We start from the raw sequence: 56182 nt of genomic DNA, 5'->3' as shown, positions 1-56182 counted from the left end.
GCCAAACAACATGGCGATACCCAGCTTCGGTGCGTCAAACAGCGTCCATAGCGACCAGGCGATCGCCAGACAGAACACCACCATCCCCAAACGAAAGCGACGACGCGCCTGCTCCGGTTTTTGAGTCAGCGGCGCGGCCGCCTTCACCTTCTGTAATTTGATCGGGATGCGGAACATCGGCAACAGGGTAAATTTGGCACCAAAATAAGAGCCGGCGGCGGTCGCCAGCGCAAAGAACCAGGCGTGCAGCGAGAACTGCGGAATGCCGGTAAAGAAGGCCGCCAGGTTGCAGCCCATCGCCAGACGTGCGCCGAAACCGGCGATGATACCGCCCAGCAGCGCCTGCACAATGCGAATGCGATTCTGCGGCTGGCGTAGCTTGATGTTGTTAGCCCACAGCGCGGCGGCGATACAGCCGGCAAACATGCCGATGATCATCCTGCCGTCGATGCGTTGCAACGGCGTCCCCTCAAGCCCGATAACCTTGAAGTAGCCCCACTGCTCAGGGTGCAACCCGAACAGCTGCAATATATGGCCGCCCCAGCGGGTGAATTCACCGGTCACCGCCCAGAAGGCCCCGGTCAAACCGAAATAGTAGGTAGAGAGGATCCCGGCGGCAATCACCGCGGGTAAAGGTGCCCAAAAGCGCACCAAATATTGAGACTTGAACTGCTGCCAACTCATGGCATCTCCCGTGCGTAGTATCCATAAGAAAAAACCTTATAAATGATACGCCATTTTCCCTCACTTAACGGCGAATTTCAGGCATAAAAAAACCAGCCCGAAGGCTGGTTTTTAATCCAATTAACCGCGAACGGTCAAATTAGATGTTATGCATCACCGAAGCGACGACGTGGTGCAGCCGGAGCGGCGTCATCACGACGTGGTGCGCGTTGGCCGTCACGGTTGAAGTTACCGCCACGACGCTCGCCACCGTTGCCGGCAGGTGCAGCAGCACCGCCTTCACGACGATCACCGAAAGAACGACGGCCTGGGTTTGCCCCTTCACGACGTTCGCCGTTGAATGGACGAGCCCCGCCACGACGCTCACCGTTACCGGCAGGCGCAGGACGCTCACGACGTTCATGCGGCTGTGCATCGCCCAGCAGCTGCATGTTCATCGGCTTGTTCAGGATGCGGGTACGGGTGAAGTGAGACAGGATCTCGCCCGGCATGCCTTTTGGCAGCTCAATAGTAGAGTGGCCGGCAAACAGCTTGATGTTACCAATGTAACGGCTGCTGATGTCGCCTTCGTTAGCGATCGCGCCAACGATATGACGAACTTCAACGCCATCATCACGGCCCACTTCAATGCGGTACAGCTGCATTTCGCCAACGTCACGACGCTCACGACGTGGACGCTCAGCGCCACCGTCACGGCTGTCTGGACGTGCGTCACGACGACGGTCGCTACCGCGGTCGTCACGGTCGTTGAACTCACGACGCTGACGTGGTTTGAAGACAGGATCCGGTGGCAGGATCAGAGGACGTTCGCCCTGTGCCATTTTCAGCAGTGCTGCGGCCAGCGTTTCCATTTCCAGCTCTTCTTCGCCCGGCTGCAGTTTAGCCAGCAGGCCACGGTACATGTCCAGATCGCTGCTTTCCAGCTGTTGCTGTACTTTAGCTGCGAACTTGGCCAGACGACGCTCACCCAGCAGTTCTACATTTGGCAGTTCAACTTCTGGAATGGTCAGCTTCATGGTGCGTTCGATGTTACGCAGCAGGCGGCGTTCGCGGTTTTCTACGAACAGCAGCGCACGGCCGGCACGACCAGCACGGCCAGTACGGCCGATACGGTGAACGTAAGACTCGGAATCCATAGGGATGTCGTAGTTCACAACCAGGCTGATACGCTCAACGTCCAGGCCACGGGCAGCAACGTCGGTCGCGATCAGGATATCCAGACGACCATCTTTCAGACGCTCCAGGGTCTGCTCACGCAGGGCCTGGTTCATGTCACCGTTCAGTGCCGCGCTGCTGTAACCACTGCGCTCCAGCGCTTCGGCCACTTCCAGGGTCGCGTTTTTGGTACGAACGAAGATAATCGCCGCATCAAAGTCTTCAGCTTCCAGGAAACGTACCAGGGCTTCGTTTTTACGCATGCCCTGCACAGTCCAGTAGCTCTGGCTGATGTCTGGACGGGTAGTCACGCTCGATTGAATGCGCACTTCCTGCGGCTCTTTCATAAAGCGGCGGGTAATGCGACGGATAGCTTCCGGCATGGTTGCAGAGAACAGTGCGGTCTGATGTTCAGCCGGGATCTCTGCCATGATGGTTTCTACGTCTTCGATAAAGCCCATACGCAGCATTTCGTCGGCTTCATCCAGCACCAGACCGCTCAGGTTAGAGAGGTTCAGGGTGCCACGCTTCAGGTGGTCCAGCAGACGGCCTGGAGTCCCTACTACGATTTGCGGGCCCTGACGCAGAGCGCGCAGCTGCACGTCATAACGCTGGCCGCCGTACAGGGCCACGACGTTAACGCCATGCATGTGTTTGGAGAAATCGGTCATCGCTTCAGCAACCTGAACCGCCAGTTCGCGGGTCGGTGCCAGCACCAGGATCTGAGGTGCTTTCAGGGAAGCGTCAAGGTTGTGCAGCAGTGGCAGCGAGAACGCCGCAGTTTTGCCGCTACCGGTCTGTGCCATGCCCAGCACATCACGGCCGTTCAACAGGTGAGGAATACACTCAGCCTGGATCGGTGAAGGTTTTTCGTAGCCCAGATCGGTCAGGGCAGAAATGATCGGAGCAGACAGCCCCAGGTCAGCAAAAGAGGTTTCAAGCTCAGTAGTCATGTACACGTGCCTCATTAATAATGGCAGCCAGTCTACATAACTCGTCGAGAAAATTTTCAGTCATTTTCATTGAAAAGTGTGAACCGGCTCAAATTAGATTATAAAACGAACAAAAAAGCCCTCGCCCGTTAAGACGATAACTTTGGCAAAAAACCAATGTATATCAGGCTGATAGTTGTTCGTCAGCTATTGCTGGTCCGATTCCGATAGGTCGTCTTGTTCTTGGCCCAACAGCGCCAATTCCAACAATGCATAGCGGTGCTCAACGAAATTATGAACGTTGTTAGCAACCGTCAGTTTGAACAGCGCCGAAGCGGTGTCCTTGTCCCCCAGACTTAGGTAATGCTTACCTAAATAGAAGTCAGTTTCACTGAGATGCTCAGCGAGCGAAGTGTTATCCGTTGCATCTGCCTTGAGCCTTTCCATCAGCGTTTTTTCACTGATGTTGCCCAGGTAGAATTCGACAATATTCCATCCCCATTGCCCTCGGTTCGCCTTGTCATAACGCTGCTGGAGCGCTACGTCAGCCTTCTTGGGATCGATTTCTCTTTCCACCAGATAAAGCCACAACGAACGGAAGGGATCGTTTGGGTCGTCTTGATAAAACGCCTGCAGATCATCCTGCGCCAACGGGAAGCGGCCGCCATAATAAAGTGCGATGCCCCGGTTTAAACGCGCGTAATTGTAAGTTGGATCAAGCTCTAGTACAGAATCAAACGCTTCATAGGCAGCATCAAAATTGCCTGCCTGCGTTAAGTAAATGCCCAGGTAGTTGAAAACTTCTGGCATATCAGGACGTATCGCCAGCGCTTGCGAGAAATCATTGCGCGCCAGTGCACGTAGCCCGAGGCTATCATACAGTACACCGCGCTCATATAAAAGCTGCGCACGCTCATCGTCCGTCAGTGCCCGGCTGGCAAGTATTTGTTCCATGCGCGCCAGGATCACTTCCTGCTGCAGAGTTGGCTGCAACGGGATCGCCAAAACTTCGTCTTTACGCCAATCATGGTTGCTGCATCCTGCCAGCATGAGTGCTGTCGCAACGTAACACCAGCGCAAGAAAGGCTTCATTTCCCACTCCCGAAGACAAACATTGGATGAACATCCTTTCATCCGTTTGCAAATACGCAGGCATCCTGCCCGCGTTATATGAACAGCTCCCAACCCCATGGCCGGGAGCTGTAAATCTATCTATACAGTTATTCTGCTTCAGGCGCAGGTGAACCTGCTTCTGGTGCGGTCGCTTCTTTGATGCTCAGACGCACACGGCCCTGACGGTCAACTTCCAGTACCTTAACCGGTACTTCCTGACCCATCTGCAGATAGTCGGTCACTTTCTCAACGCGCTTGTCAGCGATTTGAGAGATGTGCACCAGACCTTCTTTACCGCCGCCGATCGCCACGAATGCGCCGAAATCAACGATACGGGTAACTTTACCCTGGTAAATACGGCCCACTTCGATCTCGGCAGTGATCTCTTCGATGCGGCGGATAGCGAATTTCGCTTTCTCACCGTCGGTAGCAGCGATTTTAACTGTACCATCATCTTCGATTTCAATGGTAGTGCCGGTCTCTTCAGTCAGCGCACGGATGACAGAACCGCCTTTACCAATCACGTCTTTGATCTTGTCCGGGTTGATGCGGATAGTGTGAATACGTGGTGCAAACTGAGAGATATCGCCACGCGGAGTGCTGATAGCCTGTTCCATCACGCCCAGGATGTGCAGACGCGCCCCCTTGGCCTGGTTCAGAGCAACCTGCATGATTTCGCGGGTGATGCCTTCAATTTTAATGTCCATCTGCAGCGCGGTAATACCGTCACGGCTACCGGCTACTTTGAAGTCCATGTCGCCCAGGTGATCTTCGTCACCCAGAATGTCGGACAGAACAACAAAGTTGTCTTGTTCTTTCACCAGGCCCATTGCGATACCGGCAACGGCTGCCTTGATTGGCACACCTGCATCCATCAGTGCCAGAGAAGCACCACAGACGGAAGCCATTGAAGAAGAACCGTTGGATTCGGTGATTTCAGAAACCACACGCACCGTGTACGGGAAATCTTCTGGTTTAGGCATCATAGCCAATACGCCACGTTTCGCCAGGCGACCGTGACCAATTTCACGACGTTTTGGCGAACCTACCATCCCGGTCTCACCAACGGAGTACGGAGGGAAGTTGTAGTGGAACAGGAAGCTGTCGGTCTTTTCGCCCATCAGCTCATCCAGGTTCTGCGCGTCACGGGCGGTGCCCAGCGTTGCGGTAACCAGTGCCTGAGTCTCACCACGGGTGAACAGTGCAGAACCGTGGGTACGCGGCAGAACGCCGGTGCGCACGTCCAGACCACGGATCATGTCTTTTTCACGGCCGTCGATACGCGGCTCGCCACGCAGCACACGGCTACGAACGACGTTTTTCTCAACGCTACCCAGGATGTCCTGAATTTCAGACACGTCCAGGGTTTCGTCCTGTGCCAGCAGGGTTTCAACAACGCTGCTCTTGATCGCATCAACCTGAGCGTAACGCTCTTGTTTTTCGGTGATGTGATAAGCGTCGCCCAGGCGGCCTTCTGCCAGTTCTGCAACGCGCGCGTGCAGCGCTTCGTTGACTGCAGGTGCCTGCCAGTCCCACTTGGCTTTGCCGGCTTCGGCAACCAGGGAATTAATGTTTTCGATAACGATTTGCTGTTGCTCGTGGCCAAACACCACCGCGCCCAGCATCTGATCTTCGCTCAGAACGTCAGCTTCGGATTCAACCATCAGTACTGCGCCAGCGGTACCGGCAACCACCAGATCCAGGCTGCTTTCTTTCAGCTCGTCGCTGGTTGGGTTCAATACGTATTGATTGTTGATGTAACCCACGCGCGCAGAACCGATTGGGCCATTGAACGGAATACCGGACAGGCTCAGGGCGGCAGAGGCACCGATCATCGCAACGATGTCCGGGTTAACCTGCGGGTTAAGGGAAACAACGGTCGCGATCACCTGAACTTCGTTCAGGAAGCTGTCCGGGAACAGTGGACGGATCGGACGGTCAATCAGACGGGAGGTCAGAGTTTCACCTTCGCTCGGACGGCCTTCACGACGGAAGAAGCTACCCGGGATACGACCAGCAGCGTAGGTACGCTCCTGATAGTTAACCGTCAGTGGGAAGAAGCTCTGGCCTGGTTTGGCTTTTTTCTGGCCAACTACGGTAACGAATACTGCGGTGTCATCCATGCTTACCATAACGGCGGCAGTGGCCTGACGAGCCATCATACCGGTCTCAATAGTGAGGGTATGCTGGCCATACTGGAATTTGCGAATGATCGGTGTCAGCAAAATTATATCCTTAGATTAGGCGCGCAATCGTATTGTCGACTCGACACGCCAGTGACTCGGTTTGCCTTCTCACTACATCCTCGCGACTAATGACAATCCTTATCTCAAGCCTGAGACAAAGCCTCTCATTAGCCGCGCGAACCTCTGTAACGGAAGATCCTGTTTGGAAACATCAGTAATACATTAACCTGATTTGCTTATGCTTCCTAGAAGAAAGGGGCCAAAATAGGCCCCTTTCCACTGAAACTCGCTTGATTAGCGACGCAGACCCAGACGCTCGATCAGGCTGGTGTAACGTGCTACATCTTTACGCTTCAGGTAGTCCAGCAGCTTACGACGCTGAGAAACCATACGCAGCAGACCACGACGGCTGTGGTGATCTTTTTTGTGCTCTGAGAAGTGGCCTTGCAGATGGTTGATCTGCGCAGTCAACAGGGCAACCTGAACTTCGGAAGAACCGCTGTCGTTAGTACCACGACCGAAATCAGCTACGATTTTAGCTTTAGCTTCAACACTTAGAGACATTGTCTTACTCCAGATTATAGATAATAAATACAGGCGCCGATCTCTAATTCAGCAACCCAATGCATAAGCTGCGCCATTCTACCCTTAGCGCAGTGCGATCGCAAGGCAGTGCGTTTTCTACCCTTAGTCGAAATATTCAACTACCAGGCGGCGCGGCGCCACACGACCGTCATCGGCAATATCACCGACGCCGATAAATTTACGCTCTTCACCTTCGGTGATACGGACCATGCCCGAGGCCGGTGCACCGGCAACCTGAACCGGTTGCCCTTGCTTAACGTAACCCGCTACCACTGGCAGCAAATTCACTTCCGGGTAATTCTCCACCGGGCTGTCCATCGGCATCAACAACGGATCGAGCAGCTCGGCCGGGGCGATTTCCTGCCGATGGGCCTGCTCCAGCAATTCGTTCAACTGCTCCAGCGTGACCATGCGCTCGGTCGGGTAGGTCGCCACCTGCAGACGACGCAGGTAGATCACGTGCGCGCCACATCCCAGCAGCTCGCCGAGGTCATCGGTGATGGTGCGGATGTAAGTGCCTTTTGAGCAGTGAATTTCCAGCTCCAGTTCATCCCCTTCCCAGCGAATAAACTGCAGTTCATAAACGGTGATGCTGCGTGCTTCACGCGGCACTTCGATACCCTGGCGAGCATACTCATAGAGTTTCTTGCCCTGGTATTTCAGCGCCGAGTACATCGAAGGCACCTGCTTGATATCGCCACGGAAGCTGTCCAGCGCCGTATCGAGCTGCGCCTGGGTGAAACTCACCGGCCGCTCCTGCACAATTTGGCCGTCGGCATCCGAGGTATCGGTACGCTGACCCAGTCGGGCAATCACGCGATAGCGTTTGTCGGAGTCGAGCAGGAACTGTGAAAACTTGGTCGCCTCACCGAGGCAAATTGGCAGCATGCCGGTCGCCAGCGGGTCGAGCGCGCCGGTATGACCCGCGCGATTGGCGTTATAGAGGCGCTTTACTTTTTGCAGGGCGTCGTTGGATGACAGGCCCTGCGGTTTGTCCAGCAACAGGACACCGTGGATATCACGGCCGCGGCGACGAGGGCGACTCATTAAGCCTCCTCGTCATCGCCTGATGCGGAACGGCGTTCGGCGTCATTCTTCACTACGTTGGTCACCAGGTTGGACATGCGCATGCCTTCAACCAGGGAGTTGTCGTAAGCGAAGGTCAGCTCAGGTACTACGCGCAGGCGCATGGCTTTACCCAGCAGCGTGCGGATGTAGCCGGAAGCGTCTTCCAGAGCTTTGATGCCGTTAGGCACCAGATTCGGATCGGCGTTTTCGGTCAATACGTTCAGGAAGGTGACGTAAACTTTGGCATAGGCCAAATCACGAGAAACTTCTACACCAGAAACGGTAGCCATGCCGACACGCGGATCTTTGACTTCACGCTGCAGAATGATAGCAATCTCTTTTTGCATCTCTTGTGCCACGCGCTGACCGCGGCTGAATTCTTTTGCCATTATGGATTCTCCAGACAAATCGGGGGGCACAAGGCCCCCCAGAACAGACTTAAGCAGATGTGCTAGCGTTAAGCGATGGTGCGTTGGATCTCGATGATTTCGAATACTTCGATCATGTCGCCGACGCGCACGTCGTTGTAGTTCTTAACGCCGATACCACATTCCATGCCGTTACGGACTTCGTTGACGTCATCTTTGAAGCGGCGCAGGGATTCCAGTTCGCCTTCATAGATAACCACGTTGTCGCGCAGAACGCGGATTGGGTTGTGACGCTTGATGTTCCCTTCGGTAACCATACAACCTGCAATGGCGCCGAATTTAGGTGATTTGAACACGTCACGAACTGCGGCCAGGCCGATAATCTGCTGCTTGTACTCAGGCGCCAACATACCGCTCATCGCCTGCTTCACTTCGTCGATCAGGTTATAGATCACGGAGTAGTAACGCAGATCCAGGCTTTCTGCTTCAATCACGCGGCGCGCTGAAGCGTCGGCACGAACGTTGAAGCCCAGGATGATGGCGTTGGAAGCCGCTGCCAGCGTGGCGTCGGTTTCGGTGATACCACCTACGCCAGAGCCAACAATCTTCACTTTCACTTCGTCGGTAGAGAGTTTCAGCAGTGATTCGCAAATCGCTTCACAAGAACCCTGTACGTCGGATTTCAGTACGATGTTCAGTTCAGAAACTTCACCGTCGGTCATGTTCGCAAACATGTTTTCCAGTTTGGATTTCTGCTGACGCGCCAGTTTAACTTCGCGGAACTTGCCTTGACGATACAGCGCAACTTCACGCGCTTTCTTCTCGTCACGCACCACAGTCGCTTCATCACCCGCGGCTGGAACGCTGGACAGACCCAGGATCTCAACCGGAATAGAAGGACCTGCAGAGGTCACTTCGCGACCCAGTTCGTCACGCATCGCACGCACGCGGCCGTATTCGAAGCCACACAGAACGATATCGCCCTTGTTCAGCGTACCTTCCTGTACCAACACGGTAGCAACCGGACCACGACCTTTATCCAGGAAGGATTCGATAACCACACCGCTGGCCATGCCGCTGCGTACCGCTTTCAGTTCGAGAACTTCGGACTGCAACAGGATGGCGTTCAACAGTTCGTCGATACCGGTACCGGCTTTCGCAGATACGTGAACGAACTGCGCTTCGCCGCCCCACTCTTCCGGCATAACGCCGTACTGAGACAGTTCCTGCTTAACGCGGTCCGGATCGGCTTCCGGCTTGTCAATTTTGTTCACTGCAACAACCAAAGGCACCTGCGCTGCTTTCGCATGCTGGATAGCTTCGATGGTTTGCGGCATCACGCCGTCGTCGGCAGCAACCACCAGAACAACGATGTCTGTCGCCTGAGCACCACGAGCACGCATTGAAGTAAAGGCTGCGTGGCCTGGAGTATCCAGGAAGGTGATCATGCCGTTGTCGGTTTCTACGTGGTAAGCACCGATATGCTGGGTAATACCACCGGCCTCGCCTGCTGCCACCTTGGTGGAGCGGATGTAGTCCAGCAGAGAAGTTTTACCGTGGTCAACGTGGCCCATGATGGTCACAACTGGCGCACGTGGCTCAGCAGCAGCACCGGTATCACGGTCGCTCATCAGCGCTTCTTCCAGCTCGTTCTCACGACGTAGGATAACTTTGTGGCCCATCTCTTCGGCAACCAGCTGTGCGGTTTCCTGGTCGATGACCTGGTTGATGGTGGCCATTGCGCCCAGTTTCATCATCGCTTTGATGACCTGAGAGCCTTTAACCGCCATCTTGTTAGCCAGTTCGGCTACGGTGATGGTTTCGCCGATCACAACGTCACGGTTAACCACCTGAGCCGGCTTGTTGAAGCCCTGCTGCAGAGTACTTGGCTTACGCTTGCCTTTACCACCACGGGTCACGGCGCGCGCTTCTTCACGGTCTGCTTTAGACTCGGAAAGTTTGTTGCCTTTTTTCTGCTTGGTCGCTTTACCGCCACGAGTGCGGGTACGGCGTTCGCCTTCAACTTTAGCGTCGTTTTCATCTTCGGCAGCACGGGCGTGCTGGGAAGTGGTTACATGATAATCGGCAGTTTCAACCGCTGCGCTGGCTTTCTCGGCAGCAGCCCATTCTTCGCCTTTCTCTTCGGCCATGCGGCGCGCTTCTTCCGCTACGCGTTTGGCGTCTTCTTCAACCTTGCGTCGTACTTCCTCTTCCGCTTTACGTTTCAGTTCTGCGGCTTCGGCTTCACGGCGTGCTTTTTCTGCCTGAGCTGGCTTGGTCATTTCGTCGGTATGTTGATTCGTCACTTTTTCTTTTTCCGCTGAATTACGCTTAGCAATCTCCGCGGCCTCACGTTTGGCTTGCTCTTCGGCTGCGCGCTTTGCTTCTGCTTCGCGTTTCGCCAGCTCTTCTGCTGCGCGCTGTGCCTGCTCTTCCGCTTCACGCTGTGCCTGCTCTGCCGCTTCAGCCTGTTGGGCTTCTGGCGTATCGCGATTTACATAAGTGCGTTTCTTGCGGACCTCGATTTGCACCGATTTACTTTTACCGCCGGTGCTCGGAATATTCAAGGTGCTGCGCGTTTTGCGCTGCAACGTGAGCTTACCCGGCGCACTACCGTGTTCACGGTTCAGGTGCGCCAGTAAGGCTTCTTTCTCATGTTGGGTTACAGAGTCTGTCTCAGACTTGTTAATCCCTGCATCAGCAAACTGCTGTACCAGGCGATCAACTGGAGTCTGAATCTCTGCTGCCAGCGATTTTACGGTTACATCTGTCGTCATGCTGTTCCTTCCTGCTACAGTTTATTACGCGTTGTCGCCAAACCAACAGATATTACGTGCGGCCATAATCAGCTCGCCGGCTTGCTCATCGCTAAGCCCTTCAATATCAGCCAGATCGTCAACACCCTGCTCGGCAAGATCTTCCAGCGTACAAACCCCACGCGCGGCCAGTTTAAAGGCCATGCTGCGCTCAAGACCCGGCAGGTTGAGCAAATCGTCAGCAGGTTTTTGGTCGCCCAGGCTTTCTTCTTGTGCCAGGGCCAGCGTGGTCAATGCAGCTTTGGCGCGATCGCGCAACGCTTCAACCATATCTTCATCCAGACCGTCGATTTCCAGCAGCTCTTTGATTGGCACGTAAGCCAACTCTTCCAGAGTAGAGAAGCCTTCTTCAACCAGTACGGTGGCGAAATCTTCGTCAATATCAAGATGTTTGGTGAAGGTATCAATGGCGGCATGAGCTTCGGCCTGGTGCTTGGCCTGCAGATCGTCCGCCGTCATCACGTTCAGTTCCCAACGGTCATCGTCACGATGCTGTTTTAACAACTGGGATGCCAAACGCACGTTTTGGCCATTACGGCCGATCGCCTGTGCCAGATTGCTGGCTTCAACGGCGATATCCATAGTGCAATTATCTTCATCAACCACGATTGAGGCAACGTCTGCCGGCGCCATGGCGTTGATGACGAACTGCGCAGGGTTATCATCCCACAGGATGATGTCGATACGTTCACCGCCGAGCTCGCTCGAAACGGCCTGAACGCGCGCACCGCGCATACCTACGCAAGCGCCGACCGGGTCGATGCGTTTGTCGTTGGTTTTCACTGCAATTTTTGCACGGGAGCCAGGATCGCGGGCTGCCGCTTTAATTTCGATCACTTCTTCGCCGATTTCCGGTACTTCGATGCGGAACAGTTCTTTCAGCATCTCGGCGCTGGAGCGGCTGACAAACAGCTGCGCGCCACGGGCTTCTGGACGAACGGCGTACAGGATACCGCGGATACGGTCACCCGGACGGAAGTTTTCGCGTGGCAGCATGTCTTCACGGCCAATGACCGCTTCAGCGTTGCTACCCAGATCCAGCGCAATGCTGTCACGGTTAACTTTCTTCACCACGCCGGTGACGATTTCACCTTCGTGCTGGCGGAAGGCGTCAACCACCATCGCGCGCTCGGCTTCACGTACTTTCTGTACGATAACCTGTTTCGCGGTTTGAGTGGTGATACGGTCGAAGGTCACAGATTCAATCTGATCTTCGATGTAACCGCCCAGCTCGATGCCTGGCTCTTCATACTGTGCAGCTTCCAGCGTGATTTCACGCGTTGGCTGAGTCACTTCATCTACAGCGACCCAACGGCGGAAGGTGTCGAAATCGCCAGTTTTGCGGTCAATGCTGACGCGAACTTCGATTTCCTGCTCGTATTTTTTCTTGGTGGCGGTGGCTAATGCGGTTTCCAGCGCTTCGAAAATCTTCTCACGCGGAAGGGATTTTTCATTGGAAACAGCTTCAACAACAGCCAGAATCTCTTTATTCATCCTAGTTGCCTCATCCAAACTTTAAAAGTGGGGTACCAGGTTCGCTTTCTGGATATTGCTCAGCGCGAACACTTCATCTTTCCCTTCCACAGCAACCGTGATCATCTCGCCATCGACAGACTTGATAATGCCCTGCCATTTGCGACGGTTCTGTACGGCCATGCGCAAGACCAGGCTGACTTCGTCACCGAGGAAACGAGTATAGTGCTCGGCGGTGAACATCGGGCGATCAAGGCCAGGAGAGGAGACTTCCAAGTTGTAAGCGACTGTGATTGGCTCTTCAACGTCCAATACAGCGCTGACCTGGTGGCTGACATCAGCACAATCGTCAACATTGATGCCGTTTTCACTATCAATATAGATACGGAGCGTCGATTGGCGCGCACGAATAAATTCGATGCCTACAAGTTCAAAGCCCAACGCTTCTACCGGTGCCGAAAGCATCTCTGTTAATTTTTGCTCTAATGTGGACAAGCCCACCCCCAAGACATAAAAAAAGGGCCTAATAGCCCAGTGATTCTGTTGCCAAATAACAAAAAACCCCGAAAATTCGGGGCTTTATGCAACTGGACCCTGTTTGCCGCTAAGCGGCTTCGGTGCAACTTTCTAGCAAGTGTCATTTTCAAATGTTGATCGAGAAAAGCGGAATTCAATCGAAAAGTGTATTTGAAAATAAACACTTAAAGGAAAGTGGTTGCGGGGGCCGGATTTGAACCGACGACCTTCGGGTTATGAGCCCGACGAGCTACCAGGCTGCTCCACCCCGCGTCCGAAAACGTGGCAAATATTACGCCGATAATCGCAAAATAGCAAGTTATCTCTGGGATTTGGTACCGAGGATGGGACTCGAACCCACAAGCCCGTTAGGGCACTACCACCTCAAGGTAGCGTGTCTACCAATTCCACCACCTCGGTACTGATTCTTACTGCTAACGGCTGTTATTTATATCGAGGTAACAACAACCGTTTTCAAACTCTGTTACTGCTTGGCGCTTACTGCGGGATATCGCTGCTCGGCTTGGTTGGTGCTGCCGGCGCGGTAGTCTGCTCAGATTTCACTGGCTGACCCAAATTTTCCCACTCGCTGCCCTTCTTGGTCTGGTTGGTGCTCAGATTGCCAAGGATCAGACTGATGACGAAGAACAACGTCGCCAGCACAGCCGTCATGCGGGTCATGAAGTTGCCGGAACCACTCGAACCGAACAATGTGCCAGATGCACCTGCTCCGAATGAGGCTCCCATATCAGCGCCTTTACCTTGCTGCAGCATAATCAGAGCTACCAGCCCGATTGAGATCAGCAGGAAAATTACCAGAAGAGCTTCGTACATAGTTGTACCCGTATCCTTGCGGCTTCACCGCGTGCCAAATGCTTCACACCCCATAGGCTTCTTTTCTAACAAGAAGTCGCAGGCGTTATATCAAACTGCCCACTGAAGCGGGTGTGAATACTAACCAAAGGTGCCAAACCACGCAAGGGCAATTTGCAGCCACCGGCGCGTTTGCGGAAAAAAACACCAATAAAATTCGCAGGCTGTGATTTTAGGGGGCAACTGCCGCCCCCGAACTCATCAACGGCCCATTAACCAGCAGACTTCACCGCATCGGCGATGCGATGTGCCAGCGCAGTCACCTGCTGCTCATCCTCACCTTCCACCATCACACGGATCAGCGGTTCGGTACCGGACTTGCGCAGCAGAACGCGGCCGCGACCGGCCAATTCCACTTCAACCTGCTCGGTGATTTTACGCACCTCTTCGGATTCCAGCGGGTTATGCTCGCCGGCAAAGCGCACGTTGACCAGAATTTGCGGCAACAATTTCATGCCGCTGCACAGGTCGTGCAGACTCATACTGTTACGAACAATCGCAGTCAGCACCTGCAGACCGGCAACGATGCCGTCACCCGTGGTGGTCTTGTCCAACAGGATCACGTGGCCGGAGTTTTCCGCACCGATACGCCATCCCAGCTCCTGCAGCTTCTCCAGCACGTAGCGGTCGCCGACTTTCGCACGTGCAAATGGGATGCCCAACTGCTTGAGCGCCAATTCCAGACCCATGTTGCTCATCAGCGTGCCGACCGCGCCACCGCGCAACTGGCCCTGACGCAGCCCTTCACGAGCGATGATATACAGGATTTGGTCGCCATCGACCTTGTTGCCAAGGTGATCAACCATCATCACACGGTCGCCGTCACCGTCAAATGCCAGGCCGACATGGGCTTTTTCCTTCAGTACACGTTCCTGAAGTTGGCGAACATCAGTCGCGCCGCACTTTTCATTGATATTCATGCCGTCCGGCTCAACGCCGATGGCAATCACCGTGGCGCCCAGCTCACGCAGTACGCTTGGCGCAATGTGATAGGTCGCACCGTTGGCGCAGTCCACCACGATTTTCAGGCCCTTCAGGCTCAATTCGCTCGGGAAGGTGCCTTTGCAGAATTCGATATAGCGGCCGGCCGCGTCGATGATCCGGCTGGCCTTGCCCAATTCGGAGGATTCCACGCAGGTCAGCGGTTTTTCCATTTCGGCTTCAATGGCTTCTTCAACATCGTCCGGCAGCTTGGCCCCATCAATCGAGAAAAACTTGATGCCGTTGTCGTAAAACGGGTTATGTGATGCCGAAATAACAATACCGGCTTCAGCACGGAAGGTACGCGTTAAATACGCCACCGCTGGCGTCGGCATTGGGCCGGTAAACGAGGCTGACAGCCCCGCAGCGGCAAGCCCGGCTTCCAACGCCGACTCCAGCATATAGCCGGAGATGCGGGTATCTTTGCCGATAATAATTTTGCGAGATCCGTGACGTGCCAGTACCTTACCCGCCGCCCAGCCCAGCTTCAGAACGAATTCCGGGGTAATAGGAGTATCGCCGACCTTGCCACGAATGCCGTCGGTACCAAAATATTTACGCTCACTCATGTCTCTATCATCCCTTAGCTGAAAGTGTTGCCTCGACGACACGCATCGCCTCGACGGTTTCTTTAACGTCATGCACTCTGACAATTTGTGCGCCCTGCATGGCGGCGATCACCGCACAGGCCACGCTGCCGATGACCCGCTGATCGGGGGGCACGTTCAGCAGTTGTCCAATCATCGACTTACGCGACATCCCCACCAACAACGGCAGGCCGAAGTGATGAAACTCTGACAATCTGGCCAGAAGCTGATAATTGTGCGCTAAATTCTTACCGAAACCGAATCCTGGGTCGAGCAGCAATTTCTGATTTGTAATCCCGGCGGCATTACAGCGTTCAATATGTCGCTGGAAAAAGGCGTTAACATCACCAATAAGGTCATCATAGTGCGGCGCCTGCTGCATGGTGCGCGGTTCACCCTGCATATGCATCAGACACACCGGTAGCCCGCTTTCCGCGGCGGCAGCCAGCGCGCCCGGCTCCTGTAGCGAGCGAACGTCGTTGATCAGATGCGCCCCCGCCTGAGCCGACTCGCGGATCACCCCGGCTTTCGAGGTATCCACCGAGATAAAGACTTCAAAACGCCGGGCAATGGCTTCCACCACGGGCACTACGCGTGCGATCTCTTCGTCTTCACTAACCTCTGCCGCTCCCGGTCTGGTCGACTCGCCCCCCACATCAATCATGGTCGCACCGGCCGAAATCAGTGCATGAGCATGCAACAACGCCTGATTTAGCTGGTTGTGTTGGCCGCCGTCAGAAAAAGAATCCGGGGTTACGTTGAGGATCCCCATCACCCGCGGATGGGAAAGATCGAAAGTCGTGTCTCGCACGGTTAACTGCATTACTAATCCACCTTACTGTTGCCTGGTTCACTGCCCGCCGGACAATAAAAAACCCCGGCATGCCGGGGTTCGATGTTATTACACAGCCAAAGTTACTTGTCTAGCTGTTCAGACATGGTATTGCCTGGGTTTGGCGTGCGTGGCTCATCTACCGGCGTTGGGGCTTTTGGTGTGCCGCCATTGTCGGAGTTGCTGCCTTTGCTCGCATCGTCCCAACCCGCTGGCGGACGCACGTCTTTGCGGTTCATCAGATCGTCGATCTGAGGCGCATCGATGGTTTCATACTTCATCAGTGCATCCTTCATTGAATGCAGGATGTCCATGTTTTCCATCAACAACGCACGCGCACGGATGTAGTTGCGTTCGATCAGGGATTTAACTTCCTGGTCGATGATGCGCGCGGTTTCGTCCGACATGTGTTTCGCCTTGGCCACGGAACGGCCCAGGAACACTTCGCCCTCTTCTTCCGCATACAGCAATGGCCCCAGCTTCTCGGAGAAGCCCCATTGGGTCACCATGTTGCGGGCAATCGAGGTCGCCACTTTAATGTCGTTCGACGCACCGGTAGAGACTTTCTCTGGCCCGTAGATGATCTCTTCAGCCAGACGACCACCGTACAGAGTAGAGATTTGACTCTCCAGTTTCTGACGGCTGGCGCTGATAGCATCGCCTTCCGGCAGGAAGAAGGTAACCCCCAACGCGCGGCCACGAGGAATAATGGTTACCTTGTGTACCGGATCGTGCTCAGGAACCAGACGGCCGATAATGGCGTGGCCTGCTTCGTGATACGCGGTCGACTCTTTCTGCGCTTCGGTCATCACCATGGAGCGACGTTCCGCACCCATCATGATCTTGTCTTTGGCTTTTTCGAACTCAACCATCGACACAACGCGTTTGTTGCCACGGGCAGCAAACAGTGCCGCTTCGTTGACCAGGTTAGCCAAGTCAGCCCCGGAGAAGCCCGGTGTACCACGTGCCAGTACTGAAGCATCAACATCCGGCGCCAAAGGCACCCGACGGGAGTGCACTTTCAGGATCTGCTCACGACCACGTACGTCTGGCAGACCAACAACAACCTGACGGTCGAAACGGCCTGGACGCAGCAATGCCGGGTCAAGTACGTCAGGACGGTTGGTCGCAGCGATGACGATAATGCCTTCGTTGCCTTCAAAGCCGTCCATTTCAACCAGCATCTGGTTCAGCGTTTGCTCACGTTCATCGTGACCGCCACCCAGACCGGCGCCACGCTGGCGACCGACGGCGTCGATTTCATCGATAAAGATGATGCACGGTGCCGCTTTCTTGGCCTGTTCGAACATGTCACGCACACGAGATGCACCAACACCCACGAACATTTCCACGAAGTCGGAACCGGAAATGGTGAAGAACGGCACTTTTGCCTCGCCGGCGATAGCTTTCGCCAACAGCGTTTTACCGGTCCCTGGAGGGCCAACCATCAGCACGCCTTTAGGGATCTTACCGCCCAACTTCTGGAAACGGCTCGGCTCACGCAGGTATTCCACCAGTTCGCTCACTTCTTCTTTTGCTTCGTCGCAACCAGCAACGTCGGCAAAAGTGGTTTTGATCTGGTCTTCCGTCAACATGCGGGCCTTGCTCTTGCCGAAGGACATCGCGCCCTTGCCGCCGCCGCCCTGCATCTGCCGCATGAAGAAGATCCAAACCCCGATCAGCAACAGCATTGGGAACCACGAAATAAAGATAGAAGCCAGCAAACTCGGCTCTTCAGGTGGCTCACCAACAACTTTCACATTCTTGGTTAACAACGTATCCAGCAATTTCGGATCGTTGACAGGGATGTAGGTCGTGTATTTGTTACTGTCTTTCTTGGTAACGTTAATTTCACGTCCGTTGATTCGCGCTTCGCGAACCTGGTCCTGGGTCAGCTCGGACATGAAGGTAGAGTAATCCACCCTACGGCCATTCGACTCGCTGGGCCCAAAGCTCTGGAATACAGACATCAACACTACCGCGATGACTAACCAGAGAATTAGGTTTTTCGCCATGTCACTCAAGGGATTAACCTCATATTACAACTGTGTTAACAAACAGCGTTAGGGTACTACAGCTTGCGCCCTGTCGCTACAATGTACACTTCGCGCGAACGTGCGCGGGAAGCGTCTGGCTTACGAATCTTAACCTTCGTAAACAGGGAGCGAATTTCCCGTAGGTACTCGTCAAAACCATCTCCCTGGAACACCTTCACCAGGAAACTTCCGCCTGGTGCGAGGACATCACGACACATTCCCAGTGCTAATTCCACCAGGTACATCGATCTTGGAATATCGACGGCCGGAGTGCCACTCATATTCGGGGCCATGTCAGACATAACCACCTGAACCTTGCTTTCACCTACACGTTCCAACAGAGCCTTGAGCACCAGTTCATCACGAAAATCGCCCTGAAGGAAATCGACGCCAACGATTGGATCCATTGGCAAAATATCACAGGCGATGATGCGGCCGGAACCGCCGATCTGGGTCACGACATATTGCGACCAACCACCCGGTGCCGCACCTAAGTCCACTACGGTCATGCCGGGTTTAAACAGTTTGTCACTCTGCTGTATTTCATCAAGTTTAAACCAGGCGCGCGAACGCAGCCCTTTTTTCTGCGCCTGTTGAACATATTTATCGCTAAAGTGTTCTTGTAACCAGCGACTGGAGCTAGCAGAACGCTTTTTATTAGCCATCTCGTTTTCCAACTATCATAAAAAGAGTCTTAATGTCAGGTTCGCAGCTCACGTAGACTCACACCGGTGAAGACCGATTTGGTGATATACATGAGATGGCGGTAGAATGTACCGTTTTCAATCCCAACTTAAGCAAAAAAGACAATGAATCTGAATAATAAACAAAAACAGCACCTGAAAGGCCTGGCGCATCCGTTAAAACCGGTTGTCATGCTGGGTAATAACGGTCTCACCGAAGGGGTGCTGGCTGAAATTGAACAGGCTCTGGAGCATCATGAGCTGATCAAGGTAAAAATCGCTGCTGAAGATCGCGAAACCAAAACCCTGATCGCCGACGCTATCGTGCGTGAAACGGGTGCCTGCAACGTGCAAGTCATCGGCAGTACGCTTATTCTTTACCGCCCTTCTAAAGAGCGCAAGATCAGTCTACCGCGTTAATAAGCATTGGGTTAACGAAAAGGTGCCATGCACCTGATTCAGATAAAAGGCCGCGTGCGGCCTTTTTCCTTTCTTTACAAAACCCTGGCGATTTTCTGAACGAATGCAGAGCGATCAGAGATAATCAACCTTCAAGATCTCATAATCGACATCGCCACCCGGGGTTTTTATCACTACCACGTCATCCACTTCTTTACCGATCAAACCACGCGCCATCGGTGAATTGACCGAAATCAGATTTTTCTTGAAATCGGCCTCATCGTCGCCAACGATGCGGTAGGTCACTTCTTCTTCGCTATCGAGGTTCATCACCGATACGGTGGAGCCAAAAATCACGCGGCCATTGTTGGGCATCTTGGTGATATCGATCACCTGCGCGTTGGACAACTTGGCTTCAATTTCCTGGATACGCCCTTCGCAGAAACCCTGCTGCTCACGAGCGGCGTGGTACTCTGCGTTTTCTTTCAAATCGCCGTGTTCACGGGCGTCAGCGATATCCGCAATGATTTTCGGACGGCGCACGCCTTTTAAATATTCGAGTTCTTCGCGCAGTTTTTCAGCGCCAAACAAGGTCATCGGAATCTGTTTCATAAGCTAAATACCTCTAAATCCTTCCTGTTCAAATAACCGTCATCCTGACGTGTTCGAATGAAAAAACGGTGGCTACATGCCCCCCGCCTCCAGGCGACAAACAAAAGAAGCCTGACTCGGAACAGTTGCCCAAGTCAGGATCGATTTTGCATTTTGATACGCATTTTAGCTTAGAGTTCCTTGAGGGTCATCGTTTACTTTTTCCCTGAATGCACCGTAGTATGACGGCACGTTATCCAGCTGTTATCCCGAGATTATGCGTTTTTCACGAATTGTCAGTGCATTGGCTTGCGCATTTGTTCTAAATGCGAATGCAGCCCCGGTTGAAGATTACACACAATATTTGCCTGATGGGGCCAACCTTGCCCTGGTAGTTCAGAAGATCGGCGCAGACGCACCGACCATCGATTATCACTCTCAGCAAATGGCGTTGCCGGCCAGTACCCAGAAAGTGCTGACCGCGCTGGCTGCATTATTGCAGCTCGGCCCCGACTATCGCTTCACCACCACGCTGGAAAGCCAGGGTGATATCAGTGATGGCGTGCTGCGCGGCAACCTGATTGCCCGCTTCAGCGGCGATCCGACCTTTAAGCGCCAAAGCCTGCGTAACATGGTGGCGATCCTGAAAAAGCAGGGTGTCCGCCAGATCACCGGCGATGTGCTGGTCGATACTTCGGTATTCGCCAGCCATGACAAAGCCCCCGGCTGGCCGTGGAACGACCTGACCCAGTGCTTCAGCGCACCGCCGGCAGCGGCGATAGTCGATCGCAACTGTTTCTCTGTGTCGTTGTACAGCGCGCCGAATCCGGGCGATATGGCCTTTATTCGCGTGGCCTCGTATTACCCGGTCAATATGTTCAGCCAGGTACGTACGCTGGCGAAAGGCTCCGCAGATGCCCAATATTGTGAGCTGGACGTGGTGCCGGGCGAGTTGAATCGCTTTACCCTGACCGGCTGTCTGACCCAACGCAGCGATCCGCTGCCGCTGGCCTTCGCCATTCAGGATGGTGCCAGCTATGCCGGGGCTATTTTGAAAGATGAGCTGACGCAGGCCGGCATTCAGATCGACGGCCACCTGAAGCGTCAAACCCAACCTGGCCTGAAGGGAACGGTGATCGCACAGGCTCAATCGGCACCTCTGCACGAGTTGCTGAAGATCATGCTGAAGAAATCGGACAACATGATTGCCGATACCGTATTCCGCACTATCGGCCATGAACGTTTTGGCGTGCCGGGCACCTGGCGTGCCGGTGCCGATGCCGTGCGTCAGGTACTTCGTCAGAAAGCCGGTGTCGATTTGGGCAACAGCATCGTGGTGGACGGCTCAGGCCTGTCACGCCATAACCTGCTGGCCCCGGCAACCATGATGCAGGCGTTGCAGTACATCGCGCAGCATGACAGTGAGCTGAACTTTATTTCAATGCTGCCGCTGTCTGGCTATGACGGCACCTTACGTTACCGTGGCGGCCTGCATGAAGCCGGTGTCGACGGGAAGGTTTCCGCTAAAACCGGGGCATTGCAAGGCGTGTACAACCTGGCCGGGTTTATCACCACCGCCAGCGGCCAGCGTTTTGCATTCGTACAGTATCTGTCGGGCTATGCCGTGCCGCCGGAAGATCAAAAACAGCGCCGTGCTCCACTGGTGCGTTTCGAAAGCCGTCTGTACCGGGATATTTATCAGAATAACTGAGGGTTACGATGAAACTGCTGATTGTTGAGGACGATGAGCTGCTGCAGCAAGGCCTGGCCCTGGCATTAGCTGGCGAGGGCTATGCCTGCGACTGCGCGGCTACGGCGGCGGAGGCCAACGCGCTGCTCCTCACCAGTCAGTACAGCATGATTATCCTCGATCTGGGCCTGCCTGACATGGACGGTGCCAGCCTGCTTCGGCAGTGGCGCCGCCAGCAAGTCGAGCTGCCGGTGCTGATCCTGACCGCTCGCGATGCGCTTGAAGACCGTGTTGATGGGCTGGACGCCGGCGCCGACGATTATCTGGTGAAACCCTTCGCGTTGGTTGAACTGCAGGCGCGCGTGCGGGCGCTGATCCGTCGCTATCAGGGTCACAGTGACAACCTCATGCAGCTCGATGACCTCCAACTCAATCTCTCCAGTCAGCAGGTTTATGTTCAGCAACAGCCGGTGGAAGTCACCCCGAAAGAGTTCGCCATCCTGTCACGTCTGATGATGCGCGCCGGGCAAACGGTCAATCGTGAACTGCTGCAGCAGGATCTCTATACCTGGCAGGACGATTTGGGCTCCAACACGCTGGAAGTACATATCCATAATCTGCGCCGCAAATTGGGTAAAGATCGCATCCGCACCGTTCGCGGTATCGGCTATCGTCTGGAATCCTCATCATGATCAGCATGCGCCGTCGTCTGTTGTTGATGCTGGCGCTGATCCTTTTGGTCACCCAGCTTATCAGTGCCTTTTGGTTGTGGCATGAAAGCCAGGAGCAAATCAGCTTCCTGGTGGATGAAACCCTGTCGGCCAAGGTTCGCACCGAGCGTGTCGATACGGAAATCGCCGAAGCAATAGCCTCACTGCTCGCCCCTTCACTGATCATGATGGTCGTGACTTTGCTCGCCTCATTTTGGGCTATCAGCTGGATTATCCGCCCGCTCAATCAGTTGCAACAACGGCTGGAAAAGCGTTCTGCCGATAACCTGACGCCGCTGCCGCTCAACAGCGACAGCCTCGAAATAATGTCGGTCACCACTACGCTCAACCAATTGTTCTCGCGGCTGGATAACACCATCCAGCAGGAACGGCTGTTTACTGCCGACGCCGCCCATGAGCTACGCACGCCTCTGGCGGGCATCCGCCTGCATCTGGAGTTAATGGAAAAACAGGGAGTCCCGCAAAGTGGGCCACTGATTAAGCGCATTGACCAACTGATGCACACCGTCGAACAATTGCTGATGCTTGCACGCGCCGGGCAAGATTTTGCCAGTGGCCATTATCAACGCTTCGATTGGGTGAGCGATGTGATCCAACCGCTGCGGGAAGAACTCGAGGAGTTGGCCACACAACGCGGGCAAAGTTTGCAATGGCAGCTTCCGACCACCGCCCCGGTACATGGTGACCCGGTACTGTTACGTCTGCTGCTGCGTAACCTGGTGGAGAATGCCCATCGTTATAGCCCTGAGGGTAGCAGGATCCAGGTACAACTTTCTGCGCAGGAACGCGGTTACCGGCTACAGGTGATCGATGAAGGTCCGGGCGTCAAAGAGAAAATAGCGGGTGAACTCACGCAGGCCTTCCGCCGCATGGATCAACGCTATGGCGGCAGTGGGTTGGGATTGAATATCGTAACTCGTATTGTGCAGCTGCATCAGGGGCGTTTAACGTTGCAAAACCGTCAGGATACCAGCGGGCTCGATGCACGATGCTGGCTCCCGGAAAACGTCCTGAAATAAAAAAAGGGCCCAGTGTTAACTGAGCCCCTCTCTTCACAAGATTACTTCTGGTAAATGATTTCGACGCCTTCGTCGTCCTCTTCATCCCAGTCGTCATCCCAGTCGTCATCCGCTTCAGCTTCCACTTCAGCGATCTGTTCACGGTGATAATCATCCCACATGAACTCGACTTTCTCCGGCGCGCTTTCTTCGATGGCCATGGCTTTCGGTTGGGTATTGATAAACTTCATCACATCCCAGCACAGCGCATTGACGCCTTCACGATTGACGGCGGAGATCATGTAGTACTTACCTTCCCAGCCCATGCCCTCTGCAATCGCCTTGGCACGTTCGGCAGCTTCTTCTTCACCAATCACATCAATCTTGTTGAAAACCAGCCAGCGTGGCTTCTGCGACAGATTCTCGCTGTACTGATTCAACTCGTTGATGATGACTTTGGCGTTTTCTACCGGATCAGATTCATCGATCGGGGCGATATCCACCAGGTGCAACAGCACGCGGCAGCGCTCCAGATGCTTCAGGAAGCGAATACCCAGGCCAGCGCCGTCGGAAGCACCTTCGATCAACCCCGGAATATCGGCAACCACGAAGCTTTGCTCGTGATCCATACGTACCACACCCAGGCTTGGCACCAGAGTGGTAAACGGATAGTCGGCAACTTTTGGCTTTGCGGCAGAGACTGCACGGATAAAGGTCGACTTGCCGGCGTTCGGCAGGCCCAGCATACCCACATCCGCCAGCAGCAAAAGCTCCAGCAGGATGTCACGAGCTTCACCGGCTGTGCCCAGCGTTTTCTGGCGCGGAGCACGGTTAACGGATGATTTAAAACGGGTGTTGCCCAAACCGTGCCAACCGCCCTTCGCCACCATCAGACGCTGCTCGTGACGGGTCATGTCGCCGAGGATTTCGCCGGTGCCCTGATCCTGCACGCGAGTACCGACCGGAACCTTGATGGTAATATCTTTGCCACGCTTACCGGTACAGTCACGGCTCTGACCATTCTGGCCACGTTCGGCGCGGAAAGATTTCTCAAAGCGGTAGTCGATCAGCGTGTTGAGGTTTTCGTCCGCCAACAGATAGACGTCGCCGCCATCGCCGCCGTCACCACCATCAGGCCCGCCGTTCGGGATATATTTTTCGCGACGGAAGCTGACGCAACCATTACCACCGTCACCTGCAACGACCAAGATCGCTGCTTCATCTACAAACTTCATTTACCGTCTCCGTAAATCATTCACCGGGCTGCTTCAAAGGAGCAACCAGGCGGGGTTCTGCCCGTCGCGGCCACCAACGGTGACCAATTGCGGAAAACATGGCGCCCGCTACCACTACGAAAGCACCGACATAGCCGACGACATTTAAGGTCGGGGCGGCGAATACGTGTGGCCAGGCCAGCGCCAATAAATCTGAAAAAAGCAGGGTAAACAGCGGTGTCAGCGTAACTAACGCACTCACCTGTGCCGCCTGCCAGCGCGCCATTGCTTCAGCCAGCGCACCATAACCAATCAACGTGTTGGCACCACAGAACAGCAAACAGGCTAATTGCCAGCCGCTGAGCTGGAAAATCCCCTCCGGCCTGGCCAGAGGAAATAACGCCACTGCACATAAAGTGTACAACATTACCAGAATTTGCGGCGAGGCTAATCGACGCAGCAACACTTTCTGCGCAACGCCATAAGTGACCCAGACCATTGCCGCACACACACCCAGCAGCACCCCAAGGGTGTAATCTGTCAGGCGGGTGAAAATCTCAATCAGGCTGACGTTGAAAAACAACAGCAACCCGCAGATCAGCATCAGCGCGCCAATCACCTGAGTGATGCGCATCCGCTCTTTTAAAATCAGCACGCTGGCAAACATCATGCCGACCGGCGATAACTGGCCGATCACCTGTGATGCTGTCGGGCTGAGATACTGCAGCGAAGAGCTGAAGAAAATAAAATTCCCCAGCAGGCCTGCGGTGGCGATGGCCAGAATCAACAACCAGCGCGGTTGACGGAACAGGGTCACCGGCGGCAACTTGCCGCGCACGGCCAAAATAAGCCCCAACCCAAGTGCAGCCATGGTAAATCGATACCAAACGATGGTAAACGGATCCATCACTACCAGCACTTCTTTCATCGCAATCGGCAATGCACCCCAGCAAACTGCCGTAGTCACCGCCAGAGAAATGCCAATTCCGACCTGCTGTTTTGTTTCCATCTTACCTTTGCCAGCGCTGACGGGCCGATGCATAAGCAGCCCATAAATGTAAAAAGCCCCGCAACGAATTGCGGGGCTTACATCTATTTAGTAAGGCTCGAAAAATTATTCAGCTTCGATGCTGATAAATTTACGATTGCTCGGGCCTTTAACTTCGAATTTGACTTTACCGTCTTTCAAAGCAAACAGAGTGTGGTCTTTGCCGCAACCCACGTTGGTACCAGCGTGGAATTTAGTGCCGCGCTGACGAACGATGATGCTGCCTGCCAGTACTGCTTCGCCGCCAAAGCGTTTTACGCCCAGACGTTTAGCTTCTGAATCGCGACCGTTACGAGTCGAGCCGCCAGCCTTTTTGTGTGCCATTAATCTGCTCCCCTAACTTAAGCGCTGATGCCGGTGATTTTAACGTCAGTGAACCACTGACGGTGGCCCTGCTGCTTACGATGGTGCTTACGACGACGAAACTTAACGATCTTAATTTTCTCGCCACGACCGTGAGCAACGACTTCAGCTTTGATCTTACCGCCATCGACGTAAGGAACGCCGATTTTGATATCTTCGCCATTAGCGATCATCAGAATCTGGTCAAACTCAACTGCTTCACCAGTTGCGATGTCCAGCTTTTCCAAGCGAATGGTTTGACCTTCGCTTACTCGGTGTTGTTTACCACCACTTTGGAAAACCGCGTACATATAAAACTCCGCTTTCCGCGTGCCCAACTGTTCAGTACAGAGCGCGCTATAAATATTCACAATAGGGCGCGAATTCTACGCAATAATCCAGCGTATGACAAGAGCAGAATAAGACCAGAAGCAGAAAAAAGAAGAAAAAAAGCACAGTTTCTTTCATGGCGTTTATCTGGGCCGTTTTTCAAGTACAATCAGAGGGACAGTTACCGCCATGTACCGATGTGAGCAGCGATCTCAACGCGGTGAAGAGAAACACAGCTGAAAAAAATACAATGAACCTAGAGCAAATTACCGAGTTAACCGCGCAAGATATGGCGGCCGTGAACGCAACAATTCTCGAACAGCTGAATTCCGATGTCACGCTCATCAATCAGCTTGGCTATTACATTATCAGTGGTGGCGGTAAACGCATCCGCCCGATGATCGCCGTTCTGGCGGCGCGGGCTTTGCATTATCAGGGTGATAAACACATTACCGTTGCCGCGCTGATCGAATTCATTCACACCGCAACTCTACTGCATGATGACGTGGTGGATGAATCAGATATGCGCCGCGGCAAGGCCACCGCCAATGCCGCCTTCGGCAATGCCGCCAGCGTCCTGGTCGGCGACTTCATCTATACGCGTGCTTTCCAGATGATGACCAGTCTGGAATCGCTGCGCGTATTGGCACTGATGTCTGAGGCGGTCAACGTGATTGCCGAAGGTGAAGTTCTGCAGTTAATGAACGTCAACGATCCTGACATTACCGAAGAAAGCTACATGCGGGTGATCTACAGCAAAACCGCACGTCTGTTTGAAGCGGCGGCGCAATCTTCGGCGATCCTGTCAGACGCAAGCGTTGCTGAAGAAAAAGCGCTGCAGGATTACGGTCGCTATCTCGGCACCGCTTTCCAGTTGATCGACGATCTGCTCGATTACAGTGCCGACGGCAGTACACTGGGCAAAAATACCGGTGACGATCTCAATGAAGGGAAGCCGACATTGCCGCTACTGCACGCCATGCATAACAGCGAAGGCGAGCAGAAAGCCATGATCCGCGGGGCGATTGAACAGGGTAACGGCCGTCATTTGCTGGAACCGGTGTTGCAAGCCATGCAGCAATGCGGCTCACTGGAGTATACCCGCCAACGGGCTGAGGAAGAGGCTGACAAGGCCATTGCCGCCTTGCAGGTTCTACCCGAATCGCCACATCGCTCCGCGCTGGAAGGATTAGCGCATCTTGCGGTCCAACGCGATTTTTAAGAAACTATAAGAATATTATTGTTTCCACAGACCCGCACTGCGGGTCTGATCATTTATCTGCTGAAATACGTGCCAGCAAGCTACCGATCCCTTCTCGTACCAAGAACGCCAATACCTTCTCACGTTCGCACTCTGTCAGGTGATAGTAGTACTCAATCCACACGACTAGCGGATCTTTGCGTTCAACCTGATAGCTGGCAGGCTCTTCTTTCAAAACCAGCAAATTGCGCGTTCCCGCAGGCAGGCTGTCAATATGGTATTCCAGCGCTTTCCCCTGCACGCCCTTGCGCCGACGGCTGTTCCAGCCTTCCCGACGTGCCATCAAATTTATTCCCTGTGGTGAGGAAGGTAATCCTGCCACGCCTGTCAGTTCCTTGGCGGCAAACCACTCTTTTTTCATAGCCATGTTCTCTGGGCAAAGTCGGCAAATATCTTTTTTTGGGAAATTTATGGGATATTTTTTAAGAAATTTAGTGGTATCCTAGTTTCCGTATAAGCGCTTCATGTTGTTCAAACGATTAATCTTGACCTGTTAGTTATACCACTAACAGAACTTTCGCTAATCAAAAAAGGAATGCAAACATGAACTCAAGGAACAAGGACTGGCATCCGGCGGATATCATTGCGGCTCTACGTAAGAAGGGGACAACACTGGCGGCGGTTTCGCGCAAGGCGGGGCTTAGCTCATCAACACTGGCAAACGCGCTGTCGCGCCCCTGGCCAAAAGGGGAATGGTTAATTGCTGAAGCCCTTAACATCCATCCTGCAGAGATTTGGCCAAGCCGCTATTTCGACCCACATACCCATCACCTGCTGGATCGAAAAGCCCGCATCCGCACATAGCTACAGGCATAAAAAAACCGCCGGTACGCTGTCCGGCGGCCTATGCATACTCATGCACCACTGAATGATCAGTTATTGATAAACTTTTCGCCCAGTTCGATATCTTTGTGCAGAACATCCAGCATATCGTCCAGCGCTTTCTGCTCGAATGCGCTCAGAGTACCGATATCCTTGCGTTCTTCAACGCCGTTCTTACCCAGCACCAGAGGCTGTGCGAAGAAGCGGGCATATTTGCCATCGCCTTCCACGTAAGCACACTCCACCACGCCTTTTTCGCCCTGCAGCGCACGAACCAGAGACAAGCCGAAACGCGCCGCCGCCTGGCCCATTGACAGAGTTGCAGACCCGCCGCCGGCTTTAGCTTCAACCACTTCAGTACCCGCATTCTGGATACGCTTGGTCAGATCGGCAACTTCCTGGTCAGTGAAGCTTACGCCCGGGATCTGTGACAACAACGGCAAGATAGTCACGCCAGAGTGCCCACCGATAACCGGTACGTTCAACTCTTCCGGCTGCTTGCCTTTCAGCTCTGCCACGAAGGTGTTGGAACGGATAATGTCCAGCGAGGTCACGCCAAACAGTTTGTTTTTGTCATACACGCCGGCTTTCTTCAGCACTTCTGCTGCGATAGCCACGGTGGTGTTAACCGGGTTGGTAATAATGCCGATGCAGGCTTTCGGGCAGGTTGTTGCCACTTGCTGGATCAGATTACGCACAATGCCCGCGTTCACGTTAAACAGATCTGAACGATCCATGCCTGGTTTACGTGCAACGCCGGCAGAGATCAGTACCACGTCTGCACCGTGCAGAGCTGGAGTAGCGTCTTCGCCACTGAAGCCTTTGATTTTAACTGCGGTTGGGATGTGGCTTAAGTCGACGGCAACGCCTGGGGTAACGGGGGCAATGTCGTAGAGAGAGAGTTCAGAACCTGAAGGAAGCTGGGTTTTGAGTAGAAGGGCGAGGGCCTGGCCGATACCGCCAGCAGCACCGAGAACTGCAACTTTCATCCTATACTCCTTTATTATCTTAAATATATAAAGCGCCGTGAATATGTTGGGTACGGACCTTAAATTATTACACCTTTAAAAACAATCTCTTAACAGTCTGTTTGAGAACTGGCGCAATAAATCGACCGATGTCGCGCTTATCTTAGATTAAATCGCTTATGCATTAAGGGCATAGCGCACACTAATCAAAAATACTGCGAGGTTATTCACGAGCAAGTTAACCGGCGGTTACATTACACCCTTACATAACATCAGAACAACATCATTTTAATAACATTTTCTTTACCACCACGGACGGATCCTTCGGTCATGGAAAGGGCATATTCATGGGATACGGATTTTGTTAAAATGCCGCCCTTTCCCCATTGTCCGGCCATTATTATTTTTTCCGGACGCCATTTTATTGCATAAAAATTCATTTATATGCATAATAATCACTTCTACTGTCAACATTCCACGGTGCAAAATGCGTAATCCCGCAAAGCAGGAAGATCTGATCAAAGCGTTTAAAGCGTTATTGAAAGAAGAAAAATTCAGTTCTCAAGGCGAGATCGTTTTGGCGCTGCAAGAAGAAGGCTTCGAAAACATCAACCAATCCAAAGTATCGCGCATGCTGACCAAGTTCGGCGCGGTGCGTACGCGTAATGCCAAAATGGAAATGGTGTATTGCCTTCCAGCCGAACTCGGCGTGCCTACCACTACCAGCCCGCTGAAGAACCTGGTGCTGGACGTCGATCATAACGACGCCGTAGTGGTGATCCACACCAGCCCCGGCGCCGCGCAGTTAATTGCCCGCCTGCTGGACTCGCTGGGTAAATCAGAGGGTATTCTCGGCACCATCGCCGGTGACGACACTATTTTCGTAACCCCGGCCAGCAGCTTTACCGCTCGTCAGTTATACGAAGCCATCCTGTCGCTGTTCGAACAAGAGTTATGATGTAGTGCGCTAACAAAATGCGGCTAACCGTCGCGTTTTGTTAGCGCTTCTTTAACCCTATCCTTACCTTTCCCTCATTCCTTGCCACGTTTAAAACCAGATTCCTGTCGCGCTGCAGCACATTTCAATGACATTGGTACGTAACTAGTGATAGCTGCTGTGATCTTCCGCACTTTTGGTCAAAAGCACTTACCTTATTGAAATTACATAAATTTAACATTGAAAGATCGTTTTATAAGCGTTTTTTATTCCATATGGTTATTAAAAATAAGCAACACCATAATAAAGTTTCACAAGAAACTGTTAGCTAACTATTAATTTTTCGCGTTACTAGATGTATACTCATTTCCGTGACGTAAATCACAGTTCACAGGAACTGATAAAAGAATACGATAAGGTGAGAAAATGAAAATTAAAGCTACCATCGCAACCATGAGCGTTCTATCCATGCTTTCTTTCGGCGCATTTGCAGCACAATCTGTTGATGCAAATCAGGCTGCAAATATGCAGTCTGCAGGCACTATCACCGTCAGCGGTGTTGCCGGTGCACCTTCAGACATCCGTCAGGCACTGTCTGAAAAAGCCGATGCCAAAGGGGCAACCGCTTACCGTGTGATCGAAGCGCGCAACGAAGGCAACTTCCACGCGACCGCAGAAATTTACAAATAAGTACAAGGCGTTACCCGGCAACGGGCAATAAAACTCTGGAACCCAGTACCCCGATAACGGCCTTCAAGTATAAAAACGCTGAAAAAGCCCTTCCAGGCGGTTATCACAACAGGACTTAATATCATGAGCATGAAAACTACCCTCGTCGCACTTAGCCTGCTGTCAGTTGTTTCCTTCGGGGCTTCTGCCGCTACGTTAATCACAAATGACCAGGCAACCAATCTTCAGTCTGTCGGTACCATTACCGCCAGCGGCATTACCGGCGCACCTTCCGATATTCGTCAGGCGCTGTCTGACAAGGCCGACAAACAAGGTGCTAAAGCCTACCGCGTGATCGAAGCCTACGAAAACGGCAACTGGCACGCGACCGCCGAAATCTATAAATAACAATTCAGAGGACAGGCTTACCGAACTGATTACCCTCGTCACTGCCACTGCCGAGTTCTGTCGTAAGCTTTGATTCTCTGAAGAAATTCGTCGTCCTATCCGACGAACCCCGTTGCCCTCGCTCGCGAGGGCTTTTTTATGGGCGTAAAAAAGGGCCGTTATCGGCCCTTAGACGCTGGCAAAGCCCGTTATTAGGGAGAGCGTGCCGATGGGGTCGTAGCGGCTTGTCCGCCGACCAATTTTCCGGGAGCAAATTGGAACGACTTCCAGTCGGCCCGCAGGGTGGGACACATGGATGTGTCCCATAATGGCCCCTCGGTGCGCTAGGCCCGAGTATCTCGGGTTCAAAGACAACTTTGTCATCAAAATCAATAGGTGGCTTTCGGATCGGGTTTGTTGGCCAAAGCCTCCAGCAGCCGATCGTGAATACCCCCAAAGCCGCCGTTACTCATCACCAGAATATGGTCGCCCGGCTGAGCCGTTTTCACGATCATATCCACCAGCGTATCCAGATCGGCGCTCCAGTGGGCCGGCTGTACGCAGGCTTCCGCCACTTCCGCCACCTGCCAGGGGATATGGTGCGGCTGGAACAGGAAGACTTCATCGGCACGACCCAGCGACGGGGCCAGATCGTTCTTGCTGATGCCCATTTTCATGGTGTTGGAGCGCGGCTCAAGCACCGCCAGAATGCGGGCAGTGCCACCCACCTTGCTACGCAACGCAGCCAGGGTCGCCAGAATTGCCGTTGGATGATGGGCAAAGTCGTCATATACCGTGACGCCATTGGCTTCACCACGCAGCTCCAGACGACGGCGGGCATTGATAAAATCGCCGAGCGCGCGGCAGGCATCTTCAGGCAACACACCCACATGGCGCGTGGCGGCAATGGCCATCAAACCGTTATGCATGTTGTGTTCACCGACCAGCGACCACTTAACTTCGCCCACCTGCTCACCATTAAGGAAAACCGCATAATGGCTGGCGTCCGGCGTCAGTTTCTGTGCACGCCATGCGCCTTCTTCCCCAACCAGCTCCTGCTCGCTCCAGCAGCCCATCGCCATCACCTGTTTCAGGTGGCTGTCGTTATCAGGCAAAATAATTTTGCCCTTGCCTGGCACCAAACGCACCAGATGGTGGAACTGTTTCTGGATCGCTTTCAGATCGTCGAAGATATCGGCGTGATCAAACTCCAGATTGTTCAGGATCAGCGTACGCGGGCTGTAATGCACAAACTTGGAACGCTTGTCGAAGAACGCGCAGTCATATTCATCGGCTTCGATGACAAAGAACGGGCTGCCCCCCAGGCGAGCAGAAACGTCAAAGTTGCCCGGCACGCCACCGATAACAAAGCCCGGCTGGTAGCCGCAGGCTTCCAGGATCCAGGTTGCCATGCCGGCGGTGGTGGTCTTGCCGTGTGTCCCGGCAACGGCCAGTACCCAGCGATCGCGCAGCACATAATCATGCAGCCACTGCGGGCCGGAAACGTAAGGGATGCCCTGCTCCAGTACTGCTTCAACACACGGATTACCGCGCGTCATGGCGTTACCGATGATCACCAGATCCGGTGCAGGATCCAACTGAGCCGGATCGTAGCCCTGGATCAGTGCGATCCCTTCTTTCTCCAACAGCGTGCTCATCGGCGGATAGACATTAGCGTCAGAGCCGGTCACCTCATGCCCTAGCGAACGAGCCAGCACCGCCAGCCCGCCCATAAAGGTGCCACAGATCCCAAGAATGTGAATGCGCATAGTTTTCTCATAGAGTACGTCGAATGTTGGCACATTCTAACGCTCAGAATCGTCCAGAAGAAATGGATTTGCCTATGAATAGCGTTCATCTTTGGGCTACACTGCTCGCGAATACGTTGGCGGTTTGTTAACAAACCGCTACCCATCCGTAGATTCAGGGATTGTGTCATGAAAACGTTAGGCGAATTTATCGTCGAGAAACAGCACGACTTCTCTCACGCCACCGGCGAGCTGACAGCGTTACTTTCTGCAATTAAACTGGGCGCCAAAATCATCCACCGCGATATCAACAAAGCGGGTCTGGTTGATATTCTCGGCACCAGCGGCGTTTCCAATGTACAGGGTGAAGTTCAGATGAAACTGGACCTGTACGCTAACGAAAAGCTGAAAGCAGCATTGAAAGCGCGCGGTGAAGTTGCGGGTATCGCTTCTGAAGAAGAAGATGAAATCGTGATATTCGACGGCGAGCGGGCTGAAAATGCCAAGTACGTGGTGCTGATGGATCCGTTGGACGGTTCGTCCAACATCGATGTCAACGTCTCGGTCGGTACGATTTTCTCTATCTATCGTCGCATTACCCCGGTCGGCATTCCCGTGACCGAAGAAGACTTCCTGCAGCCTGGCAGCGCTCAGGTCGCCGCCGGCTATGTGGTTTATGGTTCATCCACCATGCTGGTGTACACCACCGGTTATGGCGTGCATGCCTTTACCTACGATCCTTCTCTGGGCGTGTTCTGCCTCTCCCATGAGAAAGTTCGCTTCCCGGCTACCGGCAATATGTATTCCATCAACGAAGGTAACTACATCAAGTTCCCGCGCGGTGTGAAGAAATACATCAAATATTGTCAGGAACAGGATGAAGCCACTCAGCGCCCTTATACCTCACGCTACATCGGTTCGCTGGTTGCCGACTTCCACCGCAACCTGCTTAAAGGCGGCATCTATATTTATCCAAGCACCGCCAGCCACCCGCAAGGCAAGCTGCGCCTGCTGTATGAATGCAACCCGATGGCGTTCCTGGCGGAACAGGCCGGCGGTAAAGCCAGCGACGGTAAAAACCGTATTCTGGACATTACCCCGGTGAAACTGCACCAGCGTGCACCGTTCTTCGTCGGCACCAAATCCATGGTGGAAGACGCCGAGCGCTTTATCGCCGAGAACCCGGACGAATAACTGGTTCTATGTGGGGGGCGCCTGTCGCCCCCCTGCATTATAGTTTGAACGCCGCCATACTCTGGGCCAACAACTGGGCCTGATCCTCCAGCGAGCGCGTTGCTGCCGCCGACTCCTCGACCAATGCCGCATTTTGCTGCGCCACCTGATCCATCTGCGCCACCGCCAGATTGACCTGTTCAATACCGCTGCTTTGCTCACGCGTTGCCGCAGAAATTTCCCGCATCAACGCCGTCACACGCCCTACCTCACCGGTTATACCATTCATGGTTTTCGCCGCAGACTCGGCCATCTGCTCGCCTTCCTGTACCCGATTTTGCGAAGCTTCGATCAACCCTTTGATCTCCTTGGCCGATTGTGCGCTGCGCTGAGCCAGGCTGCGTACTTCACCCGCCACCACGGCAAAGCCGCGCCCTTGCTCACCCGCGCGTGCCGCTTCTACCGCCGCATTCAGCGCCAGAATATTGGTCTGGAAGGAAATACCGTCCATCACGCTGATAATATCGGCGATACGCCGCGAGCTATCGGTAATGGCCTGCATCTTGTCCATCACCTGGCTGACGACCTCACTGCCCTGATTGGCAATATCAGAGACGCTGAGCGCCAGCTGATTGGCCTGCTCGCAATTCTCGGCGTTCATTTTCACCGTCGAGGTCAGTTGCTCCATACTGGCAGCGGTTTCCTCCAGCGAAGCGGCCGACTCTTCGGTGCGCTGCGCCAGATGCAGGTTGCCGGCGGCCAGCTCGCGTGAGCCGGTGTCAATTTGGCTGCTGGCATCACGAACCTTGCTGACCGAACTGACCAGTGCCTGCTGCATCCGCTGCATCGCACGGATCAGACGACCCATTTCGGTTTCCCCTTCGCCGGTGATGTCGTGCGTCAGGTCGCCGCCGGCGATATGTTCCAACTGGGCGATGGACTCATCGAGTGGACGCAGAATGATCACCCGCAGCGCGAACCAGGCCAATACCGCCAGCAACACGCTGAGCAGGCCGGCGATCAGGATCAGGGTAATCTTGGTGCTGGCATTGCTTTCCGCTTCATTCACCCGCTGCTGGCCGATCTTCATGGCAAAGCTGCGGAAGTCGCTGAGGTCCTTTTCGAAAGCGATGCTCAGGGCAGAGATTTTGGTTTCCTGGATGTCGTAATAGTCATCAACCTTGCCGGCCTTGATGGCGTCGGCCATCGGTCTGACGCCCTGTTCCAGATAGGCGCGGTAACTGTTTTGCAAGCGACTGGACAGTTCACGCCCACGTTCGGTGACGGTGCCGACGCTGACAAAGCGCGCCATTTCCTGTTTCGACTGTGCAAGGTAATCATAGATGCGCCCCACAGTGGCGTCGGATACCTCGATCTGGCCGATTTCACGCTGGCGCACCGCCAAGGAGGCGGCCGTTCTGGCGCGTAGCGTCAGGTTGGAGCTACTAGCCAGCGACCCCAGTTCTTCCCCTAAAATCTGGTTGAGGGTGTGCAACGATCGCGACCCTTCGTTAATGGCGTTGACGCCGATGGTGCTGACCATAATCAACAGCAGCGTCATCAGGCTCAGCAAGGCAATCAGCCCGGCCTTGACCGTAATCTTTTTTAGCATGAGTTCTTCCCGGCTTCAGAAATAGTGAGTTCTAACGTAGAGGAGGTAAAACGCGGAGCCAGACTTCGCCGACTCATTATTATTTGATGAAGTTATCGGCAACCTCGGGGAAAACTTAACGTCGCTGGAGGATTAATCTGGAAATTCAGTGGATGACTGTCTGCCGGGGCTTGGGTGATGAAAAGGGCAGGAAATCGCAAAAGAGTCCGCTATAATAGCCGCCACTCCATTTCTGGTTTGATTAAAGGAAACCGACATGAGCTTGCTTAACGTCCCTGCTGGCAAAGACCTGCCAGAAGACATCTACGTAGTTATCGAAATCCCGGCCAATGCCGATCCGATCAAATATGAAATCGACAAGGACACCGGCGCGCTGTTTGTTGACCGTTTCATGTCCACCGCGATGTTCTATCCGTGCAACTACGGTTACATCAACCACACCCTGTCTCTGGACGGTGATCCGGTTGACGTGCTGGTACCAACGCCATACCCGCTGCAGCCTGGCTCAGTGATCCGCTGCCGTCCGGTGGGCGTACTGAAGATGACCGACGAAGCCGGTGAAGATGCGAAACTGGTTGCCGTTCCGCACAGCAAACTGAGCAAAGAGTACGATCACATCAAAGATGTGAACGACCTGCCGGAACTGCTGAAAGCACAGATCTCTCATTTCTTCGAGCACTACAAAGATCTGGAGAAGGGCAAATGGGTGAAAGTGGAAGGCTGGGCAGACGCTGCCGCTGCCAAAGCTGAAATCATTGCCTCTTTCGAACGTGCTGCCAAGAAGTAATTCCTGACCGCCGTCCGATAAAAAAACACCGCTCAGTGAGCGGTGTTTTTTTTTACTTTTCGTCGAGACGCTTCAGCCAGTCACCGCTGTTAATCCGCGGGTAACCGTCCACACTGTGTTTATACAGGTAGATCCACGCACTTCCATAAGGCGTCTGAATCAGCTCGCGCTTATAGTCCTTGGTGTTGCTTTTCAGTTCGTCCAGCTCAGCCAAAATCGATGAGTTGATGCGGTACACCTCACAATGTACCGTGCCCTCTCCAGGGATCGCCGCCGGGTAATGGCCCAGATTATAAATCTGATAGCCCTCGAGCTCATGCTCGCCTAACCATTGGGCGTTAGTCATCCAATGGCTGTTTCCCTGTTTGCGTCGTAAACTGCCGTAGACAATTATTCGCATCGCTAAAACTCAAACTGATAGAGCAAATCTAATGCCTGGTCGAGACCAGACACCGCTTCAAGATACAATTTAGGCATCAGGCGGTAACGCAACGTCAGTGTGGCCAATGAGTCGAAAATGCCCACCCCATATTTTACTTGTAAGCCAGGGAGAACATAACCGCTGACGACAACCTGGGAACTGTCGCCAACCCCCTGAGTATCCAGGGCCAAATTGCTTACGCCAAATGCCTCGCCGATTTTACCCACAAGTTGACCACTTTGTGCAACCCCCATCCCAATTAACATTGAGGTCATTGCGTTGCCATCAGCACCGGAACTGCCCAATCCCTGGCCGCGCAACAGATAAGACAGCGCTTCCTGCTGGGATTTGGCCGGATCCGAGAACACTTCCAGCTTGGGTGCATCCGCCAACCCGGTGACGCGTACCCCAGCGGTGACGTCATCTTCGGTCGAGTCCGGATTACGGATCGCCTCAAGATTCAGCAACGGCTGATCCGGCGGCCCCGAGAACATCAACTGGCCCTTGCGAACGATCAAATCCTGACCATAAGCATGGAAGCGACCGGAAGGGATGTCAATCTGACCGTTCAGGCCCAGGCCATTCTTATCCTGCACCACTTTCAGATCACCCTTCAACCGCGCTTTCAGACCAAAGGCATCCAATCGCACATCGTTGCCAACGTGGATCATCAGGTTGCTGTTGATCGGGATCCCCGCCGTTTTCGGCTGTATCGGTTTAAGCTGCTCATCCAGCATCACTTCGTCGGAAGAGACGCCCACCGCGCTTTCCGGCAGTTCCTGTACCGTAATACGCGCCCACGGAATATCTACCGAACCATTAAGTGAGAACAGCTGCGGCGTGGCTTCAAAGACCAGATCAGGTGAAACGTCGATGCGGATCATCGGCGGCACCGTCACCCGCAGTTTATCGCCCTTGGCGGCAATGCGTGCACGCCAGGCGTTGATATCACGCCAGTCAGCGTCACCGGACAGATTAAGCTGACCGTGGGTGGTGCTAACCAAGCCTTCCAGCGTCGAGGTCATGCCGTCAAAGTTCATCGCCAGCCGGCCTTCGGTCATGTCGAACGGCATCCAGTGACCGTCAATATCGACCTTGTCCAACGCCATACGGCCATACACCAAAGGTTTCTGCGCGTTACCGCCCAGACGCAGGTTGGCATTCAGCATGCCCGCGGCTTTTTCCCCCTGCATCAACGCCGGGTTAATCATCGCCAGTGAAATATTGGTAATGTTGACGTTACCGCTGATATTGCGGCGCACCTGCGGATCGACAACCTGTACGTTACCGTCAAACTGGCCATTATTGGTCAGCTTGATCAACCAGTCGGCCTGCGCACGGCCGTTGGTCAGCCCGGCGTTGAGATTCAGCCGGTCAAAGGCGATCGGCAGCGCATTACCCTGCACCTGCTGTACCACCTTCACGCCATTGCCCACCAGCGAGACTTTCGCCTCCGGCAACGCACCGCCCGGTTTCCAGCTAACGTCCGCCCGCCCGCTGAATACGCCGCTCAGGGCCGTTTCCGGCCCGAGGAAAGACTTGATCATCGCCAGATCAAAGCGGTTCAGCACCACGCTGGCCTGACCGCTCTGCCCGGCTTCGATGGTTTTCGGCACGCAGAGTTCGGCATTCGGGTTCTGCCAGCAGTGTGGCCCAATACTGATTTTCTGTGCGGTATTCAGATAATCAAGCGCGATGGCGCGACTTAACCGCCATTCCCCCACCGGAGTATCGAAGCGCGTATTGTTCAGGTTGCCGCGCCAGCGTTGCTGCTCGCGATCGAAACTGCCCTGCAGCGCCAACTGGCCAGAGACCGGTTTGCCGTCAATTTTCAGTTGCAGCTGATGCTGTTTCTCACTGCCTTTGGCATCCAAAGTCAGCAGGTTGATGTCCAACGCATCTTGCTTGAGCTGTTCGACCCGCACCGCCAGTTGCCCCTGGATCTGGTCGCTGGAACGCACGTCACCGTCAATTTTGACCCGGTTGATGCGCAGCGCCTGCCACTGCAGGCCAGATGCCGTCAAGTCTGCCAGCAACTGAGGTGCCTGCAGGTTGCCGCGTAGCTTAAGCAAACCTTTCGCCGTACCGCCCAGTCCCGGCAAAGCGCCGTCGAGGCGCGGTGCGTCGATGTTCGCATCCAGGTTCCAGCTCTTCTCGTCCAGTTGGCCTTTGACGTTCAGTTGGTTACGACCCAGAGTCAGATCGATACCCGGAATTTTCCATTGGCCGGCAGCGTTGCCGCTGAGCGTACCGCGAGCGGTGACCTTGTTTTGCTTCACGTTACCGTCGAGCTGCAGCACCGGCACCTGCAATTGCCAACTGCCGCCGTGCAGACTACCGCGGGTGGTGATTTTGCCGTCCAACTTCGCCGGCCATTCCGGCCACTGTTTGGCGGTATTGATGCCGCTCAGCGTCAGCTGTGAATTCCAGCTGATGGCCTTGCTCCAGTCCACCAGCGCAGTCAGGTCGGTATTGCCCTGCAAGGCCGCCAACCGCAGGCGATCCAGTTTGAACTGTTCAACGTTACCTTTACCGTCCAGCGTCAGTACCGCCGGTGGCAAGTCCTGGCCTTTGATATTGGCGCGGGTCGACAACGCATAGTCGGTTGCCTTGCCGTTAAAGCGCAGGCGGAAATCGTTGATCTGGTATTGCGATTCGCCGCTCAGCGGCCATTTCAGCTGTTTACTTTGCAGCGTCAGCGCCAGCGGTAAACCGGCTTCGGCCAGTTGGGTTTGCAGATCAAGCTGCGCGCCGACCGGACCGGACAGGTTGAGCGCCACCTTGAGTTCTTCACGCAGCCCACCGCCAATGTTCAGCTTAACCTTTTCGCCTTTCAATGGATCGATGTTCAACGTGCTGTTGGCCACCATTTCCACCGGCCAACTGCCGGTCAGCGTAGCTTGCCCCTGGGCCGACAGCGTGCCCTGCGGGGATTTGACGTCGAAATTGTCCAGCTGGATATGCTGATCCAGAGTACTGGCCTGCAGCAGCAGGCTGGTGATCAGCACGTCGGTATCACCGGTCAACCGCAGCTGTTCGCCGCTGATCTCCTTAACGGTGATATCCAGCGGCAGGCGAATGTCCGGCAGATCCGGCAGCAGTGGCTTGGCGAACAGTTCTTTCAGCGTTTCGCCCAGCGGCTTCTCTTCCGGCTGAGGAGCCGGCTTCGCGCCCTGATTGGCTTTTTCCTCTACCTTTTTCGCCACCTCAACCACCGGTTGCACCGCCTCCGGCAGTGGGTTCTGCGGGGTTTTCGGCAGAGCTATCAACAAGCCGCTGATTTTGGTTGGCAGCAGGGTAAGAGCACGTTCCTGCCACTGTGCGCCAGTCCGGAACTCGCCAAGAGAAATGGCCGTATCGTCGACGCTGACCTTAACGTTGTTCAGCGCCAGCATGCGTAAAGTGATGGGGTACGGCGTGCTCAGGTTGGTGGTCGGCTCGCTGGTCTCTGCCACCGGCGCGGACGGCGTCATTTCTTTGGTTTTCACCACCACGTCCACATCCTGCGCAGTCAGGGCGTTGACGCACAGCGAACTGTTTTTAAAACAGGCCAGATCCAGCGACAGATGGAACTGCCCGGCATTTACCGTTACGCCGGGCATCTGGTATTTCACGCCTTTCAGCGTCAGGTCACGCCAGCCGCCGGTGACGCTGGCAATATCCAGCCCCGGCACCCAGCGTGCCGCACTGTTGATAACCAAATGTAAACCACTGGTGGTCCCGAGCAGGTACGCAACGCCGCCGATCAGCAATAGCAGGACAATCAGGAAACCCAGGCAAATCTTTTTTATCAGGCTCATAGTTCAGGCCCCAAACCAATATAGAACTGCACCCCGTGGGTGTCCTTATCCCCAACCGGGGCGGCGATATCCAGCTTCACCGGGCCAACCGGTGACTGCCAGCGCACGCCGAAGCCGGCACCGGTCTTAAAGTCGCTCTGCTTGATATCGTTCACCGCTTCGCCTGAATCGACAAACACCGCGCCCCACCATTTGCCGGTCACGTTGTATTGATACTCCAGCGAGCCGGTCAGCATTTTGGATGCACCGGTCAGCTTACCGTCGTCGTCGCGGGGTGAAATGCCCTTGTACTTGTAACCACGAATGCTGCGATCGCCACCGGCGAAGAATCGCAGGTCTGGCGGCACTCTCTCAAAGTCGTTGGTTTCAATCCAGCCCACCTGCCCACGCGCGACAAAACGGTGCTTGTCGGCCAGGGTGCGGATCCAGACGTTCTGCGCCTGCATCAGCGCGAAGTCTACGTCTGATCCCCAGGTGCTGTCGGACACATCAATAGAATAGCGCTGGCTGTCACCCCAGGTGGGCATCAGGCCGCCGCGCGAACGGGTGCGGTTAACGCTAACGCCGGGATACAGCAGCATGGTGGTGTTGGTGACGTTACCCTGAGTAAAGTGGTCAAGACGCCAGGTCAGGTTCAATGCCCGCTGCCAGCCGCTGGAAAGATCCCAGTTGCGGGAAACCACCGCTTTTGAAGTGACGGACTTGGTATCGTTGAGATCGACGTTCTTGAAACCGCCCTGCAGCAGATAGTACTGCTCCAGTGGATTCTTCAATAACGGGATTTTATAGGTCAAATCGAGCTGCTGTTCCGGGGCCGAAACGCTCGCACTGGTTTCCAGGCTGTGACCTCGGTCGTTAAGCCAGGGTTTTTTCCAGGTGCCTTTGATCCGGGGACCGACGTCGGTGGAATAACCGACCCCGGTTTCGATGGTGTTACGCGTGCGCGGCGATACCAACGCATCTAACGGCAAAATCTTGTTCTCTTTGGCATCTTTGAAATCAGGGGACACCACCACCGAGTTAAACCAGTTAGTGGCGGATAAACGGCGGTTCAGTTCGGCCAGGTCTTCCGAACTGTAATAATCCCCCTGATGAAAGGGCACCAGATTTTGCAGATAGTCTTCACGAATTTGCGAGCCGGTAAACTTCACCTGGCCAAAGCGATAACGCTGCCCGCTGTTGAAGTCGATGTCCCAATAGGCCTTGTGCAGCTCTTCGGCCACGCCGAGCTGGCTCTTGGTCAAATCGGCATCGAAATAGCCTTTACGCAGTGCCAGGCCGGTCAGCGAACCTTTAAAACTGTCGTATTTGCCGTGATTGAGGATCTCGCCTATCGTCGGCTTGCCTTTTTTGACTAACGCCAGATAGTCGTCATCGGTTTTCGCGCCGCCTTCCAGCACGATATTGGCGCCGGCAATCCGCACCGGCTCGCCCGGATTAACCTTGGCGTGCAGCACCGGACGAGCCAGCCCTGGCCGGTCATCCAGCGTAAAGTCGATGGTGGGCTGATAATAGCCAAGTGCTCTCAGCCCCTGACGGACGGCTTCATCCACACGTGCGCGAAAACGGCCATCCGTACTGACCTCCTCCGGCGTGATGGACGACAAACGCACCCGGACGTTTTTTTCCAATTCCCCACTAAGTCCTTCAACCTGCAGCCGCACATTCGCCGAATAGGCCGCAGGCGTGGCGAGCAGCGCACACACAAAGCACAGGGCACGGTATCGTGGCACGTGTTCTCCTTAATTTATTTTACTTTCCTGTAATAACACTCGCTCTGGGGCCAGGGCCTACTCCGCGCTATCAGGACGGCGGCCCTTTTCAGCATTTTTCCAGACGCTGCATGTTACGGTTTTACTGCCGCAGTGAACTGGCGCATTCTTATCTTTTGGCGCTCTAGATACTGCGTTAATCTGATACATAATCTCAATATGTAGCTTATTGTGGGCAAAGTTGCGGTTAGATACAACTTAACTGCCGCCTCTTGGGCCAATTCTTACTGTGACAACAGGAGTCAACCGTGGTGCCATTTTTTGATAAAACACAAACTGTCGACCAGGCAAACGCATTACCTGGCCGCACCACTCCCATGCCGGTTGCCACGCTTAACGTGGTCACCGATCACTCAATGACCCAAGTGCCGGACGGCCTGGAAGTAGCGATCTTCGCCATGGGGTGTTTCTGGGGAGTGGAACGCCTGTTCTGGCAGCAGCAAGGGGTTTACAGCACCGCAGCAGGCTACAGCGGTGGCTATACGCCAAACCCGACCTACCGCGAAGTATGCAGCGGCCAAACTGGCCATACGGAAGTGGTACGAGTGGTATTCGATCCGAAAATCATCAGCTACAAACAGTTGCTGCAGGTATTCTGGGAGAACCACGATCCGGCGCAGGGCATGCGTCAGGGCGGCGACGTCGGTACCCAGTATCGCTCGGCGATTTATACGCTGACGCAGGAGCAGCAGACCGAAGCGGAAAGCAGCCTGCAGCGTTTCCAACAGGCGATGGAGCAGGCCGGCGATAAACGCGCCATCACCACCGAAGTCGCACCGGCCCTGCCGTTCTACTATGCCGAGGACGACCACCAGCAGTACCTGTACAAAAACCCTGAAGGATACTGTGGTCTGGGTGGTATCGGTGTTTGCTTGCCACCACAGGGCTAAGCCGCAGGTTGGAGGTAATTTTTTAACCGCTGGCGGCCCCGGTAGGGCTGCTGCTATACTGTGCGGGCCGGATCATCGGCCCGATAACCTTCTTTCTGGTTGTTATCGCTACTTTTTTTACAATGTACTACCCTTCCTCAAGAGCGCCGTCATCCCGTCGGCACGTATGGATAGATTATGTTAAACAGTATTTTACTGATTCTTTTTCTGATCGCAGTGAGTGCGTTCTTCTCACTGTCGGAAATATCTCTGGCCGCGTCACGCAAGATTAAACTGAAAATGATGGCTGACGAAGGTAACGTCAATGCCGCCAAAGTCCTCAAACTGCAGGAAACCCCGGGGCTGTATTTTACCGTGGTACAGATTGGCCTGAACGCCGTGGCCATTCTCGGCGGTATCGTCGGCGATGCAGCCTTTTCTCCTACATTCCAACCGTTGTTCGACCGCTTTTTATCACCTGAACTGGCAGAGCAGGCCAGCTTCGTCTGTTCATTCGTGCTGGTAACCAGCCTGTTTATCCTGTTTGCAGATTTGACCCCGAAGCGCATCGGTATGATTGCACCAGAGACGTTTGCCGTCCGGATCATCAACCCGATGCGTTTCTCGATCATGATTTTCCGGCCGCTGGTGTGGTTCTTCAACGGCATGGCAAACCTGATCTTCCGCCTGTTCAAACTGCCGATGGTGCGCAAAGACGACATCACCTCCGACGATATCTACGCGGTGGTAGAAGCCGGTGCCCTGGCGGGTGTGCTGCGCAAACAGGAGCATGAGCTGATCGAAAACGTCTTCGAACTGGAGTCTCGCACCGTACCTTCGTCAATGACCTCGCGTGAAAGCGTGGTTTACTTCGACCTGCGTGAGACCGAAGAAAGCATTATCGAGAAGGTCTCGACCCATCCGCACTCCAAGTTCCTGGTCTGTGATGGCAATATCGATCAAGTCGTCGGCTACGTGGACTCCAAAGACCTGTTGAACCGCGTGCTGGGCAATCAGAGCCTGGTGCTGAGCAGCGGCGTGCAGATCCGCTCGGCGCTGATCGTGCCGGATACCCTGACGCTGTCCGAAGCGCTGGAAAGCTTTAAAACCGCCGGTGAAGACTTTGCGGTTATTCTCAATGAATATGCGTTGGTCGTGGGTATCATCACACTCAATGACGTGATGACCACGCTGATGGGCGATCTGGTAGGCCAGGGCCAGGAAGAGCAGATCGTGGCGCGTGATGAAAGCTCATGGCTGATTGAGGGCGGGACGCCGATCGACGATGTAATGCGCGTACTGCACATTGATGAGTTCCCGCAGGCGGGCAACTACGAAACCATCGGCGGCTTTATGATGTATATGCTGCGCAAGATCCCGAAACGGACCGACTTCGTCAAATACGCCGGCTACAAGTTTGAAGTGGTGGATATCGACAGCTACAAGATTGACCAACTGTTGGTAACCCGGCTGAGCGACAAACCGGCATCAGTACTGCCGAAGGCACCGGAAGAAAAACCCGCAGCCTGATCTCCATCGATAAAAACGTCAGCGGCCCCAAACGGGGCCGCGATTATTTTAGCTTTTGCAGGTGCTCTAACTATTACCCTATGAATTTCGAGTTGCAGCTAGGCGGCCAGCTCACTCATCCCCAGGCGCTTACTTTAGTAAGTAACTGAGGTGACAAATCTGTCGGGAACAGATTTGAACGCTGCTTGCAGCGGCCCCTTTAGGGGCGTGGCCCACGGATGGGCCACGTAACTGAGTGCAGGTAACAACGCTGCAGCTTGAAAGGCGACGGGTAGTTGATCAACCCATCTCGGTCTGCAACAACAACACCTGACGGTTAACCTCTGACATCACGCTGAAGTGACGCCGGTCGCGAATTTTCGGCAGCAGAATTTTCCCTTCATCGAATTCGAACGCGCCCACATCTTTGATATACAGCCGGCCACGAAACAGGGTCTTGACGTACTTCGCCACTTTCAACGGATTATAACGCTGGAAGATTCTCATTCTATTACTTTCCTCCGTTTGGTCCATGCGCTCAGCGAGCCGCCAAGGTGGCAGCCACTAAAGTAAGAACGCAACTTGATTGCCATGTAGTAGACCTAGTAAAGACTATAACGTTCATTTCCGCCTGGAGATCTTCACTGGATTTACACTTTTTGACAGAATTGTATATGATTATATATAACTTTTTCAGTATATCCCTTCAAAAACCGGGTATTAGCGGCCTGAAGGAAGAACTGAGATCCGGCTAACAGGACAGACCTCCGATCACCACCTATGCTTTAGGCTGTCGGGTGCGGTCGGCACCATTCCACCTTCAAGGAGAAGGCATGAAAAAAAGTCACATGCTCATTGCGTCCCTGCTGTTTGCACCCCTTTTTGCCTCTGCGCATAACTTCCAGCTCCAGCAACGCGTAGCGCCGATTGGCGTCAGCGACAAGGGTGAGCTGAACTACGCTAATGATAAGTTTAGCTATCAAAACTGGAATAGCGCGCAGCTCAGTGGAAAAGTGCGAGTCATCCAGCATATTGCCGGCCGCAGCTCTGCCAAGGACATGAACGACCCACTGATAGAAGCGATTAAGAAAGCCAAGCTACCGCACGATCGTTACCAAACGACGACAATAGTGAATACCGATGATGCTCTGCTCGGCACGGCGATGTTTGTCCGCAGCAGTATCGAAGACAGCAAGAAAGAGTTCCCCTGGTCGCAGTTTGTGGTCGACAGCAACGGCAACGTGCGCAAAGCCTGGGATTTACAGCCGAAGGGGTCAGCCATTGTGGTGCTGGATAAGCAGGGCAGGATCCAGTTTGCCAAAGACGGCGCACTGACGCCGGAAGAGGTGCAGCAGGTCATGACCCAACTGCACCAACTGCTGGCAAACTGAATTAGAACAGCGAAACCCGGAAGCCGGGGTTGAGGAAAGACTCACGCGGCGTATAGAGCAGCGGCCTGCCCTGCCAGTCGTGGATCTGCGCTCCGGCCGCCACCGCGACCGCGTGTCCGGCGGCGGTATCCCAGATATTGGTCGGCCCAAAACGTGGGTAAAGCTGCGCTTTACCTTCTGCCACCAGGCAGAACTTCAGCGAGGAACCGACCGATACGGTCTGATGCTCACCTAACTGATTCAGGTAATCCTTCAGCTCTTCGTCACTGTGCGAGCGACTAACCACCACCAACGGCGGATTGGCATTACTGACGCCAATCGCCTGACGTTGGCCTTTTTCTTCTTTCCAGGCTTTGCCGCGTTCGGCCAGGTACAACACGTCGATTGCCGGGGCGTAAACCACGCCCATCACCGCCTGCCCGTCTTCAATCAAAGCAATATTTACCGTGAATTCGCCGTTACGATTGAGGAATTCCTTGGTGCCGTCCAGCGGATCGACCAGCCAGTAACGCGTCCAATTCTGTCGCACTTCCCAGCCCGGTGGATCTTCTTCTGACAGTAACGGTATTTCCGGCGTTAACGCTGCCAGGCCGCGTTGGATGATGTGGTGCGCTGCCAGATCGGCCGCCGTCACCGGGGAATCATCTTTTTTCTGTGCGACATCAAGCGGTTGTTTACCGTCATATACCGCCATGATCGCTGCGCCCGCCTCGCGGGACAGTTGGCAAATTTGCTCTAACATCATTCACCTCAGATATGCAGTTCCATGGGTCATTTCCCCTTTCTCATTGCTAGCAGCCTAGTTTTTTTTGCATGGAATATCCATCACAACGATTTAACCCGCGGTAATTACTCGAGTCTTTGCCGTCACAACTGTGACATTTACTGTCCTGCACTGGCTTATTTTCTGCCACACTTCACAGTTTGGTGAGACAACCAATGTTAATTACATGTTCCTCTGCGATAAAACTCGAAAAATGGAATGGAGAAAACTAAAAATGATGAAGCGTCCGCTGACGTTGTCTGCCCTCGCTATGCTGGTGTGCGCCTCCGCACAAGCGGCAACGGTCGATCTGCGCGTGCTGGAAACCACCGACCTGCACAGCAACATGATGGACTTCGATTACTACAAGGATAAACCGACCGATAAATTCGGTCTGGTACGCACCGCCAGCCTGATTGAACAGGCCCGTCAGCAGGCAGCCAATACGGTGCTGGTGGACAACGGCGACATTATTCAGGGCAGCCCGCTCGGCGATTATATGGCGGCCAAGGGCCTGAAACCCGGTGATGTACACCCGGTGTATAAGGCGATGAATACCCTGAATTATGTGGTCGGCAATATCGGCAACCATGAGTTCAACTACGGGCTCGATTACCTGAAAAACGCCATTGCCGGTGCCAAATTCCCGTATATCAACGCCAACGTGATCGACGCTAAAACACAAAAACCCCTGTTCACTCCTTACATTATCGTCGATACGCCGGTAAAAGACCGTGACGGCAAAGAACATAGTTTGCGCATCGGTTATATCGGCTTTGTGCCACCACAAATCCTGGTGTGGGATAAAGCCAATCTGCAGGGCAAGGTCACCGTTAACGACATCACCGAAACGGCTAAACGTTACGTACCGGAAATGCGCAAACAGGGCGCCGATCTGGTTGTGGCTATCCCACACTCCGGCCTGTCCAGCGAGCCGTACAAGGCCATGGCGGAAAACTCGGTGTACTACCTCAGCCAGGTACCGGGCATCGACGCCATCATGTTCGGCCACGCTCACGCCGTGTTCCCCAGCAAGGACTTCGCCAATATCAAAGGGGCTGACATCGCCCAGGGGACGCTGAACGGCATCCCGGCAGTGATGCCGGGCCAGTGGGGCGATCATCTCGGCGTGGTCGATCTGCAATTGAATAACGACAGCGGCACCTGGAAAGTCACGGCGGCCAAGGCGCAAGCTCGGCCGATTTACGACAAAGAGAACAAGAAATCGCTGGCGGCGGAAGACGCCAACCTGCTGAAAGTACTGGCGGAAGATCACAAAGGCACGCGAGATTTCGTCAGCAAGCCCGTCGGCAAGGCCGACGACAACATGTACAGCTATCTGGCGCTGGTGCAGGATGATCCGACGGTGCAGATCGTCAATAACGCGCAAAAGGCCTACGTCGAGCACTATATTCAGGGCGATCCGGATCTGGCTGACCTGCCGGTGCTGTCAGCCGCGGCGCCGTTCAAGGTAGGCGGGCGCAAAAACGATCCGGCCAGCTTCGTTGAGGTGGAAAAAGGTCAGCTCACCTTCCGTAACGCTTCAGACCTCTACCTTTATCCCAACACACTGGTGGTGGTGAAAGCCAGCGGCAAAGAAGTGAAGGAATGGCTGGAGTGTTCCGCCGGGCAGTTCAACCAGATCGACGTCAACAGCAGTAAACCACAGGGCCTGATCAACTGGGACGGTTTCCGCACCTATAATTTCGATGTGATTGACGGAGTCAATTATCAGGTCGACGTCAGCCAACCGGCGCGTTACGACGGCGAATGCCAGTTAATTAACGACAAGGCGCAGCGCATCAAGGAGCTGACGTTCAAAGGCAAACCGATCGATCCAAACGCCACTTTCCTGGTTGCCACTAATAACTACCGCGCCTACGGCGGCAAGTTTGCCGGTACCGGCGATCAACACATTGCTTTTGCTTCACCGGATGAGAACCGTTCGGTATTGGCGGCTTATATCAGCGCTGAAACCAGGCAACACGGCGCAGTGAAACCACAGGTGGATAATAACTGGCGACTGGCGACGTTCAGCAGCCCGCAGCCGCTGGATATCCGCTTCGAAACCTCGCCGAGTGACAAAGCCAGCGCGTTTATCAAAACGCACGCCCAGTACCCGATGAAAGCTGAAGGGACAGACAGCATCGGCTTTGCGGTTTATCAGATTGATTTGCAGAAGAAATAAACAATAAGGGCGCCGTTAAGGCGCCCTTGAAAAACTCTGCGGTGACTTACAGAATTTCCAACAGCTCGACGTCAAACACCAGCGCGCTGAATGGCGGGATGGATGCGCCTGCACCACGCTCGCCGTAGGCCAGGTCGTGTGGGATGTACAGCTGCCATTTGGAGCCGACCGGCATCAGAGTCAGCGCTTCGATCCAGCCTGGGATCACGCCGCTGACCGGGAATTCTGCCGGCTGGCCGCGCTCTACAGAGCTGTCGAACACGTCGCCGTTAATCAGACGACCGGTGTAATGCACACGCACGCGATCCTGACGGGACGGGATTGGGCCATCGCCCTGCTCCAGCACGGAGAACTGCAGACCGGATTCGGTCAGCGTCACTTCGTCACGCTTGGCGTTGTCTTCCAGGAATTTCTGACCTTCAACGGCCATCGCCTGCTGACGATCGCGACGCACGGCATCCGCACGTTCGTGAATTTCACGCAGCGCACGGTGAACCACGTCTACCGGAACCGCCGGGGCATTCCCTTCCAGCGCGTCACGCAAACCTGCCAGCAGAGCTTCCGGTTGTAAACCTTCCAGACCGGACTCTTGCAACTGCTGGCCGACCTGTAAACCAATCCCGTAACTCGCTTGAGCTTCAACGCTGTCAAAAGAAGGGGTTGTCATGGGGTTTTCCTTTAGTCTTTAAAAAGTCGAAAGCGCAGCATAACAGCGCCGTAAAGCCGGGTAAAATCTTGTGTGGAGAATGATGACTTTTGTCGTAGAAAAAGAAACAATAACCTCCTGTTAACGCCCGCTCCCGCGCCCCAGGCGAATTGCCTGCCGCAACAGGCATGGGTTTGCTGCTGCCTTTCACTTCAATCAGTTAGCGGACTATACTGAAACAAGAGCATCGGGACGTCGGTACAGACTTTTGTACCCTGATATTTTACGCCGTTGAAGAGAGGTCACCATGGGCAGAATCTCGCCCAGGAGAAGGAAAACCACCCGTGTCTACCAGCCATTGCTGCGCACCTGGCTGAACTTCAGCCAGCGCCTGAAACCAGGCTCCGCGCCAGAGGCGGTAGAAGATCCGGATTCAGAACAACCACCGGGAAACCGTAAGGGGCAAAGTATCAAAGCATTATTGCTGAAGATCTGGCACCTGCCGGACGGTTTCGGTTGGATGGAGCCATTACCCTATTTTCACCGCCGCTGGACCCTGATTTTCGGCATCATCCTGCTGTTGGCGCTGCTATGGCCATACTCTTCACAGAACAGCGGGCAACCTTTCCCGGTTACCCAGCAGGATAACAGCGTGCCATTGCGGGCCGATCTGCAAAATAATGCTCAGCAACAGCACGCTGCCGAACCTGAACCGGCGGGCAACTGGCAACGTTTCCAGATCCAGCCGGGGCAGACGCTGGCGCAACTGTTCCGCGACAACAGCCTGCCGGTGAACGAAGTCTTCGCCATGGCGCAGGTGGAAGGTAATGACAAGCCGCTCAGTAACATGAAAGCCGGCCAGGAAGTGCGTATCGAACGTGATACTAACGGCGTGATCACCGCGCTCTCGGTCACCGCCGCTGATAATACGCAGGTGCTGTTCCGCCGCCAGGCCGACGGCAGTTACCGCCGCGAGCGTTAATCGGCCAACTGCGCCAACAGAAAGTCGCGCAGCACGACGCCATGGTTGTGCTGTGTGTCTTTACTGCCATAAAGAAGGGTCATGGGCTGACCTTGCCGTAATAATGCCACCAGCGGCTGCCAGGCGTCATTTTCCGCCAGTTGCCGTCGGTAGCGGCTTTCAAACTCTTCCCACTGCTCAAGGTGCTGATGAAACCACTGCCGCAGTGCGTTATCCGGTGCCACCTGCTTTAGCCACTGTACGCCCTGCAGCCTTTCCTTGCTGACGCCTCGCGGCCACAGCCGATCTATCAGATAGCAGTTCACCGGCGCCGGGCCAGTAAAATCATAAACACGCTGTAAGTTAATCTCTGCCATTTGCCGCTGCTCCTCACTCAAGGTGATAACAGGGTAACGCGATTTAGCGGACGTGAGAAAAGCAAAACGCCAGCACGAGGCTGGCGTTTTAACTTGGCGAGCAGCAGCGATTAAGCTTCTGCTACCACAACTACATTCAGCTGTGCGAATACGTCGCTGTGTACCTGGAACTGAACTTCGTGTTCACCAGTGGTACGCAGAACGCCATTCGGCAGACGAACTTCGCTCTTGGCAACTTCAACGCCTGCCGCAGTAACTGCGTCAGCGATGTCGCGGGTGCCGATAGAGCCGAACAGTTTACCTTCGTCGCCTGATTTAGACGCGATGGTGACTGAACCCAGTTCGTTGATCTTGGTTGCGCGAGCTTCAGCAGCAGTCAGAATTTCAGCCAGTTTGGCTTCCAGTTCTGCACGGCGTACTTCGAAGAACTCTACGTTTTTCTTGGTAGCAGGAACAGCTTTGCCCTGTGGTACCAGGAAGTTACGGGCGTAGCCCGCTTTAACGTTAACTTGATCACCCAGGCTGCCCAGGTTTGCTACTTTATCAAGCAGAATAACTTGCATTACCTTATCCTCTTAAAGTCGTTAATAGACGGCGGCCGATTACTGATGACGATCAGTGTATGGCAGCAGGGACAGGTAGCGAGCGCGCTTGATGCAGCGAGCCAGCTGACGCTGGTATTTTGCACGAGTACCGGTAATACGGCTCGGGACAATTTTACCGCTTTCGGTAATGTAGTTTTTCAACGTTGCGATATCTTTGTAATCGATCTCAACAACGCCTTCCGCTGTGAAACGGCAGAACTTGCGACGACGGAAATAACGTGCCATTAGGCTAGTCTCCAGAATCTATCAATTCAATCTGCTCGGCATGCAACACCATTTTGTTCAGTCCATTGCGCCCTTGATGGCTGCTAATGAAACCGGAAACGGTGAGAGGCGTGCCGACCGTTATACTTTGAGTAATGGCCTGATGGGCCTTGCCGCTGATAATCACCGGCATACGACACCAGGCTTGCCGGGTAAAACCGGCTTCCACTTGCACTGAACGGTGCTCAAGCACGAACTGGCAATGTGGAATACCTGACGGGCTCACTTTACGCGTCGGCGTCTTGCACACGGTGCCAGACAACGTCAGCCGATTAGCCGTCACGGTAAATTACTCTTCAGAATCCCCAGCATCAGCATCATCTGCGGTTTCGTTAGCGAAGTCTTCGCGGCGATCGCCACGACGTTCGTCTTTCGCTTTAACCATCGGAGATGCTTCAGTTACCGCGTGCTTAACGCGCATAACCATGCTACGGATAACGGCGTCGTTGAAGCGGAAGTTTGTTTCCAGCTCATCGATCGCTTCCTGCGGAGCTTCAACGTTCAGCAGAACGTAGTGGGCTTTGTGCAGTTTGTTGATCGGGTAAGCCAGTTGACGGCGGCCCCAGTCTTCCAGACGGTGAATCTGACCAGCAGCGTTAGTGATGGTAGCACTGTAACGCTCGATCATGCCCGGAACCTGTTCGCTTTGGTCAGGGTGGACCATAAAAACGATTTCGTAATGACGCATCGAATTGCTCCTTACGGATTATTCAGCCTCCTGTCAGGGTCAACCGCGGCCCATGGAAGCAAGGAACGTGTATGTGTGTGCGGCTGAAAAAATGACGCGTAATCATACTTGCGCAGGCTGAAAAACTCAAGGGTCGAAGGGGGCTTATTATCGGTAATGCGAAGCGGATGCGTAAATAGCACGATTTGCTGTCGGCAAAACCTATGTACACAAATCCATCAGTTGAAAAAATCTTTCAATAAAATCATCACTGCCGCATGAATTTCATTCATTTTTTTTGAAAGAGGCCATCAAAATGGCGGCCTTTTTAATCCTGCCGGAAGGTCTAAAATTGTAGTTATCCGCCGCAGACAGCGCGACGAAAAAGATTTGAGGTTATTCAATACATGCAAATAACTTTTTGCTGCACTGGCACCGGCTGTCAGGCCGTTGAAGCAAACAGTTAAGAGAGGCAATTATGAAACACATCACCATCGCTACCGCCATTGCTTTACTGTTTTCCGCCAACGTCATGGCCGCAACAGAGATCACCTCACACCAGGCCGATCAACGTCAGAGCGTTGGCTTCGTCACGCTGAACCAGAATGTGGTTTCTCCGGATGACGCCACCAGTCAGGTGAGCAAGATAGCCGACCAGCGCGGCGCCACCGCCTATCGGATCATTGCCCTGCATGAGCCTGAAAACAACAGCACCATCCACGTCAGCGCCGAACTGTATCGCTAAGTGAAAATGCAGTACCAGGGAAGCAACTCGCGCCTAAAACAGTAAATCAAACTGCGAAAGTCACCATCGGCCCCCTGCCTGCAGGGGGCTTTTTTTACAACGATTGCACGAAGAAATCGGCGGTGGCACTGAGCGCCTGTGGCGTAATGCGGTGCTTGACTCCCGGCTCAGTGAGTAACGTCAATTGTCGGTCCCAGCCACTCTGGCGCAGTTCGGTCGCCAGCCGCAGGCTTTCCGCCGCCGGCACCAGGTCATCCGCCTCACCGTGCCACAGCAGCAGCGGCCGATCGGCAACTTTCTCCAACTGCTGTTCCAGACCGTAATCCGCCAGCATGGCAATGCGCGCATCAAAATCCTCGCTCGACAAAGGATTTCCCTGCTCATCCAGCGGTGGGAACAGCGTTTGCGCCAGAGAGGTGTAGTAACCGGCCCCCATCAGGCTGGTCGCCGCTTTCACCCACGGATAGCGGGCAAAACTGCCCAATGTCGTCATGCCGCCCATTGACGCACCGCCCACGCCAATGCGCCCCTCGGCAATCAGACCGAGCTGTTCAAAGTGCGCCTTCAGCGCCGGTAACTCGTCAATATTGCGCCGAAGGATCTCCCAAAAACTGGCCAGCCGTTTGGTTTCATTGCCATCAAAACGTTCGCCGTGCAGATCGGCATCCGGCAGCACCACACGAAACCCTGCTTTGGCCAATGCATAGGCAAAATAGGCGTACACTTCTTTCGACGAGGTATAGCCATGGTAGAAAAATACCGTTGGCAATGGCTGGTGATATTGCCCCGCAGGCACCGCGTGGATCACCGCAGTGTCTCCCACTCGCTCGTCATAGATTTCAATCATCCGTTTTTCTCCACGTCGCTGTTTGCCTCCATAATGGCAAACTTGAGCTTAATAGCATTAGCTCAATCTGTTCCAATTTATAATGAGTTACACTGAAATCATGCTTTCCGCTTTGTCGAGGTCTCTATGAAACTGTCCCATCTGTTGCTGCCCCTGGCGCTGGTCACGCTGCTTAGTGCCTGTGGCATGATGACCACGACGCCAAAAGCCCCGCCGGCGCCCAATGGGCAGGCGCAAGAGGTAACCCGGGCGCAAACCGGCAGTCTGGTGAAAATGGGCACCACCAGCGCCCTGGTCCGCGGCAGTCCGATGGATGTGGAAGCAGAAATTCAGAAGAAAGCCAACGCCAGCGGCGCACGCTATTACATGATCATGATGAACAGTGAAACCGTGGTGCCCGGCCAGTGGTATTCGCAGGCGATCCTGTACCGGTAAACTCTGGAGTTTTAATAAGATTTACATTGGCTTTGCACAGACTGAAGTTGGCTGTTGCACACTGGCGGTCAGCGCGCCGCAGCCTGCGAGCGTGAGTCCAGGATCCGACCAAGGGGAACGCCATGACACGCTCCGCCGCACTCACCGCCCTCCTGCTCTCAATGGGGTTACTCAGCGCCAGCGCTCAGTCCGCTGAGTTGGCGCCCGCAGACCGCGTTACGCCGCTTAGCGAAATTGCACAAATCACCCTGAATAACCTACCCGGCTCGCCTCAGGATGTAGAACAATTGATTGCCCGCAAGGCTGATGAGCATGGGGCGAGCTATTACCGCATCCTGCGGATGGAAGAACAGGCGCATCAGCCTGGCTGGCGCGCCTTTGCAATTCTCTATCTTTAGTAGGTCATGCAGGCCGCATTCAGTATGCCGCCGCTGATTGACACGCCCCCCAGGAAAATCCCGGCGGCGACGTGATTGGACTCAATCTTGTCGCTGATACGCGGCATATAGATTTTCACCGCCGCAAACAGCAGCAGTTGTACCACCAAGGCCACCACGCCCCATAGCAGGTAGTCCAGCAGGCTGACTGAGTTGATCGCCGCGCTGGCCAACGGGATCACATAACCCAGGCAGGCACCGACGAATCCAAAAGCGGCTGACTGATTGTCGGCCTTGATCAACGCCCATTCGTCATGCGGCGTAATGCGGGTATAAACAAACAAGAACACCAGAACCATGGCAAAGCCACTGAAGAAATAAGAGGCGAATGCCGCCAACGCGCTGAGAATATCCATGTCATGTTTCCTGGTCAGAGGTCAGTATCCCTTACGGGCCAAGTGCTGAATTAAAAAGCTTTTCCCGCTGTAGCGCTACTGTTTTCCCTAGCCTCCCATCGCTCGGGCAAACAATGTCTCGCACAGACGGTCTGGTAATGTTCGCTCACCACGGGTATCGAGCATCATTTGGCACCAGGCTTCCGCTAACGGCGGTGAACTGTAGCGCAGAAGCTGCGCCGCGGCGAACAGATTGAATAACGCTCCGGTGACTGCCCGTCCCTGCTCCTCCTGGGGTTTGCGCATCAACTGGAGCAACTGCCGCCACTGGCGATCAAAGTGACGGTTCTGCCCCCTGACCTCACCAAATTCAAGCTCCAGGGCTTCCTGTACCACCGGCAGCTTCCCCCAGGCTCGCATCACGTCCAGACACATGATATTGCCGGAACCCTCCCAAATGCTGTTCACCGGCATTTCACGGTACAGCCGCGGCAGCTCACTCTCTTCACAGTAGCCGATACCGCCCAGCGCCTCCATCGCTTCGCCGATAAAAGG

General features: G+C 54.3%; 59 protein-coding genes and 2 tRNA genes (2 of these 61 cut by a window edge). 19 read left to right on the top strand and 42 right to left on the bottom strand.

Translation table 11 applies throughout. The annotated features are described in order from the left end of the window. The 18 genes from yedE to rlmE form a co-directional block, all read right to left on the bottom strand. Positions 1-684, bottom strand: the 5' portion of a protein-coding gene (gene yedE / locus ACNT1W_RS04280; protein WP_012004954.1) for a selenium metabolism membrane protein YedE/FdhT. Its footprint begins 531 nt before the window's first position; only the first 684 of its 1215 coding nucleotides appear in the window; its start codon is at positions 682-684; its stop codon lies off the left edge, out of view. A 146-nt stretch (positions 685-830) separates the two neighbouring features. Next, entirely contained in the window at positions 831-2792 is a 1962-nt protein-coding gene (locus ACNT1W_RS04275; RefSeq protein WP_012004953.1) for a DEAD/DEAH family ATP-dependent RNA helicase, read from the bottom strand. Next, positions 2782-2856 carry a protein YrbN gene (gene yrbN / locus ACNT1W_RS04270; RefSeq protein ID WP_223499600.1) on the bottom strand — a complete coding sequence of 25 codons (75 nt, stop codon included), beginning with the start codon at positions 2854-2856 and terminating at the stop codon, positions 2782-2784. The genes ACNT1W_RS04275 and yrbN overlap by 11 nt, the downstream gene beginning before the upstream one ends. Positions 2857-2978: 122 nt before the next feature. After that, positions 2979-3863 carry a lipoprotein NlpI gene (gene nlpI / locus ACNT1W_RS04265; protein WP_012004952.1) on the bottom strand — a complete coding sequence of 295 codons (885 nt, stop codon included), beginning with the start codon at positions 3861-3863 and terminating at the stop codon, positions 2979-2981. Between the two features lie 128 nt (positions 3864-3991). Then, positions 3992-6109, bottom strand: coding sequence for a polyribonucleotide nucleotidyltransferase (pnp, locus tag ACNT1W_RS04260; RefSeq protein WP_012004951.1), 2118 nt, complete (start codon positions 6107-6109; stop codon positions 3992-3994). A 255-nt stretch (positions 6110-6364) separates the two neighbouring features. Beyond that, a complete protein-coding gene (gene rpsO / locus ACNT1W_RS04255) occupies positions 6365-6634 on the bottom strand; it encodes a 30S ribosomal protein S15 (protein WP_012004950.1) in 270 nt (89 codons plus the stop codon). 123 nt (positions 6635-6757) lie between these two features. Beyond that, positions 6758-7702: a tRNA pseudouridine(55) synthase TruB gene (gene truB, locus ACNT1W_RS04250; RefSeq protein WP_261099131.1), complete on the bottom strand. Its 945-nt coding sequence runs from the start codon at positions 7700-7702 to the stop codon at positions 6758-6760. Continuing rightward, positions 7702-8112 (bottom strand): 30S ribosome-binding factor RbfA, encoded by a 411-nt coding sequence (gene rbfA / locus ACNT1W_RS04245; RefSeq protein WP_012004948.1) that lies wholly within the window; start codon positions 8110-8112, stop codon positions 7702-7704. The genes truB and rbfA overlap by 1 nt, the downstream gene beginning before the upstream one ends. Positions 8113-8180: 68 nt before the next feature. Next, the gene (gene infB, locus ACNT1W_RS04240; protein WP_012004947.1) at positions 8181-10868 is read right to left on the bottom strand and encodes a translation initiation factor IF-2; all 2688 of its coding nucleotides are present in this window, start codon (positions 10866-10868) and stop codon (positions 8181-8183) included. A 24-nt stretch (positions 10869-10892) separates the two neighbouring features. Next, positions 10893-12401: a transcription termination factor NusA gene (nusA, locus tag ACNT1W_RS04235; protein WP_012004946.1), complete on the bottom strand. Its 1509-nt coding sequence runs from the start codon at positions 12399-12401 to the stop codon at positions 10893-10895. Positions 12402-12422: 21 nt separating this feature from the next. Beyond that, complete coding sequence (gene rimP, locus ACNT1W_RS04230) at positions 12423-12875, bottom strand: ribosome maturation factor RimP (RefSeq protein WP_012004945.1); 453 nt, start codon at positions 12873-12875, stop codon at positions 12423-12425. Positions 12876-13092: 217 nt separating this feature from the next. Beyond that, positions 13093-13169 (bottom strand) — tRNA-Met (locus ACNT1W_RS04225). A 60-nt stretch (positions 13170-13229) separates the two neighbouring features. After that, positions 13230-13316 (bottom strand) — tRNA-Leu (locus ACNT1W_RS04220). Positions 13317-13394: 78 nt separating this feature from the next. Beyond that, the gene (gene secG / locus ACNT1W_RS04215; RefSeq protein ID WP_012004944.1) at positions 13395-13730 is read right to left on the bottom strand and encodes a preprotein translocase subunit SecG; all 336 of its coding nucleotides are present in this window, start codon (positions 13728-13730) and stop codon (positions 13395-13397) included. A gap of 251 nt (positions 13731-13981) precedes the next feature. Then, a complete protein-coding gene (glmM, locus tag ACNT1W_RS04210) occupies positions 13982-15319 on the bottom strand; it encodes a phosphoglucosamine mutase (protein ID WP_112364406.1) in 1338 nt (445 codons plus the stop codon). 7 nt (positions 15320-15326) lie between these two features. Then, positions 15327-16160, bottom strand: a complete 834-nt coding sequence (folP, locus tag ACNT1W_RS04205; protein ID WP_261132279.1) for a dihydropteroate synthase — start codon at positions 16158-16160, stop codon at positions 15327-15329. A gap of 92 nt (positions 16161-16252) precedes the next feature. Further along, positions 16253-18184, bottom strand: a complete 1932-nt coding sequence (ftsH, locus tag ACNT1W_RS04200) for an ATP-dependent zinc metalloprotease FtsH (protein ID WP_012004941.1) — start codon at positions 18182-18184, stop codon at positions 16253-16255. A gap of 56 nt (positions 18185-18240) precedes the next feature. Continuing rightward, positions 18241-18870 carry a 23S rRNA (uridine(2552)-2'-O)-methyltransferase RlmE gene (gene rlmE / locus ACNT1W_RS04195; RefSeq protein WP_012004940.1) on the bottom strand — a complete coding sequence of 210 codons (630 nt, stop codon included), beginning with the start codon at positions 18868-18870 and terminating at the stop codon, positions 18241-18243. Positions 18871-19014: 144 nt separating this feature from the next. Between rlmE and yhbY the strand changes: the two genes are divergently transcribed. Then, positions 19015-19308 (top strand): ribosome assembly RNA-binding protein YhbY, encoded by a 294-nt coding sequence (gene yhbY / locus ACNT1W_RS04190; protein WP_004933536.1) that lies wholly within the window; start codon positions 19015-19017, stop codon positions 19306-19308. Positions 19309-19422: 114 nt separating this feature from the next. Here the strand turns inward: yhbY and greA are convergent, their stop codons facing one another. Then, complete coding sequence (gene greA, locus ACNT1W_RS04185) at positions 19423-19899, bottom strand: transcription elongation factor GreA (RefSeq protein WP_012004939.1); 477 nt, start codon at positions 19897-19899, stop codon at positions 19423-19425. 256 nt (positions 19900-20155) lie between these two features. Here greA and dacB point away from each other — a divergent pair, with 256 nt between their 5' ends. Genes dacB through pmrB form a run of 3 tightly spaced genes read left to right on the top strand, consistent with a single transcriptional unit; the run spans position 20156 to position 23318 of the window. Continuing rightward, on the top strand, positions 20156-21589 hold the full coding sequence (gene dacB / locus ACNT1W_RS04180; RefSeq protein WP_012004938.1) for a serine-type D-Ala-D-Ala carboxypeptidase: 1434 nt from the start codon (positions 20156-20158) through the stop codon (positions 21587-21589). 8 nt (positions 21590-21597) lie between these two features. Next, entirely contained in the window at positions 21598-22260 is a 663-nt protein-coding gene (pmrA, locus tag ACNT1W_RS04175) for a two-component system response regulator PmrA (protein ID WP_012004937.1), read from the top strand. Continuing rightward, positions 22257-23318 carry a two-component system sensor histidine kinase PmrB gene (pmrB, locus tag ACNT1W_RS04170; RefSeq protein WP_259191793.1) on the top strand — a complete coding sequence of 354 codons (1062 nt, stop codon included), beginning with the start codon at positions 22257-22259 and terminating at the stop codon, positions 23316-23318. The genes pmrA and pmrB overlap by 4 nt, the downstream gene beginning before the upstream one ends. Positions 23319-23359: 41 nt before the next feature. Here pmrB and cgtA read toward each other — a convergent pair whose 3' ends face one another. The 4 genes from cgtA to rplU form a co-directional block, all read right to left on the bottom strand. Further along, positions 23360-24532 carry an Obg family GTPase CgtA gene (gene cgtA, locus ACNT1W_RS04165; protein ID WP_012004935.1) on the bottom strand — a complete coding sequence of 391 codons (1173 nt, stop codon included), beginning with the start codon at positions 24530-24532 and terminating at the stop codon, positions 23360-23362. A 16-nt stretch (positions 24533-24548) separates the two neighbouring features. Then, positions 24549-25520, bottom strand: coding sequence for a DMT family transporter (locus ACNT1W_RS04160; RefSeq protein WP_017891378.1), 972 nt, complete (start codon positions 25518-25520; stop codon positions 24549-24551). A 105-nt stretch (positions 25521-25625) separates the two neighbouring features. After that, positions 25626-25883 (bottom strand): 50S ribosomal protein L27, encoded by a 258-nt coding sequence (gene rpmA, locus ACNT1W_RS04155; RefSeq protein ID WP_004933559.1) that lies wholly within the window; start codon positions 25881-25883, stop codon positions 25626-25628. 17 nt (positions 25884-25900) lie between these two features. Then, entirely contained in the window at positions 25901-26212 is a 312-nt protein-coding gene (rplU, locus tag ACNT1W_RS04150) for a 50S ribosomal protein L21 (RefSeq protein WP_012004933.1), read from the bottom strand. 269 nt (positions 26213-26481) lie between these two features. On the opposite strand from rplU, the gene ispB reads away from it, so the two are divergent. Next, positions 26482-27453 (top strand): octaprenyl diphosphate synthase, encoded by a 972-nt coding sequence (ispB, locus tag ACNT1W_RS04145; protein WP_012004932.1) that lies wholly within the window; start codon positions 26482-26484, stop codon positions 27451-27453. Positions 27454-27502: 49 nt separating this feature from the next. Here ispB and ACNT1W_RS04140 read toward each other — a convergent pair whose 3' ends face one another. After that, on the bottom strand, positions 27503-27853 hold the full coding sequence (locus ACNT1W_RS04140) for a DNA-binding protein (protein ID WP_026142164.1): 351 nt from the start codon (positions 27851-27853) through the stop codon (positions 27503-27505). 182 nt (positions 27854-28035) lie between these two features. Between ACNT1W_RS04140 and ACNT1W_RS04135 the strand changes: the two genes are divergently transcribed. Next, positions 28036-28296: a helix-turn-helix domain-containing protein gene (locus ACNT1W_RS04135; protein WP_012004930.1), complete on the top strand. Its 261-nt coding sequence runs from the start codon at positions 28036-28038 to the stop codon at positions 28294-28296. A gap of 68 nt (positions 28297-28364) precedes the next feature. Here the strand turns inward: ACNT1W_RS04135 and mdh are convergent, their stop codons facing one another. Both mdh and ACNT1W_RS04125 read right to left on the bottom strand, forming a co-directional pair. Then, complete coding sequence (gene mdh, locus ACNT1W_RS04130; protein ID WP_012004929.1) at positions 28365-29303, bottom strand: malate dehydrogenase; 939 nt, start codon at positions 29301-29303, stop codon at positions 28365-28367. A gap of 251 nt (positions 29304-29554) precedes the next feature. Next, entirely contained in the window at positions 29555-29680 is a 126-nt protein-coding gene (locus tag ACNT1W_RS04125; protein WP_259191791.1) for a hypothetical protein, read from the bottom strand. 89 nt (positions 29681-29769) lie between these two features. On the opposite strand from ACNT1W_RS04125, the gene argR reads away from it, so the two are divergent. From argR to yhcN (ACNT1W_RS04110), 3 genes are all read left to right on the top strand, one after another. After that, positions 29770-30240 carry a transcriptional regulator ArgR gene (argR, locus tag ACNT1W_RS04120; RefSeq protein WP_004952803.1) on the top strand — a complete coding sequence of 157 codons (471 nt, stop codon included), beginning with the start codon at positions 29770-29772 and terminating at the stop codon, positions 30238-30240. A 405-nt stretch (positions 30241-30645) separates the two neighbouring features. Beyond that, the gene (gene yhcN / locus ACNT1W_RS04115; protein ID WP_012004928.1) at positions 30646-30909 is read left to right on the top strand and encodes a peroxide/acid stress response protein YhcN; all 264 of its coding nucleotides are present in this window, start codon (positions 30646-30648) and stop codon (positions 30907-30909) included. A 123-nt stretch (positions 30910-31032) separates the two neighbouring features. Beyond that, entirely contained in the window at positions 31033-31296 is a 264-nt protein-coding gene (yhcN, locus tag ACNT1W_RS04110) for a peroxide/acid stress response protein YhcN (protein ID WP_012004927.1), read from the top strand. Positions 31297-31664: 368 nt separating this feature from the next. On the opposite strand, the gene mpl is transcribed toward yhcN (ACNT1W_RS04110), so the two are convergent. Further along, entirely contained in the window at positions 31665-33044 is a 1380-nt protein-coding gene (gene mpl / locus ACNT1W_RS04105) for a UDP-N-acetylmuramate:L-alanyl-gamma-D-glutamyl-meso-diaminopimelate ligase (protein WP_012004926.1), read from the bottom strand. A 168-nt stretch (positions 33045-33212) separates the two neighbouring features. Here mpl and fbp point away from each other — a divergent pair, with 168 nt between their 5' ends. After that, a complete protein-coding gene (fbp, locus tag ACNT1W_RS04100) occupies positions 33213-34217 on the top strand; it encodes a class 1 fructose-bisphosphatase (protein WP_012004925.1) in 1005 nt (334 codons plus the stop codon). A 37-nt stretch (positions 34218-34254) separates the two neighbouring features. On the opposite strand, the gene ACNT1W_RS04095 is transcribed toward fbp, so the two are convergent. Continuing rightward, on the bottom strand, positions 34255-35808 hold the full coding sequence (locus ACNT1W_RS04095) for a methyl-accepting chemotaxis protein (protein ID WP_012004924.1): 1554 nt from the start codon (positions 35806-35808) through the stop codon (positions 34255-34257). Positions 35809-36064: 256 nt separating this feature from the next. Here ACNT1W_RS04095 and ppa point away from each other — a divergent pair, with 256 nt between their 5' ends. After that, complete coding sequence (gene ppa / locus ACNT1W_RS04090; RefSeq protein ID WP_012004923.1) at positions 36065-36595, top strand: inorganic diphosphatase; 531 nt, start codon at positions 36065-36067, stop codon at positions 36593-36595. A gap of 52 nt (positions 36596-36647) precedes the next feature. On the opposite strand, the gene ACNT1W_RS04085 is transcribed toward ppa, so the two are convergent. Genes ACNT1W_RS04085 through tamA form a run of 3 tightly spaced genes read right to left on the bottom strand, consistent with a single transcriptional unit; the run spans position 36648 to position 42549 of the window. Continuing rightward, a complete protein-coding gene (locus ACNT1W_RS04085; protein WP_006317485.1) occupies positions 36648-36995 on the bottom strand; it encodes a gamma-glutamylcyclotransferase family protein in 348 nt (115 codons plus the stop codon). Positions 36996-36997: 2 nt separating this feature from the next. Continuing rightward, positions 36998-40816, bottom strand: coding sequence for an autotransporter assembly complex protein TamB (gene tamB, locus ACNT1W_RS04080; protein WP_419246433.1), 3819 nt, complete (start codon positions 40814-40816; stop codon positions 36998-37000). Next, entirely contained in the window at positions 40813-42549 is a 1737-nt protein-coding gene (tamA, locus tag ACNT1W_RS04075; RefSeq protein WP_012004920.1) for an autotransporter assembly complex protein TamA, read from the bottom strand. Before tamA ends, tamB begins: the two co-directional genes overlap by 4 nt. 287 nt (positions 42550-42836) lie before the next feature. Between tamA and msrA the strand changes: the two genes are divergently transcribed. Together msrA and ACNT1W_RS04065 are read left to right on the top strand one after the other, a co-directional pair. Then, positions 42837-43478, top strand: a complete 642-nt coding sequence (msrA, locus tag ACNT1W_RS04070; RefSeq protein ID WP_390903056.1) for a peptide-methionine (S)-S-oxide reductase MsrA — start codon at positions 42837-42839, stop codon at positions 43476-43478. 177 nt (positions 43479-43655) lie between these two features. After that, on the top strand, positions 43656-44987 hold the full coding sequence (locus ACNT1W_RS04065; protein ID WP_112364410.1) for a hemolysin family protein: 1332 nt from the start codon (positions 43656-43658) through the stop codon (positions 44985-44987). Positions 44988-45266: 279 nt separating this feature from the next. Here the strand turns inward: ACNT1W_RS04065 and ACNT1W_RS04060 are convergent, their stop codons facing one another. Continuing rightward, positions 45267-45473 (bottom strand): DUF1107 domain-containing protein, encoded by a 207-nt coding sequence (locus ACNT1W_RS04060; protein WP_012004917.1) that lies wholly within the window; start codon positions 45471-45473, stop codon positions 45267-45269. A 326-nt stretch (positions 45474-45799) separates the two neighbouring features. On the opposite strand from ACNT1W_RS04060, the gene ACNT1W_RS04055 reads away from it, so the two are divergent. Beyond that, a complete protein-coding gene (locus ACNT1W_RS04055; protein ID WP_012004916.1) occupies positions 45800-46357 on the top strand; it encodes a YtfJ family protein in 558 nt (185 codons plus the stop codon). Between the two features lies 1 nt (position 46358). Here the strand turns inward: ACNT1W_RS04055 and cysQ are convergent, their stop codons facing one another. Then, positions 46359-47099, bottom strand: coding sequence for a 3'(2'),5'-bisphosphate nucleotidase CysQ (gene cysQ / locus ACNT1W_RS04050; RefSeq protein WP_041418863.1), 741 nt, complete (start codon positions 47097-47099; stop codon positions 46359-46361). A gap of 256 nt (positions 47100-47355) precedes the next feature. On the opposite strand from cysQ, the gene ACNT1W_RS04045 reads away from it, so the two are divergent. Continuing rightward, on the top strand, positions 47356-49308 hold the full coding sequence (locus ACNT1W_RS04045; protein ID WP_135344730.1) for a bifunctional 2',3'-cyclic-nucleotide 2'-phosphodiesterase/3'-nucleotidase: 1953 nt from the start codon (positions 47356-47358) through the stop codon (positions 49306-49308). Between the two features lie 46 nt (positions 49309-49354). On the opposite strand, the gene fklB is transcribed toward ACNT1W_RS04045, so the two are convergent. Further along, positions 49355-49975 carry an FKBP-type peptidyl-prolyl cis-trans isomerase gene (fklB, locus tag ACNT1W_RS04040; RefSeq protein WP_012004913.1) on the bottom strand — a complete coding sequence of 207 codons (621 nt, stop codon included), beginning with the start codon at positions 49973-49975 and terminating at the stop codon, positions 49355-49357. Positions 49976-50261: 286 nt separating this feature from the next. Between fklB and ACNT1W_RS04035 the strand changes: the two genes are divergently transcribed. After that, positions 50262-50936 (top strand): OapA family protein, encoded by a 675-nt coding sequence (locus tag ACNT1W_RS04035; RefSeq protein ID WP_411227819.1) that lies wholly within the window; start codon positions 50262-50264, stop codon positions 50934-50936. Here ACNT1W_RS04035 and ACNT1W_RS04030 read toward each other — a convergent pair. From ACNT1W_RS04030 to rpsF, 5 genes are all read right to left on the bottom strand, one after another. After that, complete coding sequence (locus tag ACNT1W_RS04030; RefSeq protein WP_115183398.1) at positions 50933-51292, bottom strand: DUF488 domain-containing protein; 360 nt, start codon at positions 51290-51292, stop codon at positions 50933-50935. The two genes, ACNT1W_RS04035 and ACNT1W_RS04030, sit on opposite strands and share 4 nt — an antisense overlap. Positions 51293-51402: 110 nt before the next feature. Continuing rightward, positions 51403-51855, bottom strand: coding sequence for a 50S ribosomal protein L9 (gene rplI, locus ACNT1W_RS04025; protein ID WP_012004910.1), 453 nt, complete (start codon positions 51853-51855; stop codon positions 51403-51405). A gap of 39 nt (positions 51856-51894) precedes the next feature. Next, on the bottom strand, positions 51895-52122 hold the full coding sequence (rpsR, locus tag ACNT1W_RS04020) for a 30S ribosomal protein S18 (protein ID WP_002210155.1): 228 nt from the start codon (positions 52120-52122) through the stop codon (positions 51895-51897). 4 nt (positions 52123-52126) lie between these two features. Then, positions 52127-52444, bottom strand: a complete 318-nt coding sequence (gene priB / locus ACNT1W_RS04015; RefSeq protein WP_012004909.1) for a primosomal replication protein N — start codon at positions 52442-52444, stop codon at positions 52127-52129. A gap of 6 nt (positions 52445-52450) precedes the next feature. Next, positions 52451-52849, bottom strand: a complete 399-nt coding sequence (gene rpsF, locus ACNT1W_RS04010; RefSeq protein WP_006317459.1) for a 30S ribosomal protein S6 — start codon at positions 52847-52849, stop codon at positions 52451-52453. A gap of 457 nt (positions 52850-53306) precedes the next feature. Between rpsF and ACNT1W_RS04005 the strand changes: the two genes are divergently transcribed. Continuing rightward, positions 53307-53573, top strand: coding sequence for a DUF1471 domain-containing protein (locus ACNT1W_RS04005; RefSeq protein ID WP_012004908.1), 267 nt, complete (start codon positions 53307-53309; stop codon positions 53571-53573). Between the two features lie 94 nt (positions 53574-53667). Here ACNT1W_RS04005 and yjfP read toward each other — a convergent pair whose 3' ends face one another. Next, complete coding sequence (gene yjfP / locus ACNT1W_RS04000; RefSeq protein WP_419246432.1) at positions 53668-54420, bottom strand: esterase; 753 nt, start codon at positions 54418-54420, stop codon at positions 53668-53670. A gap of 126 nt (positions 54421-54546) precedes the next feature. Between yjfP and bsmA the strand changes: the two genes are divergently transcribed. Then, positions 54547-54855, top strand: coding sequence for a biofilm peroxide resistance protein BsmA (gene bsmA, locus ACNT1W_RS03995; protein ID WP_012004906.1), 309 nt, complete (start codon positions 54547-54549; stop codon positions 54853-54855). A gap of 122 nt (positions 54856-54977) precedes the next feature. Next, entirely contained in the window at positions 54978-55253 is a 276-nt protein-coding gene (locus ACNT1W_RS03990; RefSeq protein ID WP_012004905.1) for a DUF1471 domain-containing protein, read from the top strand. Here the strand turns inward: ACNT1W_RS03990 and ACNT1W_RS03985 are convergent. Together ACNT1W_RS03985 and ACNT1W_RS03980 are read right to left on the bottom strand one after the other, a co-directional pair. After that, complete coding sequence (locus tag ACNT1W_RS03985; protein ID WP_012004904.1) at positions 55250-55648, bottom strand: DUF350 domain-containing protein; 399 nt, start codon at positions 55646-55648, stop codon at positions 55250-55252. The two genes, ACNT1W_RS03990 and ACNT1W_RS03985, sit on opposite strands and share 4 nt — an antisense overlap. 87 nt (positions 55649-55735) lie before the next feature. Continuing rightward, positions 55736-56182: the end of an isovaleryl-CoA dehydrogenase gene (locus tag ACNT1W_RS03980; protein ID WP_419246431.1), read on the bottom strand. It continues 1188 nt past the right edge of the window; only the last 447 of its 1635 coding nucleotides appear in the window; the start codon falls outside the window, past its right edge; its stop codon occupies positions 55736-55738.

Source organism: Serratia sp. NFX21, assembly GCF_048517035.1.
GTDB lineage: Bacteria > Pseudomonadota > Gammaproteobacteria > Enterobacterales > Enterobacteriaceae > Serratia > Serratia quinivorans.
This window is presented reverse-complemented; position numbering and strand designations above follow the sequence as displayed.

Bases quoted from the DNA above. Each gene is read 5' to 3' on its own strand.
- ACNT1W_RS04085 (WP_006317485.1), bottom strand. From the start codon at position 36,995: ATGCGAATAATTGTCTACGGCAGTTTACGACGCAAACAGGGAAACAGC.
- fklB (WP_012004913.1), bottom strand. From the start codon at position 49,975: ATGACAACCCCTTCTTTTGACAGCGTTGAAGCTCAAGCGAGTTACGGG.
- rplI (WP_012004910.1), bottom strand. From the start codon at position 51,855: ATGCAAGTTATTCTGCTTGATAAAGTAGCAAACCTGGGCAGCCTGGGT.
- ACNT1W_RS04030 (WP_115183398.1), bottom strand. From the start codon at position 51,292: ATGGCAGAGATTAACTTACAGCGTGTTTATGATTTTACTGGCCCGGCG.
- ACNT1W_RS03990 (WP_012004905.1), top strand. From the start codon at position 54,978: ATGACACGCTCCGCCGCACTCACCGCCCTCCTGCTCTCAATGGGGTTA.
- rpsO (WP_012004950.1), bottom strand. From the start codon at position 6,634: ATGTCTCTAAGTGTTGAAGCTAAAGCTAAAATCGTAGCTGATTTCGGT.
- cgtA (WP_012004935.1), bottom strand. From the start codon at position 24,532: ATGAAGTTTGTAGATGAAGCAGCGATCTTGGTCGTTGCAGGTGACGGT.
- ftsH (WP_012004941.1), bottom strand. From the start codon at position 18,184: ATGGCGAAAAACCTAATTCTCTGGTTAGTCATCGCGGTAGTGTTGATG.
- cysQ (WP_041418863.1), bottom strand. From the start codon at position 47,099: ATGTTAGAGCAAATTTGCCAACTGTCCCGCGAGGCGGGCGCAGCGATC.
- ACNT1W_RS04060 (WP_012004917.1), bottom strand. From the start codon at position 45,473: ATGAGAATCTTCCAGCGTTATAATCCGTTGAAAGTGGCGAAGTACGTC.
- rbfA (WP_012004948.1), bottom strand. From the start codon at position 8,112: ATGGCAAAAGAATTCAGCCGCGGTCAGCGCGTGGCACAAGAGATGCAA.
- fbp (WP_012004925.1), top strand. From the start codon at position 33,213: ATGAAAACGTTAGGCGAATTTATCGTCGAGAAACAGCACGACTTCTCT.
- bsmA (WP_012004906.1), top strand. From the start codon at position 54,547: ATGAAACTGTCCCATCTGTTGCTGCCCCTGGCGCTGGTCACGCTGCTT.
- rpsR (WP_002210155.1), bottom strand. From the start codon at position 52,122: ATGGCACGTTATTTCCGTCGTCGCAAGTTCTGCCGTTTCACAGCGGAA.
- nusA (WP_012004946.1), bottom strand. From the start codon at position 12,401: ATGAATAAAGAGATTCTGGCTGTTGTTGAAGCTGTTTCCAATGAAAAA.
- ACNT1W_RS04135 (WP_012004930.1), top strand. From the start codon at position 28,036: ATGAACTCAAGGAACAAGGACTGGCATCCGGCGGATATCATTGCGGCT.
- glmM (WP_112364406.1), bottom strand. From the start codon at position 15,319: ATGAGTGAGCGTAAATATTTTGGTACCGACGGCATTCGTGGCAAGGTC.
- rlmE (WP_012004940.1), bottom strand. From the start codon at position 18,870: ATGGCTAATAAAAAGCGTTCTGCTAGCTCCAGTCGCTGGTTACAAGAA.
- ACNT1W_RS04160 (WP_017891378.1), bottom strand. From the start codon at position 25,520: ATGGAAACAAAACAGCAGGTCGGAATTGGCATTTCTCTGGCGGTGACT.
- ACNT1W_RS04125 (WP_259191791.1), bottom strand. From the start codon at position 29,680: ATGGCCGGACAATGGGGAAAGGGCGGCATTTTAACAAAATCCGTATCC.
- ispB (WP_012004932.1), top strand. From the start codon at position 26,482: ATGAACCTAGAGCAAATTACCGAGTTAACCGCGCAAGATATGGCGGCC.
- ACNT1W_RS04275 (WP_012004953.1), bottom strand. From the start codon at position 2,792: ATGACTACTGAGCTTGAAACCTCTTTTGCTGACCTGGGGCTGTCTGCT.
- yhcN (WP_012004928.1), top strand. From the start codon at position 30,646: ATGAAAATTAAAGCTACCATCGCAACCATGAGCGTTCTATCCATGCTT.
- dacB (WP_012004938.1), top strand. From the start codon at position 20,156: ATGCGTTTTTCACGAATTGTCAGTGCATTGGCTTGCGCATTTGTTCTA.
- ACNT1W_RS04005 (WP_012004908.1), top strand. From the start codon at position 53,307: ATGAAACACATCACCATCGCTACCGCCATTGCTTTACTGTTTTCCGCC.
- rplU (WP_012004933.1), bottom strand. From the start codon at position 26,212: ATGTACGCGGTTTTCCAAAGTGGTGGTAAACAACACCGAGTAAGCGAA.
- ppa (WP_012004923.1), top strand. From the start codon at position 36,065: ATGAGCTTGCTTAACGTCCCTGCTGGCAAAGACCTGCCAGAAGACATC.
- ACNT1W_RS03985 (WP_012004904.1), bottom strand. From the start codon at position 55,648: ATGGATATTCTCAGCGCGTTGGCGGCATTCGCCTCTTATTTCTTCAGT.
- yhbY (WP_004933536.1), top strand. From the start codon at position 19,015: ATGAATCTGAATAATAAACAAAAACAGCACCTGAAAGGCCTGGCGCAT.
- ACNT1W_RS04065 (WP_112364410.1), top strand. From the start codon at position 43,656: ATGTTAAACAGTATTTTACTGATTCTTTTTCTGATCGCAGTGAGTGCG.
- pmrB (WP_259191793.1), top strand. From the start codon at position 22,257: ATGATCAGCATGCGCCGTCGTCTGTTGTTGATGCTGGCGCTGATCCTT.
- ACNT1W_RS04035 (WP_411227819.1), top strand. From the start codon at position 50,262: ATGGGCAGAATCTCGCCCAGGAGAAGGAAAACCACCCGTGTCTACCAG.
- ACNT1W_RS04055 (WP_012004916.1), top strand. From the start codon at position 45,800: ATGAAAAAAAGTCACATGCTCATTGCGTCCCTGCTGTTTGCACCCCTT.
- greA (WP_012004939.1), bottom strand. From the start codon at position 19,899: ATGAAACAGATTCCGATGACCTTGTTTGGCGCTGAAAAACTGCGCGAA.
- nlpI (WP_012004952.1), bottom strand. From the start codon at position 3,863: ATGAAGCCTTTCTTGCGCTGGTGTTACGTTGCGACAGCACTCATGCTG.
- yjfP (WP_419246432.1), bottom strand. From the start codon at position 54,420: ATGATTGAAATCTATGACGAGCGAGTGGGAGACACTGCGGTGATCCAC.
- mpl (WP_012004926.1), bottom strand. From the start codon at position 33,044: ATGCGCATTCACATTCTTGGGATCTGTGGCACCTTTATGGGCGGGCTG.
- secG (WP_012004944.1), bottom strand. From the start codon at position 13,730: ATGTACGAAGCTCTTCTGGTAATTTTCCTGCTGATCTCAATCGGGCTG.
- folP (WP_261132279.1), bottom strand. From the start codon at position 16,160: ATGCAGTTAACCGTGCGAGACACGACTTTCGATCTTTCCCATCCGCGG.
- rpmA (WP_004933559.1), bottom strand. From the start codon at position 25,883: ATGGCACACAAAAAGGCTGGCGGCTCGACTCGTAACGGTCGCGATTCA.
- tamB (WP_419246433.1), bottom strand. From the start codon at position 40,816: ATGAGCCTGATAAAAAAGATTTGCCTGGGTTTCCTGATTGTCCTGCTA.
- infB (WP_012004947.1), bottom strand. From the start codon at position 10,868: ATGACGACAGATGTAACCGTAAAATCGCTGGCAGCAGAGATTCAGACT.
- ACNT1W_RS04140 (WP_026142164.1), bottom strand. From the start codon at position 27,853: ATGAAAAAAGAGTGGTTTGCCGCCAAGGAACTGACAGGCGTGGCAGGA.
- ACNT1W_RS04045 (WP_135344730.1), top strand. From the start codon at position 47,356: ATGATGAAGCGTCCGCTGACGTTGTCTGCCCTCGCTATGCTGGTGTGC.
- truB (WP_261099131.1), bottom strand. From the start codon at position 7,702: ATGAGTCGCCCTCGTCGCCGCGGCCGTGATATCCACGGTGTCCTGTTG.
- yhcN (WP_012004927.1), top strand. From the start codon at position 31,033: ATGAGCATGAAAACTACCCTCGTCGCACTTAGCCTGCTGTCAGTTGTT.
- pmrA (WP_012004937.1), top strand. From the start codon at position 21,598: ATGAAACTGCTGATTGTTGAGGACGATGAGCTGCTGCAGCAAGGCCTG.
- ACNT1W_RS04095 (WP_012004924.1), bottom strand. From the start codon at position 35,808: ATGCTAAAAAAGATTACGGTCAAGGCCGGGCTGATTGCCTTGCTGAGC.
- mdh (WP_012004929.1), bottom strand. From the start codon at position 29,303: ATGAAAGTTGCAGTTCTCGGTGCTGCTGGCGGTATCGGCCAGGCCCTC.
- rpsF (WP_006317459.1), bottom strand. From the start codon at position 52,849: ATGCGTCATTACGAAATCGTTTTTATGGTCCACCCTGACCAAAGCGAA.
- argR (WP_004952803.1), top strand. From the start codon at position 29,770: ATGCGTAATCCCGCAAAGCAGGAAGATCTGATCAAAGCGTTTAAAGCG.